This is a genomic window from Marinobacter qingdaonensis (assembly GCF_034555935.1).
GTDB classification, from domain to species: Bacteria; Pseudomonadota; Gammaproteobacteria; order Pseudomonadales; family Oleiphilaceae; genus Marinobacter; species Marinobacter qingdaonensis.
Genome location: NZ_JAYDCJ010000003.1, coordinates 342,066 through 398,812, shown reverse-complemented (window position 1 = coordinate 398,812; position 56,747 = coordinate 342,066). Strand labels below are relative to the sequence as shown.

Annotated in this window: 52 protein-coding genes (2 of these 52 cut by a window edge); 29 read left to right on the top strand and 23 right to left on the bottom strand. The window is 63.3% G+C overall.

Annotated elements, in window-relative coordinates; genetic code table 11:
- The 3 genes from U5822_RS05075 to U5822_RS05065 form a co-directional block, all read right to left on the bottom strand.
- On the bottom strand, nt 1-432 hold the 5' end (the start) of the coding sequence (locus U5822_RS05075; protein WP_322854542.1) for a tetratricopeptide repeat protein. 663 nt of this gene lie to the left of the window's left edge; the window shows 432 of its 1,095 coding nt (coding positions 1-432); it begins with the start codon at nt 430-432; the stop codon falls past the left edge of the window.
- A 103-nt stretch (nt 433-535) separates the two neighbouring features.
- Nucleotides 536-769 (bottom strand): hypothetical protein, encoded by a 234-nt coding sequence (locus U5822_RS05070; RefSeq protein ID WP_322854541.1) that lies wholly within the window; start codon nt 767-769, stop codon nt 536-538.
- Nucleotides 770-782: 13 nt separating this feature from the next.
- On the bottom strand, nt 783-2,252 hold the full coding sequence (locus tag U5822_RS05065; RefSeq protein ID WP_322854540.1) for a DUF4331 domain-containing protein: 1,470 nt from the start codon (nt 2,250-2,252) through the stop codon (nt 783-785).
- Nucleotides 2,253-2,406: 154 nt separating this feature from the next.
- Between U5822_RS05065 and U5822_RS05060 the strand changes: the two genes are divergently transcribed.
- Both U5822_RS05060 and U5822_RS05055 read left to right on the top strand, forming a co-directional pair.
- Nucleotides 2,407-2,964, top strand: a complete 558-nt coding sequence (locus U5822_RS05060; protein WP_322854539.1) for a sigma-70 family RNA polymerase sigma factor — start codon at nt 2,407-2,409, stop codon at nt 2,962-2,964.
- Entirely contained in the window at nt 2,961-3,647 is a 687-nt protein-coding gene (locus U5822_RS05055; RefSeq protein WP_322854538.1) for an anti-sigma factor, read from the top strand. The genes U5822_RS05060 and U5822_RS05055 overlap by 4 nt, the downstream gene beginning before the upstream one ends.
- 6 nt (nt 3,648-3,653) lie before the next feature.
- Here U5822_RS05055 and U5822_RS05050 read toward each other — a convergent pair whose 3' ends face one another.
- Complete coding sequence (locus tag U5822_RS05050) at nt 3,654-5,075, bottom strand: HDOD domain-containing protein (RefSeq protein ID WP_322854537.1); 1,422 nt, start codon at nt 5,073-5,075, stop codon at nt 3,654-3,656.
- Nucleotides 5,076-5,274: 199 nt separating this feature from the next.
- Here U5822_RS05050 and U5822_RS05045 point away from each other — a divergent pair, with 199 nt between their 5' ends.
- The 3 genes from U5822_RS05045 (at nt 5,275) to U5822_RS05035 (ending at nt 7,936) form a co-directional block, all read left to right on the top strand.
- Nucleotides 5,275-6,282, top strand: coding sequence for a methionine ABC transporter ATP-binding protein (locus U5822_RS05045; RefSeq protein WP_322854536.1), 1,008 nt, complete (start codon nt 5,275-5,277; stop codon nt 6,280-6,282).
- Nucleotides 6,282-6,959 carry a methionine ABC transporter permease gene (locus U5822_RS05040; RefSeq protein ID WP_322854535.1) on the top strand — a complete coding sequence of 226 codons (678 nt, stop codon included), beginning with the start codon at nt 6,282-6,284 and terminating at the stop codon, nt 6,957-6,959. Before U5822_RS05045 ends, U5822_RS05040 begins: the two co-directional genes overlap by 1 nt.
- A gap of 194 nt (nt 6,960-7,153) precedes the next feature.
- Nucleotides 7,154-7,936, top strand: coding sequence for a MetQ/NlpA family ABC transporter substrate-binding protein (locus U5822_RS05035; protein WP_322854534.1), 783 nt, complete (start codon nt 7,154-7,156; stop codon nt 7,934-7,936).
- Nucleotides 7,937-8,024: 88 nt separating this feature from the next.
- On the opposite strand, the gene U5822_RS05030 is transcribed toward U5822_RS05035, so the two are convergent.
- Together U5822_RS05030 and U5822_RS05025 are read right to left on the bottom strand one after the other, a co-directional pair.
- A complete protein-coding gene (locus U5822_RS05030) occupies nt 8,025-8,678 on the bottom strand; it encodes a peroxiredoxin (protein WP_322854533.1) in 654 nt (217 codons plus the stop codon).
- A 109-nt stretch (nt 8,679-8,787) separates the two neighbouring features.
- Nucleotides 8,788-10,152 (bottom strand): alanine/glycine:cation symporter family protein, encoded by a 1,365-nt coding sequence (locus U5822_RS05025; protein WP_322854532.1) that lies wholly within the window; start codon nt 10,150-10,152, stop codon nt 8,788-8,790.
- 188 nt (nt 10,153-10,340) lie between these two features.
- Here U5822_RS05025 and U5822_RS05020 point away from each other — a divergent pair, with 188 nt between their 5' ends.
- Both U5822_RS05020 and fghA read left to right on the top strand, forming a co-directional pair.
- Nucleotides 10,341-10,772: a CBS domain-containing protein gene (locus U5822_RS05020; RefSeq protein ID WP_322854531.1), complete on the top strand. Its 432-nt coding sequence runs from the start codon at nt 10,341-10,343 to the stop codon at nt 10,770-10,772.
- A gap of 39 nt (nt 10,773-10,811) precedes the next feature.
- Entirely contained in the window at nt 10,812-11,657 is an 846-nt protein-coding gene (gene fghA, locus U5822_RS05015) for an S-formylglutathione hydrolase (protein WP_322854530.1), read from the top strand.
- On the opposite strand, the gene U5822_RS05010 is transcribed toward fghA, so the two are convergent.
- The gene (locus U5822_RS05010) at nt 11,654-12,778 is read right to left on the bottom strand and encodes an HD-GYP domain-containing protein (protein ID WP_322854529.1); all 1,125 of its coding nucleotides are present in this window, start codon (nt 12,776-12,778) and stop codon (nt 11,654-11,656) included. The two genes, fghA and U5822_RS05010, sit on opposite strands and share 4 nt — an antisense overlap.
- 258 nt (nt 12,779-13,036) lie before the next feature.
- Here U5822_RS05010 and U5822_RS05005 point away from each other — a divergent pair, with 258 nt between their 5' ends.
- Nucleotides 13,037-14,065 carry a GGDEF domain-containing protein gene (locus U5822_RS05005; RefSeq protein WP_322854528.1) on the top strand — a complete coding sequence of 343 codons (1,029 nt, stop codon included), beginning with the start codon at nt 13,037-13,039 and terminating at the stop codon, nt 14,063-14,065.
- Here the strand turns inward: U5822_RS05005 and U5822_RS05000 are convergent.
- Nucleotides 13,995-15,392 carry an MATE family efflux transporter gene (locus tag U5822_RS05000; RefSeq protein ID WP_322854527.1) on the bottom strand — a complete coding sequence of 466 codons (1,398 nt, stop codon included), beginning with the start codon at nt 15,390-15,392 and terminating at the stop codon, nt 13,995-13,997. The two genes, U5822_RS05005 and U5822_RS05000, sit on opposite strands and share 71 nt — an antisense overlap.
- 123 nt (nt 15,393-15,515) lie before the next feature.
- On the opposite strand from U5822_RS05000, the gene U5822_RS04995 reads away from it, so the two are divergent.
- The 3 genes from U5822_RS04995 (at nt 15,516) to U5822_RS04985 (ending at nt 19,668) form a co-directional block, all read left to right on the top strand.
- Nucleotides 15,516-16,388: a carboxylate/amino acid/amine transporter gene (locus tag U5822_RS04995; protein WP_322854526.1), complete on the top strand. Its 873-nt coding sequence runs from the start codon at nt 15,516-15,518 to the stop codon at nt 16,386-16,388.
- 141 nt (nt 16,389-16,529) lie between these two features.
- Complete coding sequence (locus tag U5822_RS04990) at nt 16,530-18,104, top strand: methyl-accepting chemotaxis protein (RefSeq protein ID WP_322854525.1); 1,575 nt, start codon at nt 16,530-16,532, stop codon at nt 18,102-18,104.
- 166 nt (nt 18,105-18,270) lie between these two features.
- Nucleotides 18,271-19,668, top strand: coding sequence for a sodium-dependent transporter (locus U5822_RS04985; protein ID WP_322854524.1), 1,398 nt, complete (start codon nt 18,271-18,273; stop codon nt 19,666-19,668).
- An 86-nt stretch (nt 19,669-19,754) separates the two neighbouring features.
- Here U5822_RS04985 and U5822_RS04980 read toward each other — a convergent pair whose 3' ends face one another.
- The 4 genes from U5822_RS04980 to dctP form a co-directional block, all read right to left on the bottom strand.
- A complete protein-coding gene (locus U5822_RS04980; RefSeq protein WP_322854523.1) occupies nt 19,755-20,348 on the bottom strand; it encodes a hypothetical protein in 594 nt (197 codons plus the stop codon).
- Between the two features lie 109 nt (nt 20,349-20,457).
- Nucleotides 20,458-21,768, bottom strand: coding sequence for a TRAP transporter large permease (locus tag U5822_RS04975; RefSeq protein ID WP_322854522.1), 1,311 nt, complete (start codon nt 21,766-21,768; stop codon nt 20,458-20,460).
- Complete coding sequence (locus tag U5822_RS04970) at nt 21,765-22,310, bottom strand: TRAP transporter small permease subunit (RefSeq protein ID WP_322854521.1); 546 nt, start codon at nt 22,308-22,310, stop codon at nt 21,765-21,767. Before U5822_RS04970 ends, U5822_RS04975 begins: the two co-directional genes overlap by 4 nt.
- A 91-nt stretch (nt 22,311-22,401) precedes the next feature.
- Nucleotides 22,402-23,448, bottom strand: coding sequence for a TRAP transporter substrate-binding protein DctP (dctP, locus tag U5822_RS04965; protein ID WP_322854520.1), 1,047 nt, complete (start codon nt 23,446-23,448; stop codon nt 22,402-22,404).
- A 161-nt stretch (nt 23,449-23,609) separates the two neighbouring features.
- On the opposite strand from dctP, the gene U5822_RS04960 reads away from it, so the two are divergent.
- Nucleotides 23,610-24,350 (top strand): enoyl-CoA hydratase/isomerase family protein, encoded by a 741-nt coding sequence (locus U5822_RS04960; protein WP_322854519.1) that lies wholly within the window; start codon nt 23,610-23,612, stop codon nt 24,348-24,350.
- A gap of 3 nt (nt 24,351-24,353) precedes the next feature.
- On the opposite strand, the gene U5822_RS04955 is transcribed toward U5822_RS04960, so the two are convergent.
- Nucleotides 24,354-25,958, bottom strand: coding sequence for a class I adenylate-forming enzyme family protein (locus tag U5822_RS04955; protein ID WP_322854518.1), 1,605 nt, complete (start codon nt 25,956-25,958; stop codon nt 24,354-24,356).
- A 143-nt stretch (nt 25,959-26,101) separates the two neighbouring features.
- On the opposite strand from U5822_RS04955, the gene U5822_RS04950 reads away from it, so the two are divergent.
- The 8 genes from U5822_RS04950 (at nt 26,102) to U5822_RS04915 (ending at nt 34,149) form a co-directional block, all read left to right on the top strand.
- On the top strand, nt 26,102-26,896 hold the full coding sequence (locus tag U5822_RS04950) for an SDR family NAD(P)-dependent oxidoreductase (protein WP_322854517.1): 795 nt from the start codon (nt 26,102-26,104) through the stop codon (nt 26,894-26,896).
- Complete coding sequence (locus tag U5822_RS04945) at nt 26,896-27,378, top strand: PaaI family thioesterase (protein ID WP_322854516.1); 483 nt, start codon at nt 26,896-26,898, stop codon at nt 27,376-27,378. Before U5822_RS04950 ends, U5822_RS04945 begins: the two co-directional genes overlap by 1 nt.
- Nucleotides 27,371-28,573 carry an acyl-CoA dehydrogenase family protein gene (locus tag U5822_RS04940; protein WP_322854515.1) on the top strand — a complete coding sequence of 401 codons (1,203 nt, stop codon included), beginning with the start codon at nt 27,371-27,373 and terminating at the stop codon, nt 28,571-28,573. The genes U5822_RS04945 and U5822_RS04940 overlap by 8 nt, the downstream gene beginning before the upstream one ends.
- Before the next feature lie 166 nt (nt 28,574-28,739).
- Entirely contained in the window at nt 28,740-29,507 is a 768-nt protein-coding gene (locus tag U5822_RS04935) for an SDR family NAD(P)-dependent oxidoreductase (protein WP_322856885.1), read from the top strand.
- A 172-nt stretch (nt 29,508-29,679) separates the two neighbouring features.
- Nucleotides 29,680-30,744, top strand: a complete 1,065-nt coding sequence (locus tag U5822_RS04930; protein WP_322854514.1) for a phosphotransferase — start codon at nt 29,680-29,682, stop codon at nt 30,742-30,744.
- Nucleotides 30,741-31,520 carry a 5'/3'-nucleotidase SurE gene (gene surE, locus U5822_RS04925; protein WP_322854513.1) on the top strand — a complete coding sequence of 260 codons (780 nt, stop codon included), beginning with the start codon at nt 30,741-30,743 and terminating at the stop codon, nt 31,518-31,520. The genes U5822_RS04930 and surE overlap by 4 nt, the downstream gene beginning before the upstream one ends.
- Nucleotides 31,521-31,543: 23 nt before the next feature.
- On the top strand, nt 31,544-33,217 hold the full coding sequence (locus tag U5822_RS04920) for a long-chain fatty acid--CoA ligase (RefSeq protein ID WP_322854512.1): 1,674 nt from the start codon (nt 31,544-31,546) through the stop codon (nt 33,215-33,217).
- Nucleotides 33,214-34,149, top strand: a complete 936-nt coding sequence (locus U5822_RS04915) for a ketopantoate reductase family protein (protein WP_322854511.1) — start codon at nt 33,214-33,216, stop codon at nt 34,147-34,149. The genes U5822_RS04920 and U5822_RS04915 overlap by 4 nt, the downstream gene beginning before the upstream one ends.
- Nucleotides 34,150-34,173: 24 nt before the next feature.
- Here the strand turns inward: U5822_RS04915 and U5822_RS04910 are convergent, their stop codons facing one another.
- The 4 genes from U5822_RS04910 to U5822_RS04895 all read right to left on the bottom strand — a co-directional run bounded on the left by U5822_RS04910 (nt 34,174) and on the right by U5822_RS04895 (nt 37,885).
- Nucleotides 34,174-34,641, bottom strand: coding sequence for a MaoC family dehydratase (locus U5822_RS04910; protein ID WP_322854510.1), 468 nt, complete (start codon nt 34,639-34,641; stop codon nt 34,174-34,176).
- Between the two features lie 24 nt (nt 34,642-34,665).
- Nucleotides 34,666-35,427 carry a class II aldolase/adducin family protein gene (locus tag U5822_RS04905; RefSeq protein ID WP_322854509.1) on the bottom strand — a complete coding sequence of 254 codons (762 nt, stop codon included), beginning with the start codon at nt 35,425-35,427 and terminating at the stop codon, nt 34,666-34,668.
- A gap of 108 nt (nt 35,428-35,535) precedes the next feature.
- Nucleotides 35,536-36,678: an acyl-CoA dehydrogenase family protein gene (locus U5822_RS04900; protein WP_322854508.1), complete on the bottom strand. Its 1,143-nt coding sequence runs from the start codon at nt 36,676-36,678 to the stop codon at nt 35,536-35,538.
- Between the two features lie 10 nt (nt 36,679-36,688).
- Complete coding sequence (locus tag U5822_RS04895) at nt 36,689-37,885, bottom strand: acyl-CoA dehydrogenase family protein (RefSeq protein ID WP_322854507.1); 1,197 nt, start codon at nt 37,883-37,885, stop codon at nt 36,689-36,691.
- Between the two features lie 320 nt (nt 37,886-38,205).
- Between U5822_RS04895 and U5822_RS04890 the strand changes: the two genes are divergently transcribed.
- From U5822_RS04890 to oadA, 4 genes are all read left to right on the top strand, one after another.
- Complete coding sequence (locus U5822_RS04890; protein ID WP_322854506.1) at nt 38,206-39,519, top strand: DcaP family trimeric outer membrane transporter; 1,314 nt, start codon at nt 38,206-38,208, stop codon at nt 39,517-39,519.
- Between the two features lie 201 nt (nt 39,520-39,720).
- Nucleotides 39,721-40,047, top strand: coding sequence for a hypothetical protein (locus tag U5822_RS04885; protein WP_322854505.1), 327 nt, complete (start codon nt 39,721-39,723; stop codon nt 40,045-40,047).
- Between the two features lie 114 nt (nt 40,048-40,161).
- Complete coding sequence (locus U5822_RS04880) at nt 40,162-41,583, top strand: acetyl-CoA carboxylase biotin carboxylase subunit (RefSeq protein WP_322854504.1); 1,422 nt, start codon at nt 40,162-40,164, stop codon at nt 41,581-41,583.
- A gap of 23 nt (nt 41,584-41,606) precedes the next feature.
- The gene (gene oadA / locus U5822_RS04875) at nt 41,607-43,403 is read left to right on the top strand and encodes a sodium-extruding oxaloacetate decarboxylase subunit alpha (protein WP_322854503.1); all 1,797 of its coding nucleotides are present in this window, start codon (nt 41,607-41,609) and stop codon (nt 43,401-43,403) included.
- A 20-nt stretch (nt 43,404-43,423) separates the two neighbouring features.
- Here the strand turns inward: oadA and U5822_RS04870 are convergent, their stop codons facing one another.
- The 4 genes from U5822_RS04870 to U5822_RS04855 form a co-directional block, all read right to left on the bottom strand.
- Entirely contained in the window at nt 43,424-44,743 is a 1,320-nt protein-coding gene (locus U5822_RS04870; protein WP_322854502.1) for a hypothetical protein, read from the bottom strand.
- Nucleotides 44,744-44,903: 160 nt separating this feature from the next.
- Nucleotides 44,904-45,377, bottom strand: a complete 474-nt coding sequence (locus U5822_RS04865) for a hypothetical protein (protein ID WP_322854501.1) — start codon at nt 45,375-45,377, stop codon at nt 44,904-44,906.
- A complete protein-coding gene (locus U5822_RS04860) occupies nt 45,374-46,024 on the bottom strand; it encodes an anti-sigma factor family protein (protein WP_322854500.1) in 651 nt (216 codons plus the stop codon). The genes U5822_RS04865 and U5822_RS04860 overlap by 4 nt, the downstream gene beginning before the upstream one ends.
- Nucleotides 46,025-46,034: 10 nt before the next feature.
- On the bottom strand, nt 46,035-46,622 hold the full coding sequence (locus tag U5822_RS04855) for an RNA polymerase sigma factor (protein WP_322854499.1): 588 nt from the start codon (nt 46,620-46,622) through the stop codon (nt 46,035-46,037).
- Nucleotides 46,623-46,906: 284 nt separating this feature from the next.
- Here U5822_RS04855 and U5822_RS04850 point away from each other — a divergent pair, with 284 nt between their 5' ends.
- The 4 genes from U5822_RS04850 (at nt 46,907) to U5822_RS04835 (ending at nt 53,684) form a co-directional block, all read left to right on the top strand.
- Nucleotides 46,907-49,885, top strand: coding sequence for a hypothetical protein (locus tag U5822_RS04850; RefSeq protein WP_322854498.1), 2,979 nt, complete (start codon nt 46,907-46,909; stop codon nt 49,883-49,885).
- Nucleotides 49,886-50,006: 121 nt separating this feature from the next.
- Nucleotides 50,007-51,908, top strand: a complete 1,902-nt coding sequence (locus U5822_RS04845) for a DUF1302 domain-containing protein (RefSeq protein WP_322854497.1) — start codon at nt 50,007-50,009, stop codon at nt 51,906-51,908.
- A gap of 35 nt (nt 51,909-51,943) precedes the next feature.
- The gene (locus U5822_RS04840; RefSeq protein WP_425259387.1) at nt 51,944-53,299 is read left to right on the top strand and encodes a DUF1329 domain-containing protein; all 1,356 of its coding nucleotides are present in this window, start codon (nt 51,944-51,946) and stop codon (nt 53,297-53,299) included.
- Between the two features lie 76 nt (nt 53,300-53,375).
- Complete coding sequence (locus U5822_RS04835) at nt 53,376-53,684, top strand: hypothetical protein (protein WP_322854495.1); 309 nt, start codon at nt 53,376-53,378, stop codon at nt 53,682-53,684.
- On the opposite strand, the gene U5822_RS04830 is transcribed toward U5822_RS04835, so the two are convergent.
- On the bottom strand, nt 53,669-54,844 hold the full coding sequence (locus U5822_RS04830) for an acyl-CoA dehydrogenase (RefSeq protein WP_322854494.1): 1,176 nt from the start codon (nt 54,842-54,844) through the stop codon (nt 53,669-53,671). The genes U5822_RS04835 and U5822_RS04830 overlap by 16 nt on opposite strands.
- A gap of 21 nt (nt 54,845-54,865) precedes the next feature.
- Nucleotides 54,866-56,071, bottom strand: a complete 1,206-nt coding sequence (locus tag U5822_RS04825; RefSeq protein ID WP_322854493.1) for a 3-oxoadipyl-CoA thiolase — start codon at nt 56,069-56,071, stop codon at nt 54,866-54,868.
- A 198-nt stretch (nt 56,072-56,269) separates the two neighbouring features.
- Between U5822_RS04825 and U5822_RS04820 the strand changes: the two genes are divergently transcribed.
- Nucleotides 56,270-56,747 carry the start of a hypothetical protein gene (locus U5822_RS04820; protein ID WP_322854492.1) on the top strand. Its footprint extends 869 nt past the window's final position, so only the first 478 of its 1,347 coding nucleotides appear in the window; it begins with the start codon at nt 56,270-56,272; its stop codon lies beyond the right edge, outside the window.

Here is a 56,747-nt window from a genome sequence, read left to right as displayed (position 1 = left end):
CCGGGTCAGGGCGTCGCACTGCCGGCGGGCAGCCTGGTAGTGGCCCTGCACCAGTTCGAGATTGGCCAGTGTCAATCGAGCCTGGATCCTTTGCTGGCGCTGGTTGGTGTCCGCCAGCACCTGTTCCAGGTCTGCCCGGGCCGCCTCGAAGCGGTGCAGGCTCTGGGACAAGGTGGCGCGCAGCACGCGCAGCCGGTCTGTGAGCTGAGCTTCCGGCCAGTCCTCGAGCAGACGTTCGGCATAGCCGAGAAAGCGGGGGTCGCCGGTGCCTCGAGCCTGGCTGATGAACGCCTGGAGCTGGTCGGCCAACTCGGTGGCATTGGCCGGTGCAGTTGCGGAACCTGTTGATGAGTCCGGCAGCGTCGTCAGAATGTCAGCGTCGGCGAAGTCCTTTTGGATTGGGCCCGGCGCCGCGAAGGTCGCGGCCGGCATCAGTGCGCCGACCAGGCCGCACCCAAGCCAAAAAGCCCTGCCCGGCAGGGCAGGGAGTGAAATCGCCCGGCGCAGGATTGCCCTGCGCCGGCGAGTGGTTTGCTTATTGGAACAGGTCATCGAAAGCCTGCGGGTTGTTTTGGTCGTTGAAATTGAACTCCCGTTCATTGATGTTGACCGGTTCGAGCTCCACCGACTGTTTCTGTACTTCGGTCTTCACGAAAGTCGTGAAGTCCACCGGAAACACGGTATCACGGGGTGCCGGGTTGCCATCGGAGCAACCGACCAGTACCAGTCCGGCAACCGCCAGGATGATCATTCGTAGATAGGCACTCATGGCATCCTCCTGATCAATTGGGCGAGCCGGCCACCGGGGTCGCAAGGTAAGGGAAGGTGGTTCTGAGCTCGGCCGGGTCCAATTGCACGCCATCGGTAAACGGCGTGTCGCGATTCGGCGCATCCGACGTCAGCGCCCCCATGGCCACGCGCAGGGCGGCGTCCACGGTGTCGTCGACTGGCCGGCGGCCGTTCGGGAAGCCGGCGTTATCGCCGCCGAGGACACCCAGGTCGTTCTGGCTACCCGCCGGTGTGGTGGCAATCGCCGGATTCAGCCGCAGCATTTCCGAGGCGGTGACCCCGACCGGTTTGTTGACTCCGTCGACACCGGTCAGGAAAGCTGTGACCAGGTCGTTGCGCGGAAACGTGTTCGGCGCTTCGGCACCGGCGCCGCTGAACAGGATTTCCAGCAATTCAGGCAGGGTCGGATGGGTCACATAGGTGAGGAACTGGCCGTCGTCCTTGGGTTCGCTGGCGTTAAACCGGTCCTTGTCCTTGAGCCCGATGACCACCTCGTTCACCAGAGGCATGCCCAGTCGGGACACCTGGGTGTAGGCGCCGCCCTGCACGGTAGCGCCCTTGCCATTGGCCGCGGGCGCTGGATTCAGGACTCGCGCCTGGCGCAGGCTCGCGGTGGTCCAGGCACCAATGACCGGGTCTCCACCGGAGTTCACCGCGGTGCCGGTCAGGCAGGTGGTGGGTACTTCCAAGGCGAATGACGTCACGTTCTTGTCGGCCAGATCGCCGGGGCCTTCGCCGTCGCGAGCCCCCAGGGGATTGGTGTTGACCAGATCAAAGATTTCGCCCAGGTTGACGGCGAAAGCCTCCTTGCGCTGGCCGACAAACACCCTGCCGTTGGTGCTGCAACCGGGAATGCTGATGTTGTAGATGTGGCCGTCAGCGTAGGTCGCGTAATCCGCGAACGACTTGCCGCCGATGTTATCCAGCGGCTTGTCAAAGCTCTCCATGCCGGTGCTGGCATTGGTGGCGGTCTGGACGGTCCCGGTCCGGCGATCACCGCGGATGATTTTCACCGAGTACTGCTGCTGGGCCTGGACGTTGCCGTCGACCGTTGCGTCGCCGATGTTTTTGAGCGGTACCGACACCATTTCTTCGGCGCCGGTGTCGCCGACGGCGAGTTGAATGTCGTTGAACCTGTCCTCGGGTTCAAACCGGAACGTCAGATCCTCCACCGCATCGCCATCGTTATCGATGTGAATCTCGTAAATGGCGTCCTCGTCGAGGTCGAAATAATTGGGGCCACCGTAGGCGTCCTGTAACGGCAGGTAGTTGGCGATCAGGGTGACGAACCCTTCCCGACCGGTCTCGTAGCTCCTGAACATATAAAAGTCGGTGCCGTCGACTTTAGGCATTTCGGTGATAAACGGTGCTTCACGGTGACTGGAGGCATTGCCGAGGCTAGCGCCCAGGCAGAGCCCCGCCACGGCGGCGGCCAGGGCCGATCGTTTAGCGATTAGAGTCATAACGTGTTCCTCGTCCGTTGTTGTGTTGTGCAGAGGAAGCAACGGGCGGGTGGAACGGTTAGATGCACTTTCCATTTAAAAAAGTTAGCCTCAACTCTGCATCTCGCCAGAACGCCGGCGCGTAACCCGTTTAGCAGTGATCATTGGAGCGGAAATGTCTCAGATCGACGTCAATCAGGACGACCTGATGCGCCTTTTAGTAGGGGTAGGCCAGGGTGACCGGCGTTCTTTCCAGCAACTGTATGAATCAATCTCAGGGCGGATGTTTGGTGTCTGCCTGAAACTGGCAGGCCAGCGGGAGCTGGCGGAGGAGGCCTTGCAGGAGGCGTTTATCCAGATTTGGCATCACGCCCGGGAATACCACAGTGATCGGGGCACGCCCCTGGGCTGGATGATGACGATTGCCCGGTACCGGACCTTGGATTTAATGCGTGCCCGAAAGGTACGGCAGCACGCAGGTGAGGATCAGCTCGAACAGGTTGAGGACCATCGGGCCGGTCCGTTGGACGAGTCGTTGCGGGATGCTGGTGCGGCCCAATTGACCGGCTGCCTCGATGAGCTCAGCGACAACCAGAGGGACAGCATTCTGCTCTCCTATTACAAGGGACTGACCCACGACGAACTTTCCCAGGCCCTGAGTTCGCCCATCGGTACGGTCAAAAGCTGGATACGGCGTGGCCTGATCGCTCTTAAGAGGTGTCTCGAACGATGAAGATGACAGATGAGCGAATTGAGAGCTTAGCGGCGGAATACGTGCTGGGCTCCTTGCAGGGTCGCGCGCGGCGCCGGTTTGAACGCTGGATGATGGTGTCTGGACGGGTCCGTCGGGAAGTTTGGTTCTGGGAGGCGAAGCTGGCTCAGTTGTCGGCTGAGGTGTCGCCGGTCGAGCCGCCAACGTCAGTATGGCGAGGCATCGAGCAGCGTTTGTGGCCAGCGGCCGCTGATCAGCGTTCTGGCGGCGGCATTCGTTGGTTCTGGCCAAGCTGGAGCCTGGTCGCCACCGCCGCCGTGCTGGTATTGGCGGTGTTGGTGGTGCAACAGCCGGCACCCAGCCAACAACTCTCCGGCGCCATCGTGCAGGCGAATGTGAGCGATCCGCTCTGGTTGGTCAGCGAGTCCGGGGCGGACCGTTCCCTGAAATTGCGGTCGGTGGCCGCCAGTGCCGCTGAGGCTGGCAAGGATTACGAACTCTGGGTTGTGCCGGAGCAGGGCGGGCCGCTGTCGTTGGGGGTGATCCCGGCGGGCGGCGTGCATCGGGTCCAGCTGACCGACGAGGCACGGGCGGCGCTGTCTCAAAGCAAAACCCTGGCGATCAGTCTGGAGCCGCGGGGCGGCTCGCCGACGGGGGCGCCGACTGGACCGATCCTGCACGTGACCAAACTGTACGAACTCTGACTGCCGTTACTTCGCCGCCATCAGGGTCAGGCACAGCTGGGCGTTCTGGATGAAATGGCCGAACGCCGCCAGCTGCTGCTCTGACGGGGTGTAGTCGCCGGCGGCATTGTCGGCGTAGAACAGGCCCACCAGGCGGCCACCGGCCCGCAACGGACCCACCAATGCCGGTACCCGGCCCAACCAGCGATCGTACTCGATGGCGCGGGCGTTGGCGTCGGGCTGGTAGATGCAGCAGCCGCCCTCCGGCACCAGCGCACCGAGCGCGCCGGCACCGTCCCTGGGCAGGGTGAAGTGTTCGCGCCAGGCCTCGGTGCCGCGGCCGCTGAGCTTGCGCGGGACCAGGTCGTTGCCGCTGCGATCCCCCATCAGCAACGCCACCCGTTGCATGCCAATGGCCCGGTGAATGCCCTCGATGACCAGCAGGCAGACCTCGTTGATGTCCGGTTTCTCGGCCAGGCTCTGGGTCAGATCGCGCAGGATCTCCAGCTGCAGCTCGGCATCCATCTGCGGCGCCTGGGTGCTGCCGCTGTTGCCCGCCTGCTCGTTACCCGGCATCAGCGCCGTCACCTGGGGAATGCCCAGGGACACCGCCACCCGGGCGGCCTCGGTGGCGTTAACCTTGATCTGATCGCGAATCACCGCCGGACTCTGGCCGATATCCTCGCTCAGCTGGTCCAGCAGACCGTCCATTTCGTCACCCCGCCAGCCCTGTTCCGACACCCGTGCCATTTCAACCGAGTGACGCACCAGGCTGGCGGCCGGTGAGTTGGCCTGGCCCGGCGCCACCACGTCCTTGATGAACGGACCCAGTGACCAGGCCTCCACCAGGCCCCGGGTGATCTCGGTGAAGGTGGTGTGCAGGACCGCCTTCTGGGCCTGGACCGGCGGTTCCTCCAGGCGCAGGTGCTGCTCCAGTTCGTTGGCCTGGTCGGTTTCGCAGGACCAGAACGCCAGTTCGCCGATGTTCATCAGCAACGCGCCGATGAACACCTCTTCCAGCGCGGTTTCATTGCGCTTGGGCATCAGGCAGCGGGCCTGCACCGCGGCGTGGATGGCCCGGGCCAGGCAACGCAGCAGGTGCGGCCGGTCGTTGCGCTGGAGCAGGGCGTCAACGATCAGCGAGGAGATGGCCATGGATTTGACCGCGTCGAAGCCAATCAGGGTGATGGCCCGGCTCACGGTGCTGACCTGGGTCCGGGTCTGGTTGTAGAACACCGTGTTCGACAGCCGCAGGACCTGGGAGGTGAGCTGGGCGTCGTTCAGGATTACGCTGGCCAGCTCGTTCACCGTGCTGTTGCGGCTGTCGGTCAACTCGTTGATGCGCCGGAGGGTGTTGGCCAGCACGGGCAGTTCCACCTTGCTCAGGTAGCTTACCCAGGCCTGGGTGGACGTCATCCGGACGGGCGCGTGGTCAGTCTTGGCGGTCAATGATGGGGCCTCGAAACTCAGTCGTGCTTGGTTGTTGTGGTGTCTGTTGCTGTTGAGTTTAGTGCACGGCCCACTTGGGTGTCGGTAACCGTTTGTGTACGGGCAACTACCCACCCGGGCCCGGGTGCCGGGGTTCGGGTTTGCCCGGTGAATAGGCTATAATCGCCGGTTTTAACGCTGCACCCACAAGGCGCTGACCGTGATTGTATTTGACCAGGTACAGAAGTCGTATCAGGTGGCTGGCCGGGCGATCCCCGCGCTGCACCCCACGGATATGACCATAGAAACCGGCGAGGTGTTCGGCATCGTCGGCCATTCCGGCGCGGGCAAGTCCACGCTGGTCCGTCTGATCAACCTGCTCGAGCCGCCCACCGGTGGCCGCATCCTGATCGACGACGAGAACATTACCGAGTACAGCCCGGCCGAGCTGCGGGCGTTCCGGCGCAAGGTCGGCATGATCTTCCAGCACTTCAATCTGCTGTCGTCGAAGACCGTGGCCGACAATATCGCCTTCCCGATGAAGCTGGCGGGCATCTACTCCAAGACCGACATTCGCGACCGGGTCCAGGAACTGCTGGCCCGGGTCAGCCTGACTGACCATGCGAACAAATACCCGTCCCAGCTGTCCGGCGGCCAGAAGCAGCGGGTCGGCATTGCCCGGGCCCTGGCCTGCCGCCCGACCATCCTGCTGTGCGACGAGGCCACCAGTGCCCTGGATCCGCAAACCACGCAGTCGGTGCTGAAGCTGCTGGCGGACATCAACCGCGAGCTGGGCCTGACCATCGTGCTGATCACCCATGAGATGGACGTGGTGCGCCGGGTCTGTGACCGGGTGGCGGTGATGGACGCCGGCGAAGTGGTGGAAATGGGCCCGGTCAGCGAGGTGTTCCTGCACCCCAAGCACCCGACCACCCGGGATTTCGTGTTCGAGAGCGAGAGCATCGACCGCGAGGAAATGCAGGAAGACCTGCAGAAGGCCAAAGGCCGCATCATGCGCCTGACCTTCAAGGGTGACGCCACCTACAAGCCGCTGCTGGGTAGCGTCGCGCGGGAATCCGGTGTCGATTTCAGCATCCTGTCCGGTCGCATCGACCACATCAAGGACACCCCCTATGGCCAGTTGACCCTGTCCCTGGTCGGCGGTGACCTGGACGTCGCCATGTCCGCGCTTGAGGCCGCCGACGTTCACGTGGAGGTGCTGCGCTGATGGAATTTCTGACCGAAACCCTGTTGAGCAACGTGGACTGGTCCGAGATCGGCTGGGCCAGTTGGGACACCCTGGTGATGGTGGGCATGTCGTTGCTGTTCAGCGTGCTGATTGGCTTGCCCATCGGCGTGCTGCTGTTTCTGACCGGCAAGCGTCAGTTGCTGGAGCAGCCGGTGGCCTACGCGGTGCTGTCGTTCGTAGTAAACGTGCTGCGGTCGGTGCCCTTCATCATCCTGCTGATCGTGATGATTCCGTTCACGGTCATGCTGATCGGCACCTCCCTGGGGGTGGCCGGCGCCATCCCGCCGCTGGTCGCCGGTGGCGCGCCCTTCTTTGCCCGCCTGGTGGAAACCTCGCTGCGGGAAGTGGACCGGGGCATCATCGAAGCCACCCAGGCCATGGGCGCCAGCGTGAAACAGATCGTGTTCGGAGCGTTGCTGCCGGAGGCCTTGCCCGGGATCATTGCGGGCATTACCGTGACCGCCATTACCCTGGTGTCCTACGCGGCCATGTCAGGCGTCATCGGTGGCGGTGGTCTGGGTGATCTGGCCATCCGCTTCGGTTACCAGCGGTTCCAGACCGACGTCATGGTCATCACCGTGGCGCTGCTAGTGATCTTCGTCCAGGTCTTGCAGATGGTCGGAGACCGGTTGGTGCTGTATTTCAGCCGTAAGTAGGCTCGCTTCGAGGTAAGCCGCTGGCCGGCCAACCCTTCCGAAAAACGCCCGTAAATACGTCCCTGTAGGGCTCGGTCGCGCCATCCCTGGCGCTCCACGTTTTCGGAAGGGTTGGCCGGCCAGCGGGCCAAAGCTCTCGGGTGAGCCATCACGCGTATATCATGTGTTTCATGGGTTAACAGGAGAATTGAGTTATGAATCTGAAGAAGACGTTTGCAGCCCTGGCTGCCGCCGCCACCTTCTCCGGTGCGGTTGCCGCCGAAGAACTGTCCGTAGCCGCCACCCCGGTCCCGCACGCGGAGATCCTGGAGTTCGTTAAGCCGGCGCTGGCCGAGCAGGGTGTGGAGCTGGATGTGAAGGTATTCACCGACTACATCCAGCCCAACATCCAGGTGGACCAGAAGCGGATGGACGCCAACTTCTTCCAGCACAAGCCGTATCTGGACGAGTTCAACGCCGGTCGTGGCACCAACCTGGTGACCGTCGCCGGTGTCCACGTTGAGCCGTTTGGCGCCTACTCCAGCAAGATCGATTCACTGGACGATCTGGAAGAGGGTTCCGTGGTCGCCATCCCGAACGACCCCACCAACGGTGGCCGCGCCCTTCTGCTGCTGCAGAAAGCCGGTCTGATCACCCTGAAGGATGCCAGCAAGATCACCGCGACCCCGCGTGACATTGCCGACAACCCCAAGGACCTGGACTTCAAGGAGCTGGAAGCGGCAACCCTGCCCCGGATCCTGAACCAGGTCGACATCGCCCTGATCAACACCAACTACGCGCTGGAAGCCGGTCTCAACCCGACCGAGGACGCGCTGGTGATCGAGGGGTCCGATTCCCCGTACGTGAACATCCTGGTCGCGCGCCCGGACAACAAGGACAGCGAGGCCATGCAGAAGCTGGCGAACGCGCTGCAGTCCGATGAGGTCAAGGCGTTCATCAAGGACAGCTACGAGGGTGCCGTGGTACCGGCATTCTGAGGGTCGCCGGCCTGGTGCCGGCAGCCATGAAAAAGGCCGGGCAGCGTGCGCTGCCCGGCCTTTTTTGTGTCCGACTGGTCGCGGCTGATCAGTTGCCGCCCCAGTTGGCTTTCGGATCCGGCGTCATCCGCAGGTAGGATTTAACCGCCTTGTAGCCCTGCGGGAACCGGCGCTGGATCTCGTCCTCGTCCTGCAGAGAGGGCACGATCACCACATCGCCGCCCCGTTCCCAGTTGCCCGGGGTGGCCACCTTGTGGTCGTCGGTCAGCTGCAGTGAGTCCACCACCCGCAGCACCTCGTTGAAGTTGCGGCCGGTGCTGGCCGGGTAGGTGATCATCAGCCGGATCTTCTTGTTCGGATCGATCACGAACAGGGACCGGACGGTCAGGCTGCTGTCCGCGTTCGGATGAATCATGTCGTAGAGTTCCGACACCTTGCGGTCCTGATCGGCGATGATCGGGAAATTGACCGTGCAGCCCTGGGTCTCGTTGATGTCCCGGATCCACTCCTGGTGCGAATCGACCGGGTCCACGCTCAGGGCGATGGCCTTGACGTTACGCTTGGCAAACTCGTCACGGAGCTTGGCGGTCAGGCCGAGCTCGGTGGTGCACACGGGGGTGAAGTCGGCCGGATGCGAGAACAGGATGCCCCAGCTGTCCCCCAACCAGTCGTGGAACGAGATGCGGCCTTCGCTGGAATCCTGTTCGAAATCCGGTGCGGTATCTCCAAGACGTAAACTCATACACGGCTCTCCTTCGTGCTGTTGGGTCTTCGGTCGGTTGGCCCGTAACCGTCGGTCGTTTTCGGGCCTACTTCCCTAGGTGGGTGGAGCAGGCCCAAAAAACAAGGGGCTAGGCGTTGCCGACGGCTTTCTGCCGGTCAAAATGCTCGCGGGTGAGCTTGAACACCACCGGGCTGAGCAGCAGCAGGGCCACCAGGTTGGGCAGGGCCATCATGGCGTTCAGGGTGTCCGCCACCAGCCAGACAAAGCCCAGATTCAGGGTGGCGCCTACCGGTATGGCGACAATCCAGGCCACCCGGTAGGGCACGATGGCCTTCACCCCGAACAGGAACTCGATGCAGCGTTCGCCGTAGAACGACCAGCCCAGGATGGTGGTGAAGGCGAACACGGCCAGGGCAATGGCCACCAGGTAGTTGCCGATGCCCGGCAGCGCCTCGGCAAAGGCCATGGAGGTCAGCTCGGCGCCGGACACGCCGGCGGTCCAGGTGCCGGAGGTGATGATCACCAGGCCGGTGATGGAGCAGATGATCAGGGTGTCGATGAAGGTGCCGAGCATGGCCACCATGCCCTGGTTGATCGGGTTCTTGGTCTGGGCGGCGGCGTGGGCGATGGGTGCCGAACCCAGGCCGGCCTCGTTCGAGAAGATGCCCCGGGCGACCCCGAAGCGGATGGCGGCCCAGACGGCGGCGCCGGCAAAACCGCCCTCGGCGGCGATGGGGCTGAAGGCGTGTTCGAACACCAGGGCCAGGGCCGCCGGGATTTCATTGGCGTTGATCGCCAGTACCAGCAGCCCGGCGACCAGGTAGGAAATGGCCATGAACGGGACCAGGGCACTGGCGACCTGGCCGATGCGCCGGATGCCGCCGATCAGTACCGCGCCCACCAGCACCATCAGGATCAGCCCGGTCAGCCAATCCGGTACGCCGAAGCTGGCTTCCATGACGTCGGCCACGGAGTTGGCCTGCACGGTGTTGCCGATACCGAAGCCGGCAATGGCCGCGAAGATGGCAAACAGCACACCGAGCCAGGCCCATTTCTGGCCCAGGCCGTTGCGGATGTAGTACATGGGGCCGCCGACGTGGTCGCCGCGTTCGTCCACTTCCCGGAAGCGTACCGCCAGGACGGCTTCCGAATACTTGGTGGCCATCCCGACCAGGGCCGTCAGCCACATCCAGAACAGCGCGCCGGGGCCGCCCAGGAACACGGCGGTGGCGACACCGGCGATGTTGCCGGTGCCGACGGTGGCCGACAGGGCGGTCATCAAGGCCTGGAACGGCGGGATTTCCCCTTCGGACTCGGCCCCGGTGGCCTTGCGCCCCTGCCACATCAACCGGAAGCCGGCGCCCAGTTTACGCACCGGCATCAGCTTCAGGCCCAGGCTGAGAAACAGGCCGACACCGAGAATGAGCACCAGCATGGGCGGGCCCCATACCAGGGAATTGAGTTGTCCAACAAAGTCAGAAATGGCTTCCATGGGGATCTCCCGAAGTTAGCGGTTTGGGCCCTTTTGGGGCGTAACCATCTGAGTTTAAGCAATAAAACGCATCTGTAAACTCCCTGGTGGGGTTTCAGTTTTCCTTTCTGGGGTGCATTGCCTATGGTTATAGAGAGGGGCCCGGGCCGGAGTCGGGTCCAGTCGCTTCAACGGGAGGAGGCCTGCCCATGCGCTCACTGAAAGTCTCGGACGTCATGTGGAATCACATTGAACCCATTCGGTGTGGCACGCCGTTGACGCGCGTGGTGAAGAACCTGCTGCACAACCACGTCACCGGGTTGCCGGTGGTGGACGACCAGCGCCATGTGCTGGGCTTCGTTTCGGAGCAGGACTGCATCCATGCCTTGCTGGTCAGCAGCTACCACTGCGAGGGCGATCCGATTGTCGATGACGTGATGTTCCGGGAGCCGGTGACGGTGTCGGCGGAACTGGCGGTGGTGGACCTGGCCCAGAACCTGGGTGCGGGAAAACCGAAGGTGTACCCGGTGGTGGATCATGGCAAACTGATTGGCATTGTCACCCGTACCGCCATCCTGGCCGAACTGGCCCGGGCCGGCTGCGGCATTGAATTGCCCAAGTACGCCAGCGCGGACGACTGAGACTACCCCCGTTCCACCCACTTTTCCGGCGAGGATGCTATGGAACTGCTCTCCACCAATGTCTGTTTTGACGGCGAACATCGCCGCTACCGCCACTACTCCGCGACCCTGGAGTGCGACATGGAGTTTGCCGTGTTCCTGCCACCGGCCGCGGTGGCCCGGGACGCGAAACCGGTACCGGTGCTGTACTGGCTGTCCGGGCTGACCTGCACCGACCAGAACTTCATGCAGAAAGCCGGCGCCATGAAGCGGGCGGCCCAACTGGGGCTGGCCATTGTCTGCCCGGACACCAGTCCGCGTGGGCTGAACCTGCCGGGCGAAGACGACAGCTACGATTTTGGCACCGGCGCCGGGTTCTACATCAACGCGACCCAGCAACCCTGGGCACCCCATTACCGGATGTACGACTACGTGGTGAAGGAACTGCCGCAGCTGGTGGAGCATTCGCTACCGGTCACCGACCAGCGCTCGGTCAGCGGTCATTCCATGGGTGGTCATGGCGCCCTCATCGCCGCCCTGAAGAATCCGGGCCGCTACGCCTCGGTGTCGGCGTTTGCGCCCATCGCCAATCCGAGTGAATGCCCCTGGGGCCAGAAGGCGTTTTCCGGGTATCTGGGGGATGACGCCCGGGCCTGGGAGGAGTGGGACGCCACCCTGCTGATTCCCACCGCACGGGAGCGCCTGCCGCTGCTGGTGGATCAGGGCACCGCCGACGAATTCCTGGAGACCCAGCTGAATCCGGACGCGCTGGCGGCGGTCTGCGAGACCTTCCATCACCACATCAACCTGCGCATGCACCGGGGTTACGACCACAGCTACTTCTTCATCGCCTCGTTCATCGACGAGCATCTGGAACATCACGCCCAGGCGCTGGGGCTGCGTTAGGCGCTGAAGCCCCAGATCCGGCTGAAGTCCATGGACGGCATGATTTCCGGCTCTTCCACGCCCCGGATGTTGAATTCCAGTACGCTGGCGTCCCGCTCGAAGGTGCCGCTGTAGCGGTTGCCCCGGGGCCCGATGATGGCCTTCACAAAGGGGCCGCGGGCCCGCACCGGGCGGCCGGTCACCACGCCCACTTCGTTGTTGTCCAGACGCACCAGTACCCCCGGCGGAAACTCCCCCAGCACCTGCAGCAGTGCCTTGGGGATGGCCGGGCGATACTTGCCGTCCGCCAGTGTCGCCACCAGCCGCCGGGCCTCGGTCACCGTCAGCCGGTTGCGGTAGGCGCGTTTGGTGATCATCGCCACGTAGCGTTCGGACAGCGCCAGGATTTCCGCCTCGGGCCGGATCTCGGTGCCGCTCAGGCCCTCGGGGTAGCCGGAGCCATCCGCCTGCTCGTGGTGCTGGGCAATGATTCGGAGCATCAGCTTGTTGTCGATGCCCGCTGTTTTTAGCGCCTGGATGGCCCGGGTCGGGTGCCGGCGGATGACCCCGCGCTGATCGTCGGTGAGCAGCTTGTTGGAGGCGTTGAGCTGGTCCGCGACCGGCACCAGAGCCAGGTTGGCGGTCAGGGCGGCGGCGGTGAGGACGCTGATACGGTTGTCCTCGAGGCCAAACTGGCGGGCAATGAACTGGCTCAGGATGGCGTGGAACAGCACCTGCTCGAGCACCGTCGGGCCGATGGAATACAGGTGCACCAGGGCCAGGCTGGCGTCCGGGGCCTCGGCGCAGGTGCGCATGATCATCCGGGTCAGGCCCGTCAGGCGTTTCTGGGCCGAGGGGTCGTGGTCGGTGATGGCTTCCAGGGTGGCTTCCAGCGAATGCAACAGGTCCGGATAGTCGGCAAAGGGGTTGCGCTGGCGGGTGTCCTCGACCACTTCGTCCTGGGGTCGTTCGATCTTGCGGGGCTTGAACCGACCGCGCTCGAACAGCTGCTCGAGCTGGGTGTCGGTCTGAATCACATAGCCCTGACGCAGCAGCACGTTACCATTGGCGTCATAGACGTTCCAGGGCAACGGTCGGCCCAGCTCCAGGGCGCCGGGTGCGATTCGGACAAGATTGTTCACGCTCAAGGATCCTTCTGAACGGTCAGACATGGCGACAGTGTAGCGACAACGAGGGCCCGGCTCTATATTTGCGGCATTCCGTGTATTTGTTTTACTCGATTTAACAGTGACACGTTGAGAGCCAAAGAGTGAGCGCTGATTCACAGTTTGTGACGATCTGTCATCGCTTTGTTAAATCTTTGGCCTGGCAGAGGACTGGAGACTACGCTTGGGCTATGCTAGCAGGCTAAATAATAACTAGGTCGGAGCCTCTCCGCGATGTTCTATCGGCTCAGAACCGATTTTCGCCTGTCCATCATCACCCTGCTCGGAGCCTGTGCCATTCTTGGCGTGGCGCCGTTTGCCGTGTTCCGGTTCATGCAGGGCGAAGTGTTGGCCGGGCTGGCCGACAGCGTGATTGTGCTGTGCGTGTGCGTCAGTGTGCTGCACGCCTGGCTCACCGGGCGCACCGAGCGCAGCGGTTTGTTCATGGCAGTGACCACCTCCCTGAGCGCGGTGGTGATTACCCGCATCGTCGGTGAGCCCGGTCTGTTGTGGTTGTTCCCCTGTCTGGTCACCAGCTTCTTCCTGACCGGGCCGCGGGTGGCCACGGTGGTCAATCTGGCGGCGATCCTGGCGCTGGCCGTGCAAACTGAGATCTTTGCTTCGGGCGTGCATCTCTGGTCCTTCATTGCCACCTCCCTGGTGGTCAGCGCCTGCGCCTACGTGTTTGCCTTCCGCAACCAGAGCCAGCGCGAACGGCTGGAGCATCTGGCCACCATCGACCCGCTGACCGGGGTCGCCAACCGGCGCTCCATGGATCAGGAGCTGGATCGCGCGGTGGCCAACGCCGAGCGCTCCCGAACCCCCTGCGCCATCGCCCTGCTGGACATCGATCACTTCAAGCGCATCAACGACGAATACGGCCACAGTGCCGGCGACGAGGTGTTGGTGGATCTGGTGGCCCTGATCGAACAACACACCCGGCGCACGGACCAGTTGTTCCGCTACGGCGGCGAGGAGTTCGTGCTGTTGCTGCCGGGCACCGAGGGTGCCGGCCTGGAGACCGTGCTGGCCAATCTCCAGTTTCTGTTGCGTAAGCACCTAAAGTTGCGGGACAACGCCATTACCGTGTCCTTTGGCGTGGCACAATTCCAGCCCGGGGAATCGGTGGACGGCTGGCTCGAGCGCGCCGATGCGGCCCTGTACGAGGCCAAGGCCTCCGGCCGAGACCGCATCATTTTTGCCGATCTGGGCCAGGGGCAAAGCGGAACAACCGCCAGCCCAGCAGCATACTCGCTGACGTAAGCCCACCGGTCAGTCCCACCCAGAAGCCGGCGGCGCCCATGGCCGGCCAGATCAGGTCGGTAAAGGTCAGGGCATAGCCCAACGGCAGCCCCAGCCCCCAGAACGAAAACACCATGATGAACATCGGAATCCGGGTGTCCTTGTAGCCCCGCAAGGCGCTGATGCAGGTCACCTGGATCACGTCGGCGATCTGGAACAGGGCGGCAAACAGCAGCAGGCGCACGGTGACCTGGCGGACTTCGGCCTCGCCGGTGTAGAGGGCGGCGATCTGCTCGGAGAACAGCCACAGCAGCAGGGCAAACACCAGGGCCGTGGCCGCCGCCAAGAGCAGCGAACTGCGCGAAATCAGCCGGGCGGTGTCGGGCGCCCCGGCCCCCATCAGGAAACTCACCCGCAGGGTCAGCGCCATGCCGATGCTCAGCGGCAGCATGAACAGCAGCGATACCACGTTCAGGGCGATCTGGTGCCCGGCCACCACCACCGGACCCAGGGGTGCCAGGAACAGCGCGATCACCGAGAACATGCTGGCCTCGACGAAGATGGTAAAACCGATGGGCACCCCGATGCGCAGGATGTAGCCGAGGTCGGCCAGCTTGGGTGCCGCCCAGTCGGCCAGCAGGTGAAAGCGGCGATAGGTTTCGCTGCGGTTCAGGTACACCAGCAGCGCCAGGGCGGCGATGCCGTTGGACAGTGAGGTGGCCCAGCCGCAGCCGACACCGCCCATGGCCGGCAGGCCGAATTTGCCGTAGATGAAGATGTAGTTCAGCGGCAGGTTGATCAGGGTGCTCAGCACCGAAAACGCCATGATCACCCGGGTGTGGCCCAGGCCGTCGGTGAGTCCGCGCAGGGCGGTCATCAGCAGCATGGCCGGTACCCCCCAGGCGAAGGCGTCCAGGTAGCCCTGGGTGATGCCGGCGGTGCGCGGCTCCAGGTTGAGCAGGGCCAGCACCGGGTGCACCTGGGTCAGCAGGGCAATCATGATCACCGAACCGGCGCCGGCCAGGTACAGGCCTTGCCAGGTGGTGGGCATGATCCGGTCCAGGGTCCGGGCGCCGTTGTAGCCGGAAATGATCGGCTGCAAGGCACCCAGCAGCCCCATGAAAAACAGGAACAGGGGCATCCACAGGCTGCTGCCGATGCCGACCGCGGCCAGGTCCTCGGCGCTGGCGTGGCCGGCCATGACCGTGTCGATGACGCCGTTGGCCATCTGCGCGATCTGGGCAATCAGGATCGGGCCGCCCAGGATCGCCAGCGTTCGCCATTCGGCGAGGGTGCGGGTGACCAGGGGCTGGCGGCGTTCCGGGAGGGGCTGGTGTGATTCGTCCATGGCGCGGCATGATACGCCATTGGTGGCCCGCAGGGCATCGGCATTTGTGCGCCCTTGCGCCGCTGCAACGACCGGCCAAAACCGGTAAAGTACGCGCCTCGAATTCAACGGATGGCAGGTACGATGGGTTTACTGGTCTTTGTCACGGTTCTCTGGGCGTTTTCCTTCAGCCTGATCGGCGAGTTTCTGGCCGGCCAGGTCGACAGCGATTTTGCGGTCCTCAGCCGGGTGCTGCTGGGGGCGCTGGTGTTCCTGCCCTTCACCCGCTGGCGTGGGGTGCCGTCCGGCCTGAAGCTGGGCATCCTGGCCACCGGCATGCTGCAGTTTGGCATTACCTACCTGTGCCTGTACCGCTCGTTCAGTTACCTGAGCGTACCGGAAGTGCTGCTGTTCACCATCTTCACCCCGCTTTACGTGACCCTGATCGACGACGCGCTGTTCAAGCGCTTCTCCCCCGTCGCCCTGGTGGCCGCGGCGGTGGCGACGGTGGGTGCCGGCATCATCCGCTACGATGGCCTGAGTGAGGACTTCATCACCGGCTTCCTGCTGCTGCAGGTGGCCAACTTCACCTTTGCCGCCGGCCAGGTGGGCTACAAGCACGTCATGCAGCACTACCCGCTGACCCTGCCGGCCTACCGCACCTTCGGTTACTTCTTCTTCGGGGCCCTGATCATCGCCCTGCCGTCGTTCCTGATCTTCGGCAACCCGGACCGGCTGCCGTCCACCTCCCTGCAGTGGGGCATCCTGGCCTGGCTGGGGCTGGCGGCGTCGGGGCTGGGGCTGTTCCTGTGGAACCGCGGGGCCTGCTACGTCGACGCCGGCACCCTGGCGGTCATGAACAACGCCCTGGTGCCTGCCGGTCTGCTGGTCAACCTGCTGATCTGGAACCGGGATGCGGACCTGCTCCGGCTGGCGGTCGGGGGCGGGGTGATTGCCCTGTCGCTCTGGCTCAACGCCCGTTTCCATCCCCGGGCCCGCCTGGCCAGCCCGGCGTAGGTAGCTCTCCTTACTCAAGATATCCGGGCACCGGCCGTTAAGCCAACGACCGTGGGCCAGTGCCCGTTGACTGCCCCCCGAGAGCCGATACCGGCTCCCGACCTGCCGTTGTTACAAGGACCAGACAGAGAGCGGATTTCCATGCGCAAGAATCTCCCGGTGACCCAGCGCGAAGTCAAGATGCACAAGGGTGGGCGCCTGATCACCACCACCGACCTCAAGGGCGTGATTACCTACTGCAACGACGAATTTGTCGAGATCAGCGGCTTTGCCCGTGACGAGCTGATCGGCCAGCCCCACAACGTCATTCGACACCCGGACATGCCGCCGCCGGTGTTCCAGGGCATGTGGGCGTACCTCAAGGCCGGCAAGGCCTGGATGGGCGTGGTCAAGAACCGGGCCAAGAACGGTGATCACTACTGGGTCAGCGCCTACGTCACTCCGATCCGGGAGAACGGCAAGGTGGTCGGTTTCGAGTCGGTCCGGGTGGAACCGACCCGGGATCAGGTGACCCGGGCCGAGGCGCTGTACGGCCGGCTGTCCGCCGGTAAATCGGTCCAGAGCGTGACCGACCGGCTGGTGTCGGTGCTGCGCTCCGGCTGGCCGATGCTGCTGTCCCTGGCGCTCAGCCTGGTGGCGCTGACCTTCGATCAGACCGGGTTGGCGGCGGGCCTCATCGTGCTCGGCCATGTCCTGGGCGCCGGGCTGCTGCTGGGCTCGGTCACCGGACGCCTGAACCGACTGCTGAACCTGCGCCCCGATGCCTTCAAGGACCCGGTGGTCGCCCGCACCTACAGCAGTGAAAACGGCCTGTTCTCGCAGCTGGGGATGGTAATGGTGAGTGAGGACGCTCGAATTCGGACCGCATTGGCCCGCATCGAGGATCAGGCCGAGCTGCTGTCCGAGCAGGCCCGCGCGTCCCATGGCTATATCAGCGAGGGCGCGGCGGCCATTTCCCGCCAGCGCGCCGAGACCGATCAGACCGCGTCGGCGATCAATGAAATGACCGCGTCCATCCAGGAGGTCACCGAATCGGTGGCGGCCAATGCCCGCGAGGCCGAGGAGGCCAATCGCCTGGCCGGCGTCGGCAGCCAGCGCAGCGCCGAGGCCCTGGAGGCGATCGAGCAGCTGGTCAGCCGGGTCAACGGCATCGGCCAGACCATCGGCCAGTTGGGTGAGTCGACCCACAGCATTGGCGAGGCCACCAACCTGATCTCCGAAATTGCCGAGCAGACCAATCTGCTGGCCCTGAACGCCGCCATCGAGGCCGCCCGCGCCGGCGAGCAGGGGCGGGGCTTCGCGGTGGTGGCGGACGAGGTGCGTTCCCTGGCCCGGCGTACCCGGGAGTCCACCGTGCGCATCCAGGAGGTGATCGACGATTTCGGTCGTCAGGTCGAGACCGCGGTGCAGGCCACCCGGGATGGCGAAGCCGTCGCCGGCCAGGGCCTGGACAAGGTCCGGGGCGCGGAAAATTCGCTGCGGGACATTGTCACCTCGATCCAGAGCATTTCCGACCGTTTCATCAGCATGTCGGCGGCGTTCGAGGAACAGAGCCAGGTGTCGGATGAGATCAACCGCCAGGTGACCAACATCGCCGAGCTGGCCGATCACAGTGACGAACAGGCCGACTCGGCCCGCAAGAGCAGTGACCAGCTCAGCGCCATGTCCCGTGGCCTGAAAGACCTGGTGTCGCGCTTTATCAGTAAAAACGGCTAGTTAGCCTCACCTGTTCCGACCGGCCATCGGCTCCGCCCGGACTGATGCCCGGCCGGCTCTGGCATCCCGCGGCCAGTGCTGGCAGAATCCCGCTCCAATCGCCTGGGCCCGGCCTGGGCGGATCTGGTCCTATACTTATCCTCAGCCAAACGCACAGGACACAATCATGACTCAGTCCACTTCGGCTTCGGACAACGGCACAGGAGCGGCTCGCGGGCTCTGGTCGTCCCGCATGGCCTTCATCCTGGCGGCCGCCGGCTCCGCCGTTGGTCTCGGCAATATCTGGAAGTTCCCCTACGTCACCGGTGAAAACGGCGGTGGCGCCTTCGTACTGGTGTATCTGCTGTGCATCGCGATCATCGGTATTCCGATCATGATGTCGGAAGTGTTCCTGGGCCGGAATGGCCGCCACAACCCGATCACCAGCATGCGCCTGGTGGCCGAGCGCAACCTGCGTTCGCCGCTGTGGCGGATCTCGGCGGTGGTCGGCATGATCGCCGCCTTCGTGATCCTGTCGTTCTACTCGGTCATCGGCGGCTGGTCGGCGTCCTACATCGGCCACGCCGCCATGGGCGACTTCAGCGGCGGCACCGCCGAGTCCATCGGCGAGCTGTTCGGTGGCCTGCTGTCGAGCCCGGGCCAGCTGCTGATCTGGCACACCATCTTCATGGGGCTGGTGGTGCTGGTGGTGTCCCGCGGCCTGAAGGGCGGTCTGGAGCGGGTGGCGACCATCCTCATGCCGGCGCTGTTCATCCTGCTGCTGCTGGCGGTGGGTTACGCCGCCACCACCGGGCATTTTGGTGAGGCGGTGAGCTTCCTGTTCACGCCGGATTTCGGCGCCCTGTCCATCAGCGGTGTGCTGATTGCCCTCGGCCACGCCTTTTTCACCCTGAGTCTGGGTATGGCGATCATGATGGCCTACGGCTCCTACCTGGGGCGTGACGTGTCCATCGCCCGCACCGCGGTGAGCGTGGCGATCATGGATACGGTGGTGGCCCTGCTGGCGGGTCTGGCCATCTTCCCGGTGGTGTTCGCCAATGGCCTGGAGGCCGGCGCCGGTCCCGGCCTGATCTTCCAGACCCTGCCGCTGGCCTTCGGCAACATGCCCATGGGCACCCTGTTCGGCACCCTGTTCTTCGTGCTGCTGCTGTTCGCCGCCTGGACCTCCGGCATTTCGCTGCTGGAGCCGGTGGTGGAATGGGTCGAGGAGAAGACCAGCCTGGCCCGTACCGGCAGCGCCATCCTGGTGGGTCTGCTGTGCTGGCTGCTCGGCATTACCTCGATCCTGTCCCTGAACCTCTGGGCCGATGTGGCGCCGCTGGGCATGTTCGAACGGTTCGAGGGCAAGACCATCTTCGACCTGCTCGACTTCTTCACCGCCAACATCATGCTGCCGCTGTCCGGGCTGCTGACCGCCATCTTCGTGGGCTGGTTCGTGGCCAAGGAGTCGCTGAAGCTGGATCTGGCGCTGGACGGCGGTGCCTTCAGCCTCTGGTACGGTCTGATCCGGTTCGTCACCCCGGTGGCGGTGATCATCGTGTTCGCCTACAACCTGTTCGGCTGACCCCCAGGGCTCTCCGGCCGACCGAAAAAACCGGTCCCGTTACCCGGGACCGGTTTTTTTGTGCCTGACGACCGCGGTGCCGGTGGTCACTCGGCCTCGCTGAACTCCCGCAGCAGGTCCATGTGCGGGCGCACCGCCGCCACATCCTCGGGCGGCGCGTTGCGGGCGCTCTCCATCACGCTCATGGCGTTTTCCATCATCGCGCGCATCTGCGCCTTCTGGGCTTCGGTCATGTGCGGGCTGTTTTCGATTTCCGCCAGGGCCTGGGCGATCTCCTGATCCGAGGTCGGGGCTTCCTGCTCCAGTTCGATGGCCATCCAGGCCCGGAAAATCCGGTCACCGGTGCCGGCCCACGCCTGCAGGTCGGTGAACCCGTGGTCCTGGGCAATGTCCTCCAGGTCATCGTACAGGGGGTCGCCACGCATGGACGCCACCAGGTCGGAAAAGACCCGGCTGAAGTCGGGCTGCTCGGCCTGGCGTTCGGCGAGCACCTCGTCACTCAGGGTGTCCAGTTCGGGTTCCAGACTTTCCGCCGCTTCCAGGGTGTCGACAAAATCCCGGATCGTCTGTTCGTTCAGGTCCCGGGCCTGGGCCGGCAGGGTGGCGAGGGTCAGGGTGACAGCCAGGGCCGACAGCAGGGCGCGGGCCAGGCTGGGCAAGCTGGGGACGGGCTGGGTCATGGGAACTCTCCTTGTTGGCGGCCCCGGTCTGCGCTGGGGCCGTCTTTTGAGAGTAATCCCTGGTGGGAAAAACCGCCACCTGCCTGGCAGGTGGCGGATCAGGAGCGGGTTAGAAGAACAGGTCCGGCAGCCAGGTGGCGATTTCCGGGAACACCATGATCAGCCCCAGCCCGACGATCTCGACCAGGACAAAGGGGATGATCGAGCGGTAGATGTCGCCCATAGTGATGCCCGGCGGCACGATCCCTTTCAGGTAGAACAGGTTGAAGCCGAACGGCGGCGTCATGTAGCCGATTTCCATGTTGATCACGAACAGGATACCGAACCAGATCGGATCGAAGCCGAGGCTCTCCACGATGGGCATGAACACCGGCAGGGTGATCAGCATGATGCCGACCGGGTCGAGCACCATGGCCAGCAGGAACACGATCACCATCATGGCGATGATGATGCCCCAGGGCCCGCCCGGAATCATCGCCATCATACTCTCGATCAGTTCCTGGGCGCCCATGCTCTGGTAGGCGGCACTGAAAGCGTGGGCGGCAAACAGGATCCACATGATCATGCCGGTCAGCTTGAAGGTGCGGATGGCGGCTTCCTGCAGCACACTCCACTTGAACTGCCGGTACACGGCGGCGGAAATCAGCGCACCCAGCACGCCCATGGCGGCGGCTTCGGTCGGGGTGGTGATGCCGCCAATGATGGAGCCCAGCACCATGACCACCACGCCGATCGGCAGCAGCACCGCCCGCAGGGCCCGGAATTTCTCGGACCAGCTGGCGCGCTCCTCTTTCGGCAACGCCGGCGCCAGTTCCGGCTGCAGGTGGCTGCGTACCAGGATGTAAATCGCGGTCAGCACCATCAGCAGCACGCCCGGCATGATGCCGGCGGCGAACATCTTGCCCACCGACACCCCGGTGATCAGGGCGTACAGGATCATCAGGATGCTGGGCGGGATCAGGATACCCCAGCCACCGCCGGTGTTGATCACGCCCAGGGCCATGTTCTTGTCGTAACCGCGCTCGAGCATCGACGGCAGGGCGATGGTGCCCATGGCCACCACCGCGGCGCCACTGATGCCGACCATGGCGGCGAACACCGCACAGATCCCCAGGGTGCCCAGGGCCAGGCCGCCGCGCAGGCCGCCACACCACAGGTGCATCATCCGGTACAGATCCCGGGCCACGCCGGTGCGCTCCAGCACCATGGCCATGAACACGAACAGCGGAATGGCCACCAGGGTGAAGCTGCCCATGGTGCCCCAGATTTGCGAGGCCACCATGTAGAAGGAGTCAAAGCCCCAGGTGAAATACAGGAACACCACCGAGACGCCGCCCAGGACAAAGGCTAGGGGCAGGCCCAGTATCAGGAAGAACAGCAGGGCGCCGAAGAACAGCAGGGTCAGGGCTTCGATACTCACAACTGCTCTCCTTCCGACTCCGTCGCTTCAGGGGTGTAGTAATCCAGGTTGAAGGCCACCGCGATGTCCTCCAGCAGTTTGACCAGTCCCTGCAGGACCAGCAGGCCCGTGCCCACGGGGATGGCCAGCTTGACCGGCCAGATCCACGGGTTCCAGGCCGAGTAGGACGTTTCCCAGCCGGAGATGGATTCGCTCGCCATGTCGATGCCGAACCACAGCAGCGCCAGGGTAAAGATGAAGAACACCACCGAGGTGAACATATCGAGCACGGCGCGCTTGCGCGGCGCCAGCCGGGCCTGCAGCAGGTCGACGTTGACGTGGCCCCGGTGCGCCATGATGTAGCCGCCGGACATCACCGCGTAGATGCCGAACAGCATCTGGGTCAGCTCGTTGGTCCACACGGTGGGGGCGTTCAGCAGGTAACGGAAACCCACTTCCAGCAGCAGGAACGCGAACATCGCAAAAATGAGCAGGGCTATCCAGCGCCCGACAAAGTCGTTGAGACGGGTAACCCCTCTCATGAATGCGGTCAGCACACTCATGGCATTCTCCAGAAGGACGGTGATTGTGTTGCGGGGCAAAAAGGCCGGAGACGCAATGCTCCGGCCTTCGTTGGGACGGGATGGCGGGCGATTAGAGGTAGCCCAGTTCCGCCAGGTAGTCTTTCAGCATCGCCAGCGCCTTCTTGGCGTTGTCGCCGCGCTTGGCTTCCTCATCCCACATTTTCTGGGCGGTCTGCACCAGCTTGTCCTGGACCTCGTCCGGCAGCACGTTGACCTGCACGCCCTGCTCGGCGATGGCCTTGGCCAGGGTGATGCGCTCCTTGTACTGGTATTCGTTGGTGCGGACCCAGAACTGCTCGGCCAGGGCGTCCTTGACGATCTTCTGCATGTCCTCGGGCAGCTTGTTCAGCGCCTTCTGGCTGACGATGATGACGTCGGTACCGGCGATGTTCAGCGCCGGCTGGACATGGTGCTTGGCCACTTCATACAGACCCATGCTGGAGGCACCCTGGGACGCACCCCAGTGGGCACCGTCGACAATGCCGGAGTCCAGGGCCGAGTAGAGTTCGCTGCCCGGGATGTAGGAGGCGGCCGCACCGGCCTCGGTCAGGAAGGTCTGCAGGGCGCCGGAGGAGCGGATCTTCAGGCTGGTGAAGTCGTCCCAGGTGTTGATCGGCTCCTTGACCACCATCTCGGTCGGATAGACCTTGTCGGTGGCCCAGTAGACGCCATGCTCGGCGGCCTCATCCCGGAGCATCTGCTCAAAGCCCATGTTCTGGTGGAAGTAGGCTGCTTCCCAGACGTTGCGGAAGGCGAACGGCAGGCCGGAAGCGATACCGGCCAGGGACACCTTGTCCTGGGCGTAGGCGGGGGAGATGGTGCCCATTTCCAGGATGCCGCGGCTGACCGCGTTGAAGGTTTCCTTGGCCTTGAACAGGGCGCCGGCCTCGTACAGCTTCAGTTGCAGACGACCATCGGTGCGCTCATCCAGAACCCGCTGCAGGCGCACCAGGCTGTCGGTGTAGGAGCTGCTGGAGCCGGGCCAGTGTGACTGTACTTTCCAGGTGACGGTGTCCTGGGCGGCGACCGGAGCCGCGCTCATGGCCGCGGAGACACCCAGGGCCAGGGCCGAGGCGTAGACGGTCAGAGACTTGCGTGCGTTCGCGAACAGGTTCATGGCGGACCTCTTGATTGTTGTGTTCGTTTTGTTGTTGTTTCACTGTGCAGAACTAATGACTGCAGGGTGAATTTGTGTTCTCTGAATCTATCACAAGATTGGTCTTTTGCAATAGGATGATTGGACACAGTTTCCGATTAACGTTCCGACAGGATAGTCCAATGATTGATATTCAGCAGTCTGGCGCGGTGTTGCAGCTGACCATCAACCGGCCCGAGAAAAAGAACGCCCTGACCCGTGACATGTACCAGAGCCTGGCCGCGGAAGTGACCCGGGCCAACGGCGACGAGTCGATACACGCCATTGTCCTGAGTGGGGTTGGCGGTGTCTTTACCGCCGGCAACGACCTGGACGATTTCCGGGCCCGGGCCACCGACGCCAACCCGAAACCGTCCGCCGGCCTGGCTTTTATTGAGGCGCTGATGAACTGCGACACCCCGGTCATTGTCGCGGTGGAGGGCCTGGCCATCGGTATTGGCACCACCCTGCTGCTGCACTGTGACTCGGTGATCACCGGTCGCAGTGCGACCTTCAAGACCGCATTCGTGGATCTGGGACTGGTGCCGGAGGCGGCCTCGACTGTGACCATGCCGCTGCACCTGGGCAGCCGGCGGGCGGCCGATCTGTTGCTGTTTGGGGAGGTGCTGAGCGGCGAGCAGGCCCGGGACTGTGGCCTGGCAAGCAAGGCGGTGGCTGACGGCGACGCCCTGACCGAGGCCCTGGCCCAGGCCGAGCGGCTGGCGGGCAAGCCCCGGGAGGCGTTGCGCGCCAGCAAGCGGTTGATTCGCGCGCCCTGGCGGGCGCAGGTGGAGCAGGCCCTGGAGCGGGAGCGGGAGGTGTTCTCCGCCCGGCTCCGCTCCGAGGACTGTCAGTCCGCGCTGGACCGGCTGGCCCGGCGCTGAGGCTCAGGCCTGCGCGCGCTCGGCCCAGTAGGGCGCGCGCAGCTCGCGCTTGAGCACCTTGCCAATGGTGGAGCGGGGCAGCTGATCCCGGAACTCCACCCCGGCCAGGCGCTGGGATTTGCCCAGTTGGTTGTTGGCCCAGTCGAGAATGGCGGCCTCGGTGTCGCTGTGCCCGGGCTTGCGCACCACCAAACCCAGGGGCGTCTCGCCCCAGTGCTCGCTCGGGATGCCGATGACCGCGACGTCTGCCACCGCCGGATGGGCCAGCAGGGCCTGCTCCAGATCCACCGCGTAGATGTTGAAGCCCCCGGAAATGATCATGTCCTTGCGTCGGTCGAGGATGTAGACGAAACCGTCCGCATCGATCCGGCCCATGTCGCCACTGCGGTAGAACACCTCGCCCTCGGGGCTGGTCCAGAGCATCTCGTCGGTCTGCTCCGGCCGGTTGACGTACCCGCGCATCATGGAAATCGCCCGGCCCACGATTTCACCAATCTCGCCTTGCGGCAGTTCCTGCCCCTGCTCGTCGATGACCTTGACCTGGGCACCCTCGGTGGGCAGCCCGACCGAGCCCCATTTGTCCGGGTGGGCGGCGCAATCCAGCGAGGTGGAAATGCCGCCTTCGGTCAGGCCGTAGACCTCCCGCAGATTGCCGGGCCAACGGGCCATGGCGTCGGCGATCACCTCGGCTCGCAGGGGCGCACTGGTGGACAGCTTGAGCTTGAAACTGGACAGATCGAATTTCTCGAAATCCGGCTCGGCCAGAATGCGCTGGTACTGGACCGGCACCAGCATGGCGTGGGTGACCCGGTGGCGCTCGGCCAGTTCCAGGAAGCCCTGGGTGTTGAACTTGGGCATCAGCACCAGAGTGCCGCCAAAGAACACCGTCGGCAGCGCTGACACCAGGGTGGTGTTGGAGTAGAGCGGCGTGGACACCAGGTTGATGGCGTCACCATCCAGCCCGAACCGGCTCATGCGCACCATCTGGCGCTGGCGGAAGCGGTAGTCGTGCAGGATGCCCTTGGGGGTGCCGGTGGTGCCGGAGCTGTAGATGATGTTGAACGGGTCGTCGAGGCTGACCTCGGCCGGTTGGGGCTCGGCGGACACGTCGCCCAGCCACTGGGCCAGCGGTTGGCCAATGCCGGCGTCCTGGTCTGCCAGGGCCAGGATGCGATCGGCGCCCAGGCTGCGCAGGCCCGGCCGCACTTCCGCCAGCAGGGGCTGGTGTTTCGGCGACACGAACAGGAACCGGGCCCCGCTGTCCTCCAGCATCAGCACCAGGGACTCGGCGCTGGCCATGCCCGACAGCGGCACCATGCAGCCGCCGGCCACCAGGGTGCCCAGGTACAGGGCCACGTAGTCCACGCTGTTCTCCGACAGCGCTGCCACCGTATCGCCCCGGGACAGGCCGGCCGCCCGGAGCCGGTTGGCAATCCGGTTGACCCGCTCGAGCAGGTCGGCCCAGGACACCTGCTCCTGTGCGGTGATCAGGGCCGGGTGGTCGCCGCGTTCGGTGGCGTGACGCTGGATCTGGTGTCCAATGGCGTCAAAGGTCTCGCCCGGGATCAGGGGCGCGTGCACGGACATTTCGTTCATATTGTTTTTCATTTTTGGCCACTCCGGTGCTGTTGTGTTTTATCTAGTGAAATTACTTTTCGAATATATTGACTCAAAACCGGAAGCCGTGACAAATTATGTGGAAACTAAGATTTGCCAAGACAACAACAAGCACAACATAAGGAGCCAAGGGCATGGCGCGATTCGACAATCGGGTTGCCATTGTTACCGGTGCCGGCAGCGGCATTGGCCGGGCCACGGCCTTGCGGTTGGCCCGGGAGGGCGCCCGCGTGGTGCTGGCGGACGTCGCCGAGGCTGGCCTGGTGGAAACCGAAAACAGCCTGCCGGAGGGCGCGCAGTTCCTGCGCCGGGTGATGGACGTGGCCGAGGAGGATCAGGTCCAGGCCCTGGTTGCCGACACCCTGGACCAGTTCGGCAAGATCGATGTGCTCTGCAATATCGCCGGCATTGCCAGCGCCGGCGGCAGTCACCCGCCGGTGACCGAGAACGACCGAGCCGAATGGCAGCAGGTGCTGTCGGTGAACCTGGTCGGCAGCATGTTGCTGATCAAGCACGTGGCGCCCCACATGCAGGGCCGCAAGCTCGGCGCCATCGTCAATACCGCCTCGGTGGCCGGCTTGCGCTCGGGCGCCGGCGGCAACGCCTACAGCGCGTCCAAGGCCGGCGTGGTCAATCTGACCATGACCGCCGCCTGCGATCTTGGCGCTGACAATGTTCGGGTCAACGCGGTTTGCCCCGGCCTGGTGGAATCCGGCATGACCCGGGCGGTGTTCGATTACGCCCGCGCCCATGAGAAGGCCCACAAACTGGGCTCCCGCTGTGAGCTGCGCCGTTACGGTGACCCCGAGGAAATCGCCGCCGCCATCCTGTTCCTGGCCAGCGACGACGCCAGTTACATCACCGGTCAGGCGCTGGCCGTGGACGGCGGCAATACCGCCTCCCTCAACCTGCCGGGAATGAAAGTCTGATGAGCCAGGACGAATCCGATCTGATCAACGGCACCGAGCTGCCCGGTTTCCACAGCCTGCTGGGTTATCGCCAGGGCCGCTGGGAAGAGGATGAGGCGGTGATCGAGCTGGCGCTGGAGCCCCGGCACCTGAACCTGGGTGGCGTGATTCACGGTGGGGTGCTGACCTCCCTGCTGGACATCGCCATGGCCCAGGCCGGCACCTATTGCCCTTACCCCGGCCGCATGCGCAAGGCGATCACCCTGTCCCTGACCACCACCTTTACCGGCCAGTGCTCGAGCGGAACCATCCGGGTCACCGGTCGCAAGCGCGCCGGCGGCCGCCGGATCTTCAACAGCACCGGCGAAGTCCACGACGACCAGGGCAACCTGCTGGCCATGGCCGAGGGCACCTTTCGGATCCGGTCCGGCAGTGACCGGCCCGAAGGCGTGCCCATCAACGAATCAACGCCCGACACAACAAGAGGAAGCGGACATGTTTGAGCTGTCTGACAAGGCGAAACAGCTGCAGGCGCAGTTGACCGAGTTCATGGAAGCCCACATCTACCCGAACGAAGCCCTGCACCATGAGCAGGTCGAGCAGGCAGCCAACCGCTGGGCCCCGGTGCCGATCATTGAGGAGCTCAAGGCCAAGGCCAAGGCAGCCGGGCTCTGGAACCTGTTCCTGCCGGACAGCGACTACGGGGCCGGGCTGACCAATTTCGAATACGCCCACCTGTGCGAAATCATGGGCCGCTCGGAAATGGCGCCGGAGGTGTTCAACTGCTCCGCACCGGACACCGGCAACATGGAAACCATCGCCCGCTACGGCAACCAGGAACAGCAGGACCAGTGGCTGAAGCCGCTGCTGGCCGGTGAAATCCGCTCCTGCTTTTCGATGACCGAGCCGGACGTGGCCTCCTCGGACGCCACCAACATTGCCTGTGAGATCCGGCGCGAGGGCGACGAGTACGTGATCAACGGCCGTAAATGGTGGTCCTCCGGCGCCATGACCACCACCGCCAAGATCGCCATCGTCATGGGCAAGACCGATCCGGAAGCGCCCAAGCACCAGCAGCAGTCGATGATCCTGGTGCCCCTGGACACCCCGGGCGTGAAGATGATCCGGCCACTGACGGTGTTCGGCTACGACCACGCCCCCCACGGTCATGCCGAGATCCATTATGAGAACGTCCGGGTGCCGGCCAGCAACATCCTGCTGGGCGAGGGCCGCGGTTTCGAGATTGCCCAGGGCCGTTTGGGGCCGGGGCGGATTCACCACTGCATGCGCACCATCGGCGTGGCCGAGCGCGCGCTGGAGATGATGTGCAAGCGCGCCAACGAGCGCGAGGCCTTCGGCAAGCCGCTGTCCAGCTTTGACTCTATTCGCAAGGACATTGCACGCAGTCGCATCGAAATTGAGCAGGCGCGACTGATGACCCTGAAGGCGGCGCACATGATGGACACCGTGGGTAACAAGGTCGCCCGTCAGGAGATCGCCATGATCAAGGTGATTGCCCCGAGCATGGCGCTCAAGGTGTTGGATCGGGCCATTCAGGTGCATGGCGGCGCCGGTGTCAGCCAGGACACCTTCCTGGCGTCGGCTTGGGCCAAGGTGCGCACCCTGCGACTGGCCGATGGCCCGGATGAGGTGCATCTGGATTCCGTGGCCAAGCTGGAATTGCGCCAGTACCGCTGAGATTGATTTGCCCCGAACCGTTGGGAGCATGAACAAACGATGAGACGCCTGCCGGGACACGCCGTGAATACGTCCTTGTAGGCTTGAGCAAAACATCCCTGTTTTGCACAGTCCCGGCAGGCGTCTCAACGTTCGTTCCCCGAGCACTGAGCATGAGGATCGAATGATGAACAACCCGCTGTTTGATATGACCGGCAAGGTTGCCCTGGTGACTGGTTCCACCAAGGGCATTGGTCGCTCCATCGCCGAAGAAATGGCCCGCCTGGGTGCGAAAGTTGTCATTTCCAGCCGCAAGGCCGAGGCCTGCGAACAGGTGGCGAGTGAACTGAAAGAGCAGGGCTACGAGGCCATTGCCATTCCCTGTCACGTCGGCAAGAAGGAAGACCTCGAGAATCTGGTTGCCAAGACCAACGAAGCCTGGGGTGCCATCGACGTACTGGTGTGCAACGCCGCCACCAACCCGGTCTATGGCCCGACGTCCGAAATGACCGACGAGGCCTGGGACAAGATCATGGACACCAACGTCAAAGGCACCTTCTGGCTCACCAACATGGTGCTGCCGCAGATGGCGGAGAAAGGCGAGGGTGCGGTAGTGCTGCTGTCGAGCATCGCCGGTCTTCGTGGCAACACCACCATCGGTACCTACGGTGTCTCCAAGGCCGCGGAAGCGGCCCTGGCCCGGAATCTGGCGGTGGAGTGGGGCCCGAAAGGCATCCGCATCAACAGCATCGCACCGGGTCTGATCAAGACCGATTTCGCCAAGGCCCTCTGGGAAGACCCGGTGCGGGTCAAACGCGCCGAAGACAAGACGCCGCTGCGACGCATCGGTGATCCGGTCGACATCGCCGGCCTGGCGGTCTTTTTATCAACAAAGGCCAGCGCCTACATCACCGGCCAGGTGATTGTCGCTGACGGTGGCGAGACCATCTGTTAAGGGCGGGCCATCGTGATTGGCGGGGCGGCCGCCGGGTGGGGTGTCTTTCTTCCGGGAAAAAGAACTCGCTGCGCTCAGACAGCTTTTTCCCTGCACAAAGACACCCCACCCACCGTCCAATTTACCCGGTGCGGGCCGCCGTAACGCTATTTGAACAAGGCTGAGACAAGTAATGAGTATGACGCCTGAACTGGTGGATGTTCTGCCAGCGCATGAATTTGACCAGTCCCGTTTGTTGGCCTGGCTGCAGGACACCCTGCCGGAAGTGGGCGACCGCCTGGCGGTCAAGCAATTCCAGGGTGGCCAGTCCAATCCCACTTTTCTGCTGGAGACCGACGGCGGCCGCTACGTGCTGCGGAAGAAACCGCCGGGTAAGACCCTGCCGTCGGCCCACATGGTGGAGCGGGAGTACAAGGTGATGCGGGCGCTGTCCGAGCACACCGAGGTGCCGGTGCCGAATGTGCGGGTGCTGTGCGAGGACAGCGAGGTTATTGGTACGCCGTTTTACGTGATGGATTTCCTGGAAGGCCGGATTGTCAGTCATTCGGCCCTGCGGGCGCTGGACCGGCAGGAGCGTTTGCCGGCCCATCACTCCGCCATTGATACCCTGGCAGCGCTGCATTCGGTGGATGTGAATGCCATTGGCCTGGCGGATTACGGTCGGCCGGAAGGTTACGTCGCCCGGCAGGTGGCGCGTTGGAGCAAGCAGTATCTGGCGTCCAAGACCGACGAGCTGCCGGAGATGGATCGGCTGATGGCGTGGCTGCCCGAGAACCTGCCGTCCACGGACGAGTGTGCCATCGCCCACGGTGATTACCGCTTCGGCAACCTGATGCTGGCGCCGGACTCGCCCGAGGTGATCGCCATCCTGGACTGGGAGTTGTCCACCCTCGGCCACCCGCTGGCGGACCTGGCCTATTATTGCCTGCCTTACCATCTGCCCTCTGATCTGGAAGGCATGCGTGGGCTCAAGGGGGAGGACCTGGAGGCGCTGGGCATTCCCACCGAGCAGGAAACCCTGGACCGCTACTGCGCCCGGACCGGCCGGGACGGCATCGACGACTGGCACGTGTACCTGGCGTTTTCCCTGTTCCGGCTGGCGGCCATTCTCCAGGGCGTCTACAAACGGGCGCTGGATGGCAACGCCGCCAACGCCAACGCCCTGCAGGTGGGCAAGCGGGCCAGTCTGCTGGCCCAGGTTGGATGGAAAATCGCCAGCGAGGGGAGACCGGCATGAGTGAACCTATTGTTCAACGCATCCTGATCACCAACGACGACGGCATCAACGCCCCGGGGCTGGCGGTGCTGGAAGCCATTGCCCGCAACCTGGCGGAAGAGGTCTGGGTGGTGGCGCCGGAGCATGATCGCAGTGGCGCCGGCCAGAGCATTTCTATCCACGATCCGCTGCGGGTCTACGAGACCGGTCCCCGGCGCTACGCGGTGTCCGGCACCCCGGCGGATTGCGTGCTCTATTCCCTGGCCAAATGGTTCGAGGAATCCCCACCCGATCTGGTGCTGTCCGGGGTCAACTGCGGTGCCAACATCAGCGATTCGGTGCAGTACTCGGGCACCGTCGGTGCCGTGCTCAGTGCCGTGCACATGAACATTCCCGCCATCGCCCTGAGCCAGGCCTTCATGTCCCGGGACGGTATCCAGTGGGACCCGGTGCAGCGGTTCGGCGAGGCGGTGATCCGCGAGCTCTGGCAGCCGGACGTGGTTCGGGCCTGGAACGTGAATTTCCCGGCTTGCGACGCCTCGGCCATTAGTCACGCCCGCTGGTGTCGGCAGTCGACCGGTTCGATCCAGCGTGCCCGCCTGGTCGCCGGCCGGGACGCTCGCAGCCTGCCGTACTGGTGGCTGGGGTTCGATCGGGATTCACGCCACATCACGGCGCCGGAGGCCGATGTCTCGGTGCTCCGGGACAAGGCCATCGCCATCACCCCGTTACGTCATCAAGAGCCCCTGCCCGGGGGCAGCAATGAATTGGATTTGTCCGCCGTGGCGGCCGACTGATTTCACCTGGGAGAACGACCACCATGTTCACACGTCACTACAAGGTTTGGCCGAAAGAGCTGCCAAAAACCATGACGCTGCCGAAAACCAGCCTGTTTACCAACCTGGAGATTTCGGCCCGCCGGTTCCCGGACCATAACGCGCTGATTTTCTACGATGCCCCCATCACTTACCGCCGTCTGCTGCAGGAGGTGGAGACCATGGCCGGCCATCTGCAGGCCCAGGGTGTGGCGAAAGGGGATCGGGTGCTGCTGTACATGCAGAACTCGCCCCAGTACGTGATTTCCTACTACGCCATCCTGCGTGCCGATGCGGTGGTGATTCCGGTCAACCCGATGAACCGGTCGGCCGAATTGGAACACTACATCGCCGACACCGGCGCCAGGGTGTGCCTGGCCGGCCAGGAACTGGCGGACTTCATTGCCCCGCTGATTCCGGACACCGACCTGGAGCAGGTGGTGGTGGCGTCCTACAGCACCTACATCGACCCGGACACGGATCTGGACCTGCCGGCCGAGGTCGCCGCGCCGGCCTGGTCCGGGAATCAGCCGGGCATGGTGAGCTGGGAGTCGGCCATGGCCGCCGGCCACACCCCGAGCGAGCACTTGGCCGGTCCCGAGGATCTGGCGGTGATTCCCTACAGCTCCGGCACCACCGGCGCCCCCAAGGGCTGCATGCACACCCATCGCTCGGTCATGGCCACCGCCGTGCATCGGGTATTCTGGAACCTGAGTACCCCGGACAGCGTCCAGCTGGCGACCCTGCCGTTCTTCCACGTCACTGGTATGACCGGGTCCATGAACGGGCCGCTGTACATCGGCTCCACCTCGGTGATCATGACCCGTTGGGACCGCACCACGGCGGCGCGGCTGATCGAGCGTTACCGGGTAACCGGCTGGACCAACATCGTGACCATGGCGGTGGATTTCCTGTCCAACCCGGACCTGGGCCAGTACGACCTGTCCAGCCTGAACATGATCGGCGGTGGCGGTGCCGCCATGCCGGTCGCGGTGGCGGAAAAGCTCAAGGCCCTGACCGGGCTCGACTACATCGAGGGCTATGGCCTGTCCGAGACCATGGCGGCGACCCACATCAACCCCAACGCCCAGCCCAAACCCCAGTGTCTCGGTATTCCGGTGTTCGACGTGGACAGCCGGATCATTGATGTCGACACCCTGGAGGAAAAGGGTCCGGGTGAGACCGGCGAGATCATCTCCTGCGGCAACCAGGTCACCCTCGGATACTGGAACCGGCCGGCTGAAACCGAGGCCGCGTTCGTGGAGATCGACGGCAAGCGGTTCTTCCGCACCGGCGACCTGGGCTATTACGACGAGGACGGTTATTTCTTCATGGTCGACCGGGTCAAGCGCATGATCAACGCGTCCGGCTTCAAGGTCTGGCCGTCGGAGGTGGAGGCGCTGATGTACCGGCATCCGTCGATCCGGGAAGTGTGCATCATCTCCTCGCCGGATCCGAAGCGCGGTGAGACGGTGAAAGCCTGCATTGTGCTGACGCCCGAGGCCGAGGGCAAAACCTCGGTGGCGGACATCAGCGGCTGGTGCAAAGAGCAGATGGCCGCCTACAAGGTGCCGACCCTGATCGAGTTTGTCGACGCCCTGCCGAAATCCCCCACCGGGAAGCTGATGTGGCGGGCCCTGCAGGAAGAGGAATGGAAGGACAAGGCGGCATCCGAATGAGCAGTAAACCCAGCATCCTGATCGTTGGTGCCGGCGCCATCGGCAGCTTTTACGGCGCCATTCTCAAACGTGCCGGTTGTTCGGTCAGCACGGTACTGCGCTCCGAATACGAGGTTGTAAAAGCGCAGGGTATCCGCATCACCAGCCCGCTCGGCGACCTGTCCTATCAACCGGATCAGGTCTACCGGGACGGCGATACCCCCGCGTCGGCGCCGGATTACCTGATCCTCTGCGTCAAGGTGTTGCCCGGGGTGGATCGCGCCGAACTGGTGCGGCCCTGGATGGGGCCGAACACCCGGCTGGTGCTGATCGAGAATGGCCTGGGCATCGAGCGCGAGCTGGCGGAGGCCTACCCGGACAACCCAATTTTGAGTTGCCTGGCCTTCATTGCCGCCAGTCGCACCGAGCCCGGTGTGGTCGAGCACAAGGCCTACGGCAAGCTGGTGATGGGCGCCTATCCGAAGGGCATCGATGGCCACTGTCGCGAGCTGTCGGAACTGTTCATCGCGGGCGGGATCAAGGTGGACCTGAGTGAGGCGGTGGTCGGCGAGCGCTGGCGCAAGTGCCTGTGGAACACCCCGTTCAATCCGCTGTCGGTGATCGCCAACGGCGCCGATACCCGGACCATCCTCGACACCGAGGGCGGCGAAGCGCTGATCCGGGCCATGATCCGGGAAGTGATGGCGGTGGCCGAGGCCGAGGGTTATCCCATGGACGAGGGACTGATCGAGCAGAACATCGATGGCACCCGCAAGATGCCGCCGTACAAGAACAGCATGGCCCTGGACTACCTCAATGACCGGCCCATCGAACGCGATGCGGTGCTGGGCAACGTGGTGGCCCTGGCCGAGCACCACGGCATTGCCGTACCCCACCTGAACACGGTGCTGGTAACCCTGAGAATGCGGGCCGCGCTCGAAGGCCGGGCCTGAGCCCGGTCACCGGAACCGGCGGCGTCAGCCGCCGGTGACGTACATCACCAGATTCTCCGCCACGCAGGCGGGCTTGTCTTCCCCCTCGATTTCCACGGTGGTGTGGTAGCTGGCGAGGTAGCGGTGTTCGTCGACCTGGGTCAGCTCCTGCAGCGCCATCCGGGTGCGGATGGCGGAGCCGGCCTTGACCGCGGCCGGAAACCGGAGCTTGTTCAGGCCGTAGTTGATGCTGGCACTGGTGCCACTGACCTGCAGCACCTGGGTATTGAGCCGGGGAATGAGCGAGACGGTCAGGAATCCGTGGGCCACCGGGCTGCGCCAGGGTGACTCCGCACGGGCACGTTCAACATCCACGTGAATCCACTGGTGATCGCCGGTGGCGTCGGCAAAGGCCTGGATCATGGCCTGGGATACCGTCATCCACGGGCTGTGGCCAATCACTTGGCCCTGGTAGTCACGCAGTTCGGTCAGTGACGGGGTCAGCATGAGCATCTTCCTTCTCGTGAATGGGTGGTCTCAGACCGCGTAGCCAGGGTTCTTGCTGTCCAGCAGGCGCAGCAGCGCCGGCCAGGTCAGTTTGGCGGCGGCGCCCAGATTCTGCGACTGGTCGGCCGTGGTCTGGATCGCCTGCTCGGACGGCATCCTGGTCGGCCCGCAGCTCTGGGCCTTGACCTGAATCTCGCAGGCTTTCATCAGGAAGTACAGGTAGGTGAAGGTTTCCGGAACGTCCTGCCCGGCGGTCAGCACGCCATGATTACGCAGCAGCATCATCGACTTGTCGCCCAGATCCCGGATCAGCCGTTCCCGTTCGTCCAGGTTCAGCGCCACCCCTTCGTAGTCGTGATAGCTCAGGTGGTCCAGGCACAGCATGGCGGTCTGGCTCAGGGGCAGCAGACCGTCCCGATGGGCCGAGACCGCTACGCCATCGGCGGCGTGCAGATGCATGACCGAGCCGGCATCCTCGCGGCCCATGTGCACGGCGCTGTGGATGGTGAAACCGGCGGGATTGACCCGTTCCAGGCCGCCGGCGGCCACCACCTGGCCGTCCTGGTCGACTTTCACCAGGGACGAGGCGGTGATCTCGTGAAACAGCAGGCCGTAGGGGTTGATCAGGAAATGATGCTCCGGGCCGGGCACCCGGGCCGACAGGTGGGTGAACACCAGATCGTCCCAGCCAAACAGGGCCACCAGCCGGTAGGCGGCGGCCAGTTGGGTGCGAACCTGCCATTCGGCCTTGGCCAGATCCCGGGCGTCGGTCGGGGTGGTGCTTGTTGTCATTGGATCACCTCGCGTCGTTGGCAAAAAAAAAGGGGGTGGCCTGGCGGACACCCCCGAACGGGACCTCGTACTGAAGGGGGGAGGTCCCGGACTCACAGGAAGTGGGGGTCAGCTCGCCTGCATCAGGCGGGCGTAACGCTCCAGCTGGACGTCGTCGTCCCCCAGCTGATGGTTGATGGTGATCAGGCGCTTGGCGTAGTGGGCAAAGTTGTACTCCCAGGTCATGCCAATGCCGCCGTGGGACTGGATGCCGTTTTCGGAGATGAACTGGCCGCTGCGGCCAATCACGTTCTTGGCCGCCGCCAGGATGCGCCGGCGCTCATCGCTCTGCTCGGCGTCGGCCACGCTGGCGGCCAGGATCGCCATGGAGCGTGCCTGCTCCAGTTCCGACATCATGTCCACCATGCGGTGCTGCAGCACCTGGAACTTGCCGATGGGTACGCCGAACTGCTTGCGCTGCTTGAGGTAGTCCAGGGTCAGTTCGTTGGCCACTTCCATTACCCCGACCGCTTCCGCGCACAGGGCGGCAATGGCACGGCCGCTCTGGTACTCGATGACCGCGCCGGCCTGGCCTTCGCCGCCGAGCAGGGCATCGGCACCGACCTGGACGTTGTTCAGGACGATGTCGCAGCCCTTGGCCCCATCGATGGTGGGGTAGCTGCGACGCTCGACGCCGGCGGTGTCCGGGCTCAGGGCAAACAGGCTGATGCCGTCGGCATCCCGGCTGTCACCGGAGGTGCGGGCCGAGACCAGGATCAGGTCGGCACAGTGGCCACCGATCACCACGGCCTTGCGGCCGTTGAGCTGGTAGCCGTCGCCGGATTTCTCGGCACGGGTCTCCACATCATTCAGGTCGTAGAAGCTCTGGGGCTCCTGCAGCGCCACGGCCGCTTTCAGTTCACCGCTGGCGATGCCGGTCAGCCATTGTTCACGCTGGCTCTCGTTACCGGCCTGGGCGACCAGGCCACCACCGAAGACCACCGATTGCAGGTACGGCTCCAGGCACAGGCCCCGACCCAGTTCGGTCATCACCGACTGGACCTCGACGCCACCGCCGCCGAATCCGCCCAGCTCCTCGGAGAAGGGTACGGCGGTCAGGCCCAGTTCACTCAGCTGGGCCCAGAAGGCCTCGCTGTAGCCGGCTTCGGTTTCGCTGAACTCCAGGCGTTTTTCAAAGCTGTACTCACCGCGCACCAGGCGGCCCACGGTGTCCTGCAGCATCTGCTGCTCTTCGTTGAGTTGGAAATCCATGGTCGCCTCCTTAAAGCCCGAGGATCATTTTCGACACGATGTTCTTCTGGATCTCGTTGGACCCGCCGAAAATCGAGAGCTTGCGATTGTTGAAGTAGTTGGCCGACAGTGGCGCCGCCAACTCGTCTAACAGGTAGTCGCCGTCGAAACCGTCTGCCAGTTCCTCTTCAACAAACGGCAGGGCGTAGGGGCCAATCGCCCGGCGGGCCAGGTCATTGATGGCCTGACGGATCTCCGTGCCCCGGACCTTGAGCATCGAGCTCTCCGCCCCGGGTACACCGCCGCCTTCAACCGAAGCGATGATGCGCAGGTTGCTGATGGCCGCGGCGGTCAGGTCGATCTCGATCTTGGCGATGCGCTGGCTGAAGGTCGGGTCTTCGATCAGCGGCCGGCCATTCTTGATGCGCCGGGACGCCAGCTGCTTCAGGTGCGACAGCGCCGCCTTGGACAGGCCGATGCCGGCCAGGCCGGTGCGCTCGTAGGTCAGCAGGTACTTGGCGTAGGTCCAGCCTTTGTCTTCCTCACCCACCAGGTTTTCCACCGGCACCTTGACGTCCTCGAAGAACACTTCGTTGACCTCGTGTTCACCGTCCAGGGTGATGATCGGGCGCACCGAAATGCCCGGGGTGTTCATGTCGATCAGCAGGAAGGAGATGCCCTCCTGGGCCTTCACTTCGGTGTTGGTGCGCACCAGGCAGAAGATCATGTTGGCGTGCTGGCCCAGGGTGGTCCAGGTCTTCTGGCCGTTGACGATGTAGTGGTCACCCTCGCGCACGGCACGGGTTTTCAGGGAGGCGAGGTCGGAGCCGGCACCCGGCTCGGAATAACCCTGGCACCACCAGTCCTCGCCGCTGAGGATGCGCGGCAGGTAGGTTTGTTTCTGCTCTTCGTTGCCAAACTTGATGATGACCGGAGCCACCATGTTGACCCCGAAGGGCACCGAGCGCGGCACGCCGTAGCGGGAAGATTCCTCGTCCCAGATGTGCTTCTGCACCGGGCTCCATTTCACCCCGCCGTACTCTTCAGGCCAGTGGGTCGCGTACCAGCCCTGGGCGCTGAGAATTTTTTGCCAGCGCTGATGGTCCGCTTTGGTCAGTGGGCGGAAACTCTTCACCTTGGCGGCGATGTCCGCCGGCAGCTTCTCATCAAGAAACGCACGCACTTCGTCGCGAAAGGCGAGTTCCTCGGCGGTGTAGTTCATGTTCATGGGCAACCTCTTTGCGTTCCAGCGAAAATATATACCGCATAGCAGAATGGCCCCATGATCCTTCAGTCGCCGTTCCGCTGTCAATGTTAATGGAACAGTTTATTCGTTGTGGATCGGTAAACGGTTCTGAAATTTGTATTCGGAGCTTGTTTATCTAAAAAGCTTCCTCTAGTCTGATTTTCTCGGAAACTGGTACTGCCAGGCGGAATTTATGTAGTAGATAATTCCGCTGTATGAAACTAGGGCCGTCCGAGGCCTTCCCCGTGCCGCTTCCGAGTGCGTCCATAACAACGATTAATTCAGGTTTTAAGAGGTTTGCGATGACAACAAGAAGAGTTTCCCTGGCTGGCCTGCGGCCGACACCCCTGGCTCTGGCCGTGGCATTGCCGGCGTGCCTGCTGGGTGCCCAGGGCGCTTTCGCCCAGGATTCAGAATTGCAGGAGCTGCGGGATCGGATCGAGCAGCTCGAGTCCAAGCTCGGCACCGGCACGGCGCCCGAGCCTCAGGCCGAGAACAACTACCTGCTGAAAGATGGCACCGGCATCCGGATTGGTGACACCACCGTGACCATCGGCGGTTTCATCAAAGCGGATGTGTTGGCAGGCTCCAACGGCAATGGTTGGAAGAATGGCTATTCAGTGGGCTTGCCCCGTAGCCTGGCTGCCGCCGCCCGAGACGGTGAAAGCGATTGGAAAACCGGTTTCAGCGCGCGCGAGAGCCGGATCAGCATTGGCACCAACACCTCGGATGTGGCGGGCCATGATCTGAAAACCTACGTGGAAATGGACTTTAACCAGGGCGCCAGCGCAGACGGCAACGAGGTGGTATCCAACAGCTACGCCCCGCGGCTGCGCCAGGCCTACGGTGCCTGGAACAACTGGCTGTTCGGTCAGACCTACACCACGTTTACCGACCTGGCGGCCATGCCGGAAATCCTCGATCAGGGTAAGCAGGCGGCCTTTATCTTCCTGCGTCAGCCGATGCTGCGTTATACCCTGGCGGCACCAGGCGGCAAATTGATGCTGGCCCTGGAAAACCCGGAAGACGGATTCGGCACTGAGTCCTATGACGACCAGTCCTACCCCGACCTGGTGGCCCGTTACCAGATTCGCAACGAACTGGGGATCTACTCGGTGGCGGGTGTGGTGCGCAGCATCGAAGACGATGCCGCCGACGACACCGTGACCACCGGCGCGGTCTCGCTCAGCGCCCGCATCCCCACCGTTGGCCGGGACGACCTGCGCCTGCAGTACAGCTATGGGGACCTGGGTCGTTACATGGGGCTGTTCACCTACCCGGATGTGGACCGCGCGGCCCTGGCCAATGGCGAGGTTGAGCCGCTGAAGACCTTCGGCGCCACCGCCGCCTACCGGCACTTCTGGAGCCCGAACTGGCGCAGCTCGCTGTCGGTATCCCACACCGAGATCGTGGACGACCTGACCGGTACCACGCCTCCGTTTGGCACCCTGAGCTACTTCGACGCCTCAACCTCGGTGCACGTCAACCTGCTGTGGTCACCGCACAAGAAGCTGACCCTGGGGGTGGAGTATGCGCACTGGAACTTCGCCGAGATTGCCGGCGATGGCGACGAGCAGTATGAGCAGGTGATGGCCTCGGCCAAGCTCGCTTTCTAATAAAAGGTCTCGCTTGGAGCTCGCTCGCCTGTGTGGCTCCAATCCTGGTCTTTACCGCAAAAGCCCGACCGATTGGTCGGGCTTTTCATCGAAAAAAACGATCTAAAAGTCTGAAAAAAACGAATGATGACCGGGAGTGGGTTGTGTAAGACTCCCAAAGCTCTGGACCATCTGCCTGCACAGGAAGGCCTCAAGACCGCCATGCCGACATTGCGAGTCTCGGAAAACCGAATCAGCGAATGCCAGCTTTGGCTGGTGGCTCTGGTTATTCTGGTTTGGGCGATGGCCGGTGCCAGCACACCTCTGGTCGACCAATTGCCCGAAGGCCTGGGTACGTCCCATACCGCCCTGGTCGACGCCCCCTACGAATGGTCCTCTGCCGACCCCAACCCGGTTGACGCAGTCGGTTTCGGGCTGCTGCCGATCGGTCACGCCGATGCTCAACGCCCAGCCCTCGGCTTTATCAATCCGCCCGCACGACTCACCAGTTACCCCCATCTTCCCCAAGGCCCGCCCCGGTTCACCTGATCGTTTCTGATCAACACCCGTTGCGAAGTTTGTTGTCCGTGCAGCCGGCCACGTCGGTCCTGCGCGTATTCGGTTGGCTAGCGCCAACCCAAACCACAACTGGAGGTAACATCCATGGCCATCAGGAAGCTGCTGATCGCCAATCGCGGAGAGATTGCGGTCAGAATTGCCCGGGCCTGTCATGAGCTGGGGATACGTTCGGTCGCCATCTACTCCAAGGCCGACGAATATTCCCTGCATGTTAAAAAAGCCGACGAGTCCTACCAGATCAGTCAGGACCCGCTGTCCGGTTATTTGAACCCCCATCACATTGTGAATCTGGCCGTGGAAACTGGCTGTGATGCCCTGCATCCCGGTTACGGGTTTCTGTCCGAGAATGCCGAGCTACCGGCGATCTGCAAGCAGCGGGGCATCACCTTCGTCGGTCCGTCGTCGGAGGCGATTGCCGCCATGGGCGATAAGACCCGGGCACGGCAAACGGCGGAAGCCGCCGGTGTGCCGGTGACACCCGGTTCCAAGGGCAATCTCGCCGACGTCAAGGACGCTGTCGCCCAGGCCGCCGATATCGGTTATCCGGTCATGCTCAAGGCCACCTCAGGCGGCGGCGGACGGGGTATCCGTCGGTGCGACAATGAGAAAGAACTGCGCCAGAACTATGAGCGGGTGATTTCCGAGGCCACAAAAGCGTTCGGCAGTGCCGAGGTCTTTCTGGAGAAATGCATCATCGAGCCCCGGCACATCGAGGTCCAGATCCTGGCGGACAGCCACGGTAACGTGGTGCACCTGTACGAGCGGGACTGTTCCATCCAGCGTCGCAACCAGAAGTTGATTGAACTGGCGCCGTCGCCGCAACTGGACGACCGTCAGCGCGACTACATCGGTGATCTGGCCCGCCGAGTCGCGCGCCAGTGCGGTTATGAAAACGCCGGGACCGTGGAATTCCTGCTCGATCACGATGGCAGCTTCTACTTCATGGAAATGAACACCCGGGTCCAGGTGGAGCATACCATCACCGAGGAAATCACCGGTGTGGACATCATCAAGGCGCAGATCCGCATTGCCGCCGGCGAGCGCTTGTGGCTTCGTCAGGACGACATCCGCTATCGCGGCTTCGCGGCCCAGTTCCGGATCAACGCCGAAGATCCCAAGAACGGCTTTCTGCCCAGCTTTGGCCGGATCAGTCGCTACTACTCGGCGGGCGGCCCCGGAGTGCGTACCGACGCCAACATGTACACCGGCTATGAGATACCGCCGTATTACGATTCCATGTGCGCCAAACTGATTGTCTGGGCCATGGGTTGGCCCGAGCTGATTGCGCGCTCCCGCCGCGCACTGAACGACATGGGCATTTATGGGGTCAAGACCACCATCCCCTACTACCAGCAGATTCTGAACCACGACGAGTTCCAGGCCGGCCACTTCAACACCGGTTTTGTCGAGCGGAACCCCCAGCTGCTGGAGTACAGCACCAAGACCCGTCCTGAAGCCATTGCTACTGCCATCGCTGCGGCCATTGCGGCCCAGACGGGGCTGTAAGACGAATATCGGAGAGATCCAGAATGACCAAGCACAAGGTTCATATTACCGACGTAATCCTGCGCGATGCCCACCAATCCCTGATTGCGACCCGCATGCGCACCGAAGACATGTTACCTGCCTGTGAGTGGCTCGATCAGGCCGGTTACTGGTCCCTGGAATGCTGGGGTGGCGCCACCTTCGACGCCTGCGTCCGGTTCCTGAAAGAAGACCCCTGGGAGCGCCTGCGCACCCTGCGTGCCGCCCTGCCCAACACCCGGTTGCAGATGCTGCTGCGGGGCCAGAACCTGCTGGGTTACCGGCATTACGGTGACGATGTGGTGGAGGCCTTCGTGGCCAAGGCCGCAGAAAACGGCATCGACGTGTTCCGGGTATTCGATGCTCTGAACGATGTCCGCAACCTGGAAACCAGTATCAAGGCGGTCAAGAAAGCCGGCAAGCACGCCCAGGGTACCCTGTGTTACACCGTGAGTCCGGTACACGACACCGACGCCTACCTGGCTCAGGCCCAGGCCATGGCCGACATGGGGGCCGACAGTATTGCGATCAAGGACATGGCGGGGTTGCTGACCCCGGCGGTGACCGCGGAGCTGGTCGGCAAGCTGAAACGGTCGTTGGATCTGCCGGTGTTCCTGCACTCTCACGCCACCTCGGGCATGGCACCCATGTGCCAGTGGGCGGCCATGGAGGCCGGGGTCGATCACATCGACACCGCGCTGTCCGCCTTTGCCGGGGGCACCAGCCACCCTCCCACCGAATCTCTGGTGGCGGCCTTGCACGATGCCGGCCACGACACCGGCCTGAATCTCGAGTTGCTGGACAAGGCCACCCGGCATTTCCGCGAGGTTCGCAAGAAATACCACCAGTTTGAAAGCGCCTACAACGGCGTGGATACCTCGGTGCTGCTGTCCCAGGTGCCGGGCGGCATGATGTCCAATCTGGCCAACCAGCTCAAAGAGCAGGGCGCGCTGGACCGGATCCAGGAGGTGTTTGAGGAGATTCCCCGGGTGCGCCAGGACCTGGGCTTTCCGCCCCTGGTGACGCCGACCTCGCAGATTGTCGGCACCCAGGCGGTGATCAACGTGCTGGGCGGCAAACGCTACGACACCATTACCAACGAGGTGAAAAAGTACCTTCAAGGCTGGTATGGCCAGGCGCCGGCCGAAGTCAACGCCGAGCTGCAGCGCCGCGCGGTGGGTAGGGAGGAGCTGGTTGAAGAGCGTCCGGCCAACCTCATTCCCCGCGAGCTTGAAGAGTTGCGCAAGCAGGTGGGGGCGCTGGCGCAGAGCGACGAAGACGTGCTGACATACGCGATGTTCCCGGATCAGGCCAAGGCCTTCCTGGAGCAGCGGCGCGACGGCACGCTCCAGCCCGAGCCGCTGGAGCCGGTGCCCTCCGGACGTGGCGGGCCGGTCTCATCCAAGTTCAAGATCACCGTCCACGGTGAAAGCTACGACATCGATGTGACCGGGGCTAACCCGAGTGGGGAAAATGAGCGTCGCTTCTACATGACCGTTGACGGGGTGCCAGAGGAAATTCATTTGGAGTCCCTTGATGCGGGCAATGGCGGCGAGCGCAAGAGCGGTGGTCGCTCAGAGGCCACCAAGGAAGGCCATGTGACCACGAGCATGCCCGGCAATATTGTCGATGTTTTGGTAAAGGAAGGGGATCAGGTGTCGGCCGGTGACCCGGTTCTGATCATCGAGGCCATGAAAATGGAAACCGAGGTCAAAGCGACGATTGCCGGCACGGTAAAGGCCGTGGCCATCGCCAAGGGCGACCGCGTGGTGCCCGGTGAAGTGCTGGTCGATATCGAGTAACGGTTGAGTAACAACCGGACCTAGAGTCGAACGGCCACACCCAGGGTGGCCGTTCGCTTGTCGTAATCGTACCGGGCGATGTTGCTGTCGTTGTCGACCCATTGCAGATTCAGGGCCATCGACAGGGTGTCATTGAACCGGTACTCCCCATCCACGCCCAGGGTCAGTCGGTGATCGCGCCGATTGATCACAAGCAGGCCTTCCGGCACTTGCAGCCGGTTCTTGTCCCGATAGTAATTCAGCCGATAGCCTACGGACGTGCCCAGCTCCAGGGCCTCGGTCAGGGCATAGCCCAGGCCCAGCTTCAGGGTCTGGCCCAGGGGCGACACGCTGAAATACTCCCGGCCGGTGTCGAAGTTGTCGCGATCGTCGTAGTCCAGCCGATACCTGACGTCGCCACGCCAGTCCGCCAGTTTTGCCCGATAGCGCAGGTCCAGGCGGTAGTGCTGGCCGTCGTAGGCATCCAGGCGGGTGTCGGCGTAGACCTGTTCGGCATCGATCTTGACGGTGCAGCGGGCAGACTCGGACCCGAGCTGGCAGGCGCGGGTGGTCAGCTCGCCGGACAGTCGCGCGCGTCGTTCCTGAGTGCTGCCGCCGCGCCAGAGTTGATCGCCGCCCACCCCGAGACTGAACCGGTAGCCGGCCAATGTACGTTCCCAGGCGGTGTCCAGCCGGGCCAGGTGGGTATTGAAATCCTGCTCGTCGGTGTAGTGCCGGCCATAGAGTTGCAGCTGGGTTTTCAGGGCGTCCCGGCCCGAGCGCCAGGGATAGCCAGACACCACGTTCACCGACTCGATGAAGCTGTCGTCCAGGCTGCTGGGCGCGGTGTCCGGGAATAGCCCGATGTTTTCCTCGTAGCCGCCGGCGACCGACAGCAGCGCCAGCCATTGGCTGGGCGGTGGCAGTTCGCCGAGCTTGTCCAGCTGGGCTCGGGCCAGTTTGCCCAGGTTGTCCTCGGCACTGGCAATGGCGGCGGCATTGCGGAAGGCGATACGGGCCTTGCGGGGGTTGTCCTGGGCCAAGGCAACCAGCCCGATGTTATAGAAGGCAAGACCCCGCTGCTTGGTGTCAAGCAGCTGACGGAACATGCGCTCGGCCAGCGGGTATTCGCCCAACTGGTAATAGAGAACGCCGAGGTTGTAGGTCAGGGCACGGGAATCCAGTTGGGTCGCGGCGGCTTCGAGCAGCTGCCGGGCCCGTTCGAGGTCGTTGTTCTGGAAGGCGGCAATGCCCGCACGCATCTGCTCCCGAGCGCTGGTGGTGTCGGTGGCAGCAAGCGCCGGCGTCGTGGCCAACAGGCACGCCAGGAAGAGCAGCGGCAAATGAAAGCGATACAGCAAACGCCTTTCCCTCGGACCAGGTAGCGGGACAACTCATCTGGAAGACAGGGTCTCCAGTACGACCGCTTAAACCTAGCACACTCGGGACGGATTCACCTAGCAGACGCGCGCCAGCAGGTGCTGTGCTGGCGCACAGAAAAAGGAGGGGTGAGCCGACTGGTTACTGACCAGTGACGCTGTCGAGGGTTGAGCTGCCTTGTTCCAGCAGATCCACGTCGCCACCCGGCAGGTCCACACCGGGAAGCTCCCCGCCACCGGGCAACTCGGGGTTGCCCAGGTCCGGGAGGGGCAGCTCTGCAGCTGGCGGTTCGAATCCGGTTTCACCCGGCAGTTCGTTCTCCAGGGCATCCCGGGTTTCCCGCGCCTGCAGGGACAGGTCTTCGGTCAGCGCCTGGGCTTCCGAGGACAGCTCGTTGGCATCCAGGGCCTCAAGCGGCTCGTCGTATTCAAGCTCGGTGACCGACTCCGGAAGTTCCATTTCCTGAACGAACGAGGAGTCCAGTGCCTCTTCGTCGGCCACCATGCGCATGGTGATGTCGAGGTCCGACTGTGCCGCCGCCCAGGCCGGTGCCATCAGCACACCCAGCACCAGCAGGTGCGGCAGCGAGCAACTCAGTTTCTTCCTTAATGTCATGACGATGGCTCCGTGTGTTTGCCAATGTCAGTTTTAAAGGTCTTGCGCGTCTCGCCCTCGCCCAGATGGGCGACCAGGGTTCCCTCGCCAGGGAAGAGCACATTCATTGGCAGCGCCAGCAGGTTATCCCCAGGCTTGAGGTTAACTTTCCAGCTGACTTTGTGGCGCCCGGGGAAGGGGGCCAGTTCCATGTTAGGCGGCAATTCCAGCGTCAGTTTGACGTTGTCGACCGCCTGCGCCGAGGTGAAGGCAACACGCACCAGGCGCTGTTGCGGTTCGGCGAACTCCGACGCTTCCGGCTGGATCGCGTCCACGACCTCAGTGCTGGTCGACGGTGCCGACGTGAACTGACTGCCGATGAACACCCCGACGGCCAGGGCCGCCGCAATGGCGCCACCCCAGATGGGGGTGTGGCCTGGGCCGCGCTTCTGCCCGGTGGCTCGACTCAGGATCCGTGCCTCAAAGTCCGGATCGGGTTCGGGCACACGGTCGTCCGCCAGGTGACGGGCAATGTGCTGGGCGGTGGCCAGCGCCACTGCGCAGTCATTACATGTCGCGGCGTGCTGGCGCATCGTACGTTCGGTTGTTTCTGCCAGTTCGCCCGCGGCGAAGGCATCCACGTCATTTTTGAATTCGCTGCAGTTCATTGCATTCACCTCACTGGCATCCACGTTGCCGGGTCTCAAAAGGTTCCAATTCCGATTGCAATTTTTCTCGAAGCTGGGCACGCACCCGATGCAGCCTGGATTTGATGGTGCCCAGAGGCACGTCGAGGATGTCGGCAATGTCTTCCTGGCGCCAGCCCTCGGAATCGTGGAGCAGCAGCAGGGTGCGCTGGTCCGGTTGCAGCTCGCCGATCAGGCGCTGCAGCAGGGTGCTGCGCCGGTCATTGTCGGTGTGGCCCATGGGATCCAGCTCGGTGCTGGGGAGGGAGTCCAGGTAGGAAGTCTGTAGGTCCGGCCGATCCAGCGCGCTGGTGTTGGTCTCCCGGCCCGCCGGGCGCTTGCGCAGGCCATCGACGAACTGCCGGTACAGCACCCGGTGCAGCCAGGGGCGAAGTTCCTCGACCTGTTCGAGTTCGTCCACCTTGGGGAACAGTTTGGTTACCACGTCCTGAACCAGATCTTCGGCGTCGTGCTGATTTCCGGTCAGCCGATAGGCAAACGAGTGCAGTGCTCGAAGGTGCGGCTGGACCAGTCGCTCGAAGCGCTTGGATTTGCTCTGGCGGAATGGAAGCAAGGCCAAATGGATACCCCTGATGATCACCAAAAACCGGGATCATGCTGAAAAATCGGTCGTTATTGGTATAGAGACGCAGTGTACCAGTGCGGACAGTTAAGGGGTATGGCGAGTTTGTAAAAAATTTAACGCACGAAAAGTTAGTAAAAACAATCGACTGAAAAAATTGTACGGGTTTTCACTTAAAAAATTTTGACCTTGCGGGAACCTTAGCAATTAGACCTACGTGGTGTGCGACTAAAGGCGAAGGATCCGCTGAATTACAAAAACCCACTGTAGGTGAAACGAGTATGTTTATCCGCAACGTTTTGTTCACTGCCGTGTCGGCAGCAACCCTGGGGCTTACCGGCTGTCTCGACAGCGGCGGTCAGACCAACAAAAACGCCAATCCGCAGTATCAGATCAACGGCAGTCTGACTGTCAAAGGTACGCACCCCCTATTCGACCCGCTTGCCACTGAGTTCGTCATTCCCAGTGATGCACTGTTTGGGCTGAGCGACGTGAAAGACGGGACCATGCTGAATGGCACCGATCCGGCCAACCCGGTCACCCAGGGTATTGGCTTCCTGGACGGCGCCTCTGTGCTGGCGCCCATCGACGTCAAGATCAGCGCCAGCCTTGATAGCCAGCAGATTCTGGATGCTCGCGGCTTTGTTGAGGTCGACGGCGAAGTGGTGCCGAACCCCGACCAGAACGTATTCCTGATTCCGGTTGAGTACGCCGGTGGCGATGCCGTCTATCCGACGGATGCGGAAGCAGCAGGCCTGACCCCGGCTGCCAAATACCGTGAAGCTTTGAAGCTGCGCGAGCAGGGCAACGACGCGGCCGCTGACGCCATTTTCAGCGACCTGCTGACCGAGAAGGTCCGGGTCGAACTGCTGGACATCGACGGTGGCCAGAACAACCTGATCCGCGTCCTGCCGCTGACACCGCTGGAATCCAAGACCCAGTACGTGCTGGCCCTGACCAACGACATTGTGGATGCCAACGGCGAGCCGCTGGTTGGATCCCCGACCTACCAGTCCGTTGCCGATCCGGAGCGCGTGTTGTCGAACGCCGCTTTCCAGCCGTTCCGCAAGGCAATGCTGCCGGCCCGGAAACTGGCTGCCGATTACTTCGACTTCAAGCGTGACTACGACGCCTCGGCTGGCTTCAGTGCGACTTTTGCCGACGTGCCCTACGCCACCGCCATCACCACCACTGCAGTGGAAGACGTGCTGCTGGCCAACGCTGCACCGATCACCTACTTCCGTTCCTCCCTGCAGGTGGCCCAGCGCCAGGAAGAGTTGGGCAAACTGGTCGACGGCTTCTATAACCTGAGCGATCAGCCCCTGGGTGAAGGCGCCAGTGGCGAAGAGTCTGCCGTTAACTCCGCCATCTACACCAAGCTGACCGATCCGGCGTTCCGCCTGTACGACGAATCCCTGGCCACCATCCTCACCGACGCCAACGGCAGCGGCACGGTGGTGACCTACGACGACGTGGTTGCTGATAAGGATGCCGATCGTCGCATTGCGCATGCAATCCAGGTGGCCACCGCCGAAGCCAGCGATGAAAACATCGACATAGAAACCCAGGCTCAGGCCATGGCGACTGCAGCGGACCCGCTGCTGGATTCGCCCAAACCGCGGACCGTGAGTATCTTCAGTGAGAAGGAAGGTGGCGATGTAAATCCGGCCCTGCGCCAGAGTGCTGGTCTGGGCGGCCTGGCCGTGGACATCGACATTCGTGTCTACGAAGGCGAGATTACCCTGCCTTACTTCCAGTCCCTTCCAGAAGAAGGCAGCGGCGACATCCTGAAGACATCCAGCTGGCAGCCTGCAGACTTCTCGGGTGACGACACTCTGAATGCGGCCCCGTCGGATCGCGTCAGCTATCGGTTCCCGTTTGCTGAGAAGCAGGCTGATACTACTGTGCCCATTGTTGTCGCCGCACCGTCAACAAACTCCGTCGAGCCGGCTAATGGGTACCCAGTCATCATCTACCAGCACGCCGCGACCACGGATCGCTCAGCGATCCTGCCAATGGCCACGGCCGCAGGGTTGACTTGTATTGCGGACAACGCCGATGACTGCTTTGTCACGATTGGTATCGACCAGCCGCTGCATGGCATTTTCGACACCGGCATCGTGGGTTTAACCCCAATCAGTTCCCAGTCTGGTGCATCGGCCGAGGCTACCGAGCGTCACTTCGGCTATGCCGCCGACGCCAACCTCAACGCTGTTGCCGCAGCCGAGCTGGAAGAGCCGGAATCCGGTACCTTGTTCCTGAACTTTGCCAATTACGCAAACACTCGGGACAACATGCGCCAGGGAGCATTGGATTTGCTCAACGTAAATGCCTCCCTCGAGGCCATTGATGCAGCAATCGACGCGTGTTCCAGCTGCACCAATGACCTAGACATCGACTCCAGTCGTGTCTATTTCCTGACCCATTCCTTGAGTGGCATGGGCGGCGCAGCTGTGCCTTACGTGACCAACGTAGCCGCAGCCGATAACGCCAACCTGAACCCGATCTCGGCGTCCAACTTCTTCAACACCGGTGGCGGCTTCACCCGCCTGGTAGAGAACTCCCAGTCCGTAGCGCCTCGTGTGCTGCCAGGCTTGGATGACGCCTCTGACGGCATCCTGACCCAGGGCCGGACCGAGTTGAACATCTACTTTAACGTGTTCCAGGGTCTGCTGGATTCTGCCGACCCCGCGGCGTTTGCGCCGCTGTATGAGGGTGAACCGCTCTTGCTGACCGAAATCGTCGGTGTGCCCAATGACGCTGATCGTCCGACGGACAACACCGTCCCGAACGCGGCTGATGCTGTTGACTATCTGCTCGGCCCCCTGTCGACCACCATTCCGGAAACCGGTTTCGTGATCGAGGGTGAGAACATGCCGCTGGCGGGTACCGATCCTATGGCCGCGGCCATGGACGCGGAGTCCACACCGCTGGGTGCTGACCTCCCCTATATCACGCGGTATCTCGAAGGTTCTCACGGTAACCCGATCTCAGCCGGTCAGAAAGGTGCCGATGCGTTCTCCTCCAGCGCCGTGTTCACCGAGATGACCGCACAAATGCTCGAACTGTTTACCCTGGGATCCGTGTCTGTGAGCAACCCATGCGTAGTCAAAAATGCCGACACTTCAGGCACCGACTGCTCGGCCGAGGGCAACAGCGACGCCGGCGACGGCAGCGACGGCGGCTCCGGTGGCGGTGACGGCGGTGGCGACACCGGTGGCGGCGATGGCGGCATCATCGGCGACATTTTCGGAGCTTGATGACCGAGGTGGCCCGCGAGGTCGGGCCACCCAATCCAGACACTCTTTCGAATCCAAGTAAATCAAGGCGGTAGCCTCGCCAAACGGGGAGGCTTTGCCCAAAACTTGCGGAGCAAGCGCAATGACAACAACAAAGTCCAAGCTGCCGAAGACCCTGCGCCTGGCGGCGGCCGTGCAACTGGCCTGCCTGTCGACTACGGCGGCAGCCTTCGATTTCAGTATCTATGAGATAGACGCCTCCTTCAGCACCACGCTGACCGTCGGTACCGCGTACCGGCTGGAAGACCAGGACAAGAGCCTGATCACCCAAGGTAACCTGGGCCCGGAGTTCGCCTACAGCAACACCGGCGCCTCGTCCAACAACTTCGACGACGGCAACCTGAACTTCGAGAAGAACGAGCCCTATTCCACCATTGCCCGTGGCCGCAGTGAGCTGTTCCTGGACTACGCACCGGACAGCGACACCCTGACCCGGGTCGGTGCGCTGGCCCGTGCCAGCTACTACTACGACTACGAGCTCAAGGACAACGAGCGCGCCACCGACCCCGTGGGCCAGCAGCGCGAACTCAACCCCGAGGCCAAGGACAACGCCTCCGGCGTGGACCTGCTCGACGCCTACGTGTTCACCGACTGGTACTTCGGTGATACCCCGGTGTCCATCCGTTACGGCCGCCAGGTGGTGAACTGGGGTGAGAGCACCTTCATCCTGGGTGGCATCAACGCCACCAACCCGATCGACGTGCCGGCCTTCCGGGCCCCGGGCGCCGAACTGAAAGACGTGCTGCTGCCGGTGGAGATGCTTTATACCTCGGCCGGCGTGACCGAAGAGATCACGGTTGAAGCCTACGTCCAGACCGACTGGGAACCGTTCCGGATCGACGATTGCGGCACCTTCTTCTCGTCCGCCGACGTCGCCGCCGATGGCTGTGGCCCGGTCCTGCTGGCCGGCCAGGTGCCGGATTCCCAGGCGTTCGAGGAAGGCTTCATCGCGCCACGTATTGGCGATAAAGAGCCGGGCGACAAGGACCAGTTCGGTGTTGCGGCACGCTACTTTGCCACCGACCTGAACGCCGAGTTTGGTGTTTACTACCAGCGCTACCACAGCCGCCTGCCGTACATCAGTGGCGTGGTGAACAACCCGTCCGATGCCGACGAGACCCAACAGTACGATCCGTCCAAGCCGGCCTCGCGGTTCCCCAGCTACTTCATCGAGTACCCGAAGGGCATCGACCTGTACGGCATCAGCATCAACACCACCCTGCCGACCGGCACCTCCCTGGGCGCCGAGTACAGCTACCGTCCGAACATGCCGATCCAGTGGAACACCTTCGAGCTGATCTACGGTGGTCTGCAGCAGCGTGGTCCGGATGGTCAGATCGTCAGTAAGCTGGAGCAGCGTCGGGCCGAGAAGGGTGGAACCTATGCCGGTACCGCGGTTGAGGGTTACGACCGCTACGGCGTGTCCCAGGCCCAGGCCACCGCCATCCACTTCATCGACCGGGTGATGGGCGCGGCCCGTTTCATCATCGTGGGTGAAGTCGGTGCGACTTACGTGCACGACCTGCCTGGCAAGTCCGAGGCCCGTTACGGCCGTTCCGGTATCTACGGCGTTGGCCCGGTACCGCTGCAAGGCGACAGCTTCACTGGTGATTTCTGTAGCCAGAGCCCCGACCCGGACGATGAGACCAAGCGTCTGAACATCAATCCGACCAACTGTGGCGGTGACGGCTTCACCACCTCCTTCTCCTGGGGCTACCGCACCCTGTTCGTCTGGGATTACCCGGACGCCGTGGCCGGTGTGAACCTGCGTCCGCGGCTGTTCTGGAGCCACGACGTGAAAGGCTACGCGCCGGATCCAGGCGGTAACTTCAAGGAAGGCAACAAGTCCGTTGGTCTGGGGCTCGAGGCCACCTACCAGAACGCCTACAAGGCCAACATCAGCTACACCAATTATTTTGGCGGCAAGTACAACGAGACCAATGACCGTGACTTCATTGCTGCCTCGGTTTCCTACTCGTTCTAAGCAACCAACGACTAACAGGAGTTAGTTCCATGAAAATGATGAGATCCCTGATGTACGGCGCTGTCGCCAGCGCCCTGTTCGCCTCGGGCTCAGCGCTCGCCGCCGTCAGTGCCGAAGAAGCGGCCAAGCTCGGCGATACCCTGACGCCGATGGGTGCGATCAAAGCCGGCAACGGTGACGAAATCCCGGCCTGGGACGGCGGCCTGACCACCGCGCCGGCCGGCTTCAAGGGTGATGGCCGTTACGTCGATCCGTTCCCGGAAGACAAGGAGCTGTTCCGCATTGACCAGAGCAACGTGGATCAGTACGCCGAGAATCTGACCCCGGGTCAGATCGCCATGATCAAGAACTACGATGACTACTTCATCCCGGTCTATCAGACCCGCCGCACCGGTACCTACCCGGCCGAGGTGATGGAGCAGACCATCGAGAACGCGACCCAGGTGGAGCTGGTGGAAAGCGGCAACGGCCTGAAGAATTACCAGACCGCCACGCCGTTCCCGATTCCCCAGAATGGCCTGGAAGCCATCTTCAACCACATCACCCGTTACCGCGGCGGTTCCTTCACCCGGAACGTGGCCCAGGTCACGCCGCAGCCAAACGGTGACTTCAGCCCGGTGAAATTCACCGAGTCGTTCACCGAGCGGGTCGCGCTGGAAGACTATGAGCCGTCCGAAGATCCGAACGTGATGTTCTACTTCAAGCAGGCCATCACCGCGCCGTCCCGTTTGGCCGGTAACGTACTGCTGGTGCACGAGACCATCAACCAGGTCAAGGAGCCGCGTCGCGCCTGGCTGTACAACTCCGGTCAGCGTCGGGTCCGTCGGGCACCGAACGTCGCCTACGACGGTCCGGGTACCGCGGCCGACGGTCAGCGTACTTCGGATAACCTCGACCTCTACAACGGCGCCCCGGATAAATACAACTGGGAGCTGATCGGTAAGAAAGAGATGTACATCCCGTACAACTCCTACCGTCTGGCCAGTGGTGAGCTGGATTACGAGGACATCATCAAGCCGGGTCACATCGACCAGAGCCTGGCCCGTTACGAGCTGCACCGCGTCTGGCACGTGAAGGCGACCCTGAAGGACGAGGAGCGTCACGTGTACGAAGTCCGTGACTTCTACCTGGACGAGGACACCTGGCAGATCGCCCTGGTCGACCACTACGACGGCCGTGGCAACCTGTGGCGCGTAGCCGAGGCCCACGCCATGCAGATCTACGATGCCAACATCCCGGCCTATGCCTTCGAAACCCTGTACGACCTGCTGTCCGGTCGCTACCTGGTCATGGGCATGACCAACGAAGAAGACACGCCGTATGAATACGGCACCGAGCGCAGCTCGCGGGAGTACACTCCGGCCGCTCTGCGTCGGGCCGGCGTCCGCTAATGGCGTGATAGAAACGATGAACCCCGGCAGCGCCTGGCGCTCCCGGGGTTTGTTGGTGTAACGGAGGGAACTAACGATGTTCGGAGCAATTCCAACCCGACCGCTGTTTGAAATTGAGAAACGACTGCTTTCCCGTGAGGGCCAGTGGCTGGTCCGCACCCGGGAGATCCCGGAGCTGGGGCCGTATCGGTCACGGCTGGAGGCGGTTGAAGGACTTTACCGCCACGTGGTGATCTGCACCGGTAGCCTGCGCAAGCAAGAGCCTGAGCAGGCACGGAAATTCGTCGAGCATTCAATCGCCGAGTGCAAGGAGCCAGGCTGTCAGCTTTGCTCCGACCTCCTGGCCCTTGCCCCGGATTCCAGGGTGGTTCAGCTGAAGGCCTGAATACCGGTCTGGCCACGGCCCAGGATCAGCGCGTGGACATCGTGAGTGCCCTCATAGGTGTTGACCGCTTCCAGGTTCATGACGTGACGGATGACGTGGTATTCGTCGGCAATGCCGTTACCGCCGTGCATGTCGCGGGCGACCCGGGCGATGTCCAGGGACTTGCCACAGTTGTTGCGCTTCAGCAATGAGATGGCATCCGGCGTTGCGGTGCCGTCGTCCATCATCCGGCCCAGTTGAAGGGCGGCTTGCAGGCCGAGGGTGATTTCGGTCTGCATGTCGACCAGCTTCTTCTGGACCAGCTGGTTGGCGGCCAGGGGCTTACCGAACTGCTGACGCTCCAGGGTGTAGTTGCGCGCGGCGTGCCAGCAGAATTCGGCAGCGCCCAGGGAGCCCCAGCTGATGCCGAAGCGGGCCTTGTTCAGGCAGCTGAACGGTCCCTTCAGACCTTCCACATCCAGCTTGTTGGCCTCGGGTACGAACACCTCGTCCATGAAGATGGAGCCGGTGTCGGACGCCCGCAGGGAGAACTTGCCGGGGATCTTCGGGGTTTCCAGGCCTTTCGCGCCCTCCCGCTCGATCACGAATCCGGTCACTTTGCCGTCGAGCTTGGCCCAGACCACGCACACGTCAGCAATCGGCGAGTTGGTGATCCAGGTCTTGGAGCCGCTCACCAGGTAACCGCCATCCACTTTCTTGGCCCGGGTTTCCATGCCCGCCGGGTCGGAACCGTGGTTCGGCTCAGTCAGGCCGAAACAGCCCACCAGTTCGCCCGAAGCCAGCTTCGGCAGCAGGCGCTTCTTCAGTTCTTCCTGGCCGAAGGCGTGGATCGGGTGCATCACCAGCGACGACTGCACGCTCAGGGCGGAGCGGTAGGCGGAATCCACCCGCTCCACTTCCCGGGCAATCAGGCCATAGCACACGTGGTTCAGGCCGGGGCCACCGTATTCCTCGGGCAGGGTGGCGCCGAGCATACCCAGTTCGCCCATCTCGTTAAAAATGGACCGGTCGAATTTCTCGTGACGGTTGGCCTCAATGATGCCGGGCATCAGGCGTTGGTCACAGAAGCTGCGGATGCTGTCCCGAACCTGGCGTTCGGTTTCGTCCAGTTGCTTGTCGAATTGCAGCAGGTCATCCCAGGGTGCGGAAGCCAAAGGCATGGTGTCTCTCCTCAGTAAAAATCAGTGGTTAACCCGTTCGATCACAGCAGCAATGCCCTGGCCAACGCCAATGCACATGCTGATCAGGGCATAACGGCCACCGCTGCGTTCCAGCTGGCGGGTGGCGGTAAGGGCAATGCGGGCGCCGGACGCCCCGAGCGGATGGCCAACCGCGATGGCGCCGCCATTCGGGTTCAGCCGGGAATCGGTTGGGTCGATGCCCAGTCGGGTGGTGCAGCCGAGCACCTGGGCGGCGAACGCCTCGTTGATCTCGATCACGTCCATATCCTTGAGGCTCAGGCCGGCCCGGGCCAAGGCTTTCTCGCTGGCGGGCACCGGGCCATAGCCCATGACCTCCGGCGGTACGCCGGCAATGGCGGACGCCACGATGCGCGCCCGCGGCTGGATACCGGCCCGTTCGCCGGCCTCGCGCGAGCCGATGATCAGGGCCGCGGCGCCGTCGTTGATGCCGGAGGCGTTACCGGCGGTCACCACGCCGCCTTCGAACAGCGGGCGCAGGCCGGACAGGGCCTCGACGGTGGACTGGGGGCGCGGATGCTCGTCCTCGGCCACGATCAGCGCCGGTTTCTTCCGGCCCTGGGGCACCTCGATGGGCAGAATTTCGTCATTGTAGAAGCCGTCCTGACGGGCGGCCTCGTATCGGGCCTGACTCTGGGCGGCAAACTGGTCGACCAGGCCCCGGTCCAGGTCCAGCTCCCGGGCGATGTTGTCGGCGGTCTCCGGCATGGAGTCGGCGCCAAAGGCCTGCTCAATGCGCGGGTTCGGGAAGCGTGCGCCGATGGTGCTGTCGAAGGCCCGGAAGTCACGGCTGTAAGGCGACTCGCTCTTGGCCATTACAAACGGAGCCCGGCTCATGCTCTCGGCGCCACCGGCGACGAACAGATCGCCTTCGCCGCAGCGAATCGCGCGGGCGGCATCGATCACCGCCGCCAGGCCGGAGCCACACAGCCGGTTCACGGTCAGGCCCCCGGTCTGCACCGGCAGTCCCGCGAGCAGGCCGGCGTGGCGGGCCAGATTGCGGGCGTCTTCACCGGCCTGGTTGGTGCAGCCGGCGATCACGTCTTCGTAGGCGTCCGGGGCAAACGCGTTGCGTTCCACCAGGGCCTTGATCACGCTGGCGAGCAGGTCATCGGGACGAACCTTGGCCAGGCCGCCGGCGTGGCGGCCGAAGGGGGTTCTCAGTCCGTCATAGATATAGGCGCTCATGGCGGCTTCCTCTGTTGGGCCGGACGCTGGGTCCGAAAGTGCTGGCGGCTCCGGATGGATCATTACCGGCCCCGCCCTGTACAATGTGCTAGACTAATTTCATTTAGCGAAACACAGTTTTGTAATTGAATACTGAGAGACTAATCCGGGTATGTTTGAAATGCAAGCAGAGTCCACTCCCCTGAAAACGGTGCGGTCATGACCGGTGTCCAGGCCTGGTTGCTGGCGGCCGCCGTGCTGTTGGAGCTGGTGGCCATGTGCCTGGGCAGCCAGCCGGTGAGCGCGGTGGCCGGGGTGATGTTTCTGCTGGGCTTCCTGCTGGCGGGCCGGCGCCTTCAGAGCTACGCCCGGGGCCTGTTGTTGGTGGCGCTGGCGGTGACCGCCGGGCTGGTGTATCACGACCAGCTGACGGCCGGGCAGCTGGTCAAGGCCGCCGCCGATGCCGCGTTCTACGCCGCCTTTCTCGGCAGCCTGGGGCTGATGCAGTGCCTGGTGCGCCGTTTCGAGGTGTTGCGCCGGATTCACGATGTCCTGCTCGGTGGCCGGCCGGTCTGGCTCTACCCCAAATACGCCCTGGTCAGTTGCGGGGTGGCGTCGGTGCTGAACTTCGGCATGATGAATCTGCTGTGCGGCACCTTATCCGAAACCCTGCGGGAGCGGGGCATCACCGGACCGT

Bases quoted from the DNA above. Each gene is read 5' to 3' on its own strand.
- U5822_RS04905 (WP_322854509.1), bottom strand. From the start codon at position 35,427: ATGACAACAAGCACCACCCCGACCGACGCCCGGGATCTGGCCAAGGCC.
- oadA (WP_322854503.1), top strand. From the start codon at position 41,607: ATGACCAAGCACAAGGTTCATATTACCGACGTAATCCTGCGCGATGCC.
- U5822_RS04910 (WP_322854510.1), bottom strand. From the start codon at position 34,641: ATGCTCATGCTGACCCCGTCACTGACCGAACTGCGTGACTACCAGGGC.
- U5822_RS04950 (WP_322854517.1), top strand. From the start codon at position 26,102: ATGGCGCGATTCGACAATCGGGTTGCCATTGTTACCGGTGCCGGCAGC.
- U5822_RS04835 (WP_322854495.1), top strand. From the start codon at position 53,376: ATGTTCGGAGCAATTCCAACCCGACCGCTGTTTGAAATTGAGAAACGA.
- U5822_RS04825 (WP_322854493.1), bottom strand. From the start codon at position 56,071: ATGAGCGCCTATATCTATGACGGACTGAGAACCCCCTTCGGCCGCCAC.
- U5822_RS04930 (WP_322854514.1), top strand. From the start codon at position 29,680: ATGAGTATGACGCCTGAACTGGTGGATGTTCTGCCAGCGCATGAATTT.
- U5822_RS04940 (WP_322854515.1), top strand. From the start codon at position 27,371: ATGTTTGAGCTGTCTGACAAGGCGAAACAGCTGCAGGCGCAGTTGACC.
- U5822_RS04915 (WP_322854511.1), top strand. From the start codon at position 33,214: ATGAGCAGTAAACCCAGCATCCTGATCGTTGGTGCCGGCGCCATCGGC.
- U5822_RS04830 (WP_322854494.1), bottom strand. From the start codon at position 54,844: ATGCCTTTGGCTTCCGCACCCTGGGATGACCTGCTGCAATTCGACAAG.
- U5822_RS05065 (WP_322854540.1), bottom strand. From the start codon at position 2,252: ATGACTCTAATCGCTAAACGATCGGCCCTGGCCGCCGCCGTGGCGGGG.
- surE (WP_322854513.1), top strand. From the start codon at position 30,741: ATGAGTGAACCTATTGTTCAACGCATCCTGATCACCAACGACGACGGC.
- U5822_RS04995 (WP_322854526.1), top strand. From the start codon at position 15,516: ATGGGTTTACTGGTCTTTGTCACGGTTCTCTGGGCGTTTTCCTTCAGC.
- U5822_RS04990 (WP_322854525.1), top strand. From the start codon at position 16,530: ATGCGCAAGAATCTCCCGGTGACCCAGCGCGAAGTCAAGATGCACAAG.
- U5822_RS04980 (WP_322854523.1), bottom strand. From the start codon at position 20,348: ATGACCCAGCCCGTCCCCAGCTTGCCCAGCCTGGCCCGCGCCCTGCTG.
- dctP (WP_322854520.1), bottom strand. From the start codon at position 23,448: ATGAACCTGTTCGCGAACGCACGCAAGTCTCTGACCGTCTACGCCTCG.
- U5822_RS04945 (WP_322854516.1), top strand. From the start codon at position 26,896: ATGAGCCAGGACGAATCCGATCTGATCAACGGCACCGAGCTGCCCGGT.
- U5822_RS04985 (WP_322854524.1), top strand. From the start codon at position 18,271: ATGACTCAGTCCACTTCGGCTTCGGACAACGGCACAGGAGCGGCTCGC.
- U5822_RS04900 (WP_322854508.1), bottom strand. From the start codon at position 36,678: ATGGATTTCCAACTCAACGAAGAGCAGCAGATGCTGCAGGACACCGTG.
- U5822_RS04880 (WP_322854504.1), top strand. From the start codon at position 40,162: ATGGCCATCAGGAAGCTGCTGATCGCCAATCGCGGAGAGATTGCGGTC.
- U5822_RS04850 (WP_322854498.1), top strand. From the start codon at position 46,907: ATGTTTATCCGCAACGTTTTGTTCACTGCCGTGTCGGCAGCAACCCTG.
- U5822_RS04970 (WP_322854521.1), bottom strand. From the start codon at position 22,310: ATGAGTGTGCTGACCGCATTCATGAGAGGGGTTACCCGTCTCAACGAC.
- U5822_RS04955 (WP_322854518.1), bottom strand. From the start codon at position 25,958: ATGAAAAACAATATGAACGAAATGTCCGTGCACGCGCCCCTGATCCCG.
- U5822_RS05070 (WP_322854541.1), bottom strand. From the start codon at position 769: ATGAGTGCCTATCTACGAATGATCATCCTGGCGGTTGCCGGACTGGTA.
- U5822_RS05025 (WP_322854532.1), bottom strand. From the start codon at position 10,152: ATGGAAGCCATTTCTGACTTTGTTGGACAACTCAATTCCCTGGTATGG.
- U5822_RS05060 (WP_322854539.1), top strand. From the start codon at position 2,407: ATGTCTCAGATCGACGTCAATCAGGACGACCTGATGCGCCTTTTAGTA.
- U5822_RS05020 (WP_322854531.1), top strand. From the start codon at position 10,341: ATGCGCTCACTGAAAGTCTCGGACGTCATGTGGAATCACATTGAACCC.
- U5822_RS04845 (WP_322854497.1), top strand. From the start codon at position 50,007: ATGACAACAACAAAGTCCAAGCTGCCGAAGACCCTGCGCCTGGCGGCG.
- U5822_RS04860 (WP_322854500.1), bottom strand. From the start codon at position 46,024: ATGAACTGCAGCGAATTCAAAAATGACGTGGATGCCTTCGCCGCGGGC.
- U5822_RS05000 (WP_322854527.1), bottom strand. From the start codon at position 15,392: ATGGACGAATCACACCAGCCCCTCCCGGAACGCCGCCAGCCCCTGGTC.
- U5822_RS05035 (WP_322854534.1), top strand. From the start codon at position 7,154: ATGAATCTGAAGAAGACGTTTGCAGCCCTGGCTGCCGCCGCCACCTTC.
- U5822_RS04885 (WP_322854505.1), top strand. From the start codon at position 39,721: ATGCCGACATTGCGAGTCTCGGAAAACCGAATCAGCGAATGCCAGCTT.
- U5822_RS04865 (WP_322854501.1), bottom strand. From the start codon at position 45,377: ATGACATTAAGGAAGAAACTGAGTTGCTCGCTGCCGCACCTGCTGGTG.
- fghA (WP_322854530.1), top strand. From the start codon at position 10,812: ATGGAACTGCTCTCCACCAATGTCTGTTTTGACGGCGAACATCGCCGC.
- U5822_RS04935 (WP_322856885.1), top strand. From the start codon at position 28,740: ATGAACAACCCGCTGTTTGATATGACCGGCAAGGTTGCCCTGGTGACT.
- U5822_RS05055 (WP_322854538.1), top strand. From the start codon at position 2,961: ATGAAGATGACAGATGAGCGAATTGAGAGCTTAGCGGCGGAATACGTG.
- U5822_RS04890 (WP_322854506.1), top strand. From the start codon at position 38,206: ATGACAACAAGAAGAGTTTCCCTGGCTGGCCTGCGGCCGACACCCCTG.
- U5822_RS05030 (WP_322854533.1), bottom strand. From the start codon at position 8,678: ATGAGTTTACGTCTTGGAGATACCGCACCGGATTTCGAACAGGATTCC.
- U5822_RS05040 (WP_322854535.1), top strand. From the start codon at position 6,282: ATGGAATTTCTGACCGAAACCCTGTTGAGCAACGTGGACTGGTCCGAG.
- U5822_RS04920 (WP_322854512.1), top strand. From the start codon at position 31,544: ATGTTCACACGTCACTACAAGGTTTGGCCGAAAGAGCTGCCAAAAACC.
- U5822_RS04960 (WP_322854519.1), top strand. From the start codon at position 23,610: ATGATTGATATTCAGCAGTCTGGCGCGGTGTTGCAGCTGACCATCAAC.
- U5822_RS04840 (WP_425259387.1), top strand. From the start codon at position 51,944: ATGATGAGATCCCTGATGTACGGCGCTGTCGCCAGCGCCCTGTTCGCC.
- U5822_RS04895 (WP_322854507.1), bottom strand. From the start codon at position 37,885: ATGAACATGAACTACACCGCCGAGGAACTCGCCTTTCGCGACGAAGTG.
- U5822_RS05005 (WP_322854528.1), top strand. From the start codon at position 13,037: ATGTTCTATCGGCTCAGAACCGATTTTCGCCTGTCCATCATCACCCTG.